The 56,888-nt window shown below is 68.5% G+C and carries 50 protein-coding genes and 1 tRNA gene (1 of these 51 cut by a window edge); 25 read left to right on the top strand and 26 right to left on the bottom strand.

The features are described from left to right. Positions 1 to 276 precede the first annotated feature (276 nt). From ABZ659_RS04445 to ABZ659_RS04420, 6 genes are all read left to right on the top strand, one after another. Positions 277 to 1,197, top strand: coding sequence for a hypothetical protein (locus tag ABZ659_RS04445; RefSeq protein ID WP_360213284.1), 921 nt, complete (start codon positions 277 to 279; stop codon positions 1,195 to 1,197). Beyond that, positions 1,194 to 1,889, top strand: a complete 696-nt coding sequence (locus ABZ659_RS04440; protein WP_360213410.1) for an ATP-binding protein — start codon at positions 1,194 to 1,196, stop codon at positions 1,887 to 1,889. Before ABZ659_RS04445 ends, ABZ659_RS04440 begins: the two co-directional genes overlap by 4 nt. Positions 1,890 to 1,982: 93 nt before the next feature. Next, positions 1,983 to 3,311: a hypothetical protein gene (locus ABZ659_RS04435; RefSeq protein WP_360213282.1), complete on the top strand. Its 1,329-nt coding sequence runs from the start codon at positions 1,983 to 1,985 to the stop codon at positions 3,309 to 3,311. Positions 3,312 to 3,625: 314 nt separating this feature from the next. Next, entirely contained in the window at positions 3,626 to 3,967 is a 342-nt protein-coding gene (locus ABZ659_RS04430; protein ID WP_360213280.1) for a plasmid mobilization relaxosome protein MobC, read from the top strand. Next, complete coding sequence (locus ABZ659_RS04425) at positions 3,964 to 5,694, top strand: relaxase/mobilization nuclease domain-containing protein (RefSeq protein ID WP_360213278.1); 1,731 nt, start codon at positions 3,964 to 3,966, stop codon at positions 5,692 to 5,694. Before ABZ659_RS04430 ends, ABZ659_RS04425 begins: the two co-directional genes overlap by 4 nt. A gap of 107 nt (positions 5,695 to 5,801) precedes the next feature. Then, positions 5,802 to 6,188, top strand: a complete 387-nt coding sequence (locus ABZ659_RS04420) for a hypothetical protein (protein WP_360213276.1) — start codon at positions 5,802 to 5,804, stop codon at positions 6,186 to 6,188. Positions 6,189 to 6,448: 260 nt separating this feature from the next. On the opposite strand, the gene ABZ659_RS04415 is transcribed toward ABZ659_RS04420, so the two are convergent. The 6 genes from ABZ659_RS04415 to ABZ659_RS04390 form a co-directional block, all read right to left on the bottom strand. Continuing rightward, complete coding sequence (locus tag ABZ659_RS04415) at positions 6,449 to 7,258, bottom strand: DUF317 domain-containing protein (RefSeq protein WP_360213408.1); 810 nt, start codon at positions 7,256 to 7,258, stop codon at positions 6,449 to 6,451. A gap of 948 nt (positions 7,259 to 8,206) precedes the next feature. Further along, positions 8,207 to 8,794, bottom strand: coding sequence for a class IV adenylate cyclase (locus tag ABZ659_RS04410; RefSeq protein ID WP_360213274.1), 588 nt, complete (start codon positions 8,792 to 8,794; stop codon positions 8,207 to 8,209). An 11-nt stretch (positions 8,795 to 8,805) separates the two neighbouring features. Then, the gene (locus tag ABZ659_RS04405; protein ID WP_360213272.1) at positions 8,806 to 9,468 is read right to left on the bottom strand and encodes a class I SAM-dependent methyltransferase; all 663 of its coding nucleotides are present in this window, start codon (positions 9,466 to 9,468) and stop codon (positions 8,806 to 8,808) included. Continuing rightward, positions 9,386 to 9,958: a hypothetical protein gene (locus ABZ659_RS04400; RefSeq protein ID WP_360213270.1), complete on the bottom strand. Its 573-nt coding sequence runs from the start codon at positions 9,956 to 9,958 to the stop codon at positions 9,386 to 9,388. Before ABZ659_RS04400 ends, ABZ659_RS04405 begins: the two co-directional genes overlap by 83 nt. Before the next feature lie 61 nt (positions 9,959 to 10,019). Next, positions 10,020 to 10,922, bottom strand: coding sequence for a radical SAM protein (locus tag ABZ659_RS04395; RefSeq protein ID WP_360213268.1), 903 nt, complete (start codon positions 10,920 to 10,922; stop codon positions 10,020 to 10,022). A 105-nt stretch (positions 10,923 to 11,027) separates the two neighbouring features. Continuing rightward, positions 11,028 to 11,720: a haloacid dehalogenase-like hydrolase gene (locus ABZ659_RS04390; protein ID WP_360213266.1), complete on the bottom strand. Its 693-nt coding sequence runs from the start codon at positions 11,718 to 11,720 to the stop codon at positions 11,028 to 11,030. 95 nt (positions 11,721 to 11,815) lie between these two features. On the opposite strand from ABZ659_RS04390, the gene ABZ659_RS04385 reads away from it, so the two are divergent. Together ABZ659_RS04385 and ABZ659_RS04380 are read left to right on the top strand one after the other, a co-directional pair. After that, on the top strand, positions 11,816 to 12,589 hold the full coding sequence (locus ABZ659_RS04385; protein ID WP_360213264.1) for a helix-turn-helix transcriptional regulator: 774 nt from the start codon (positions 11,816 to 11,818) through the stop codon (positions 12,587 to 12,589). After that, the gene (locus ABZ659_RS04380) at positions 12,576 to 13,043 is read left to right on the top strand and encodes an NUDIX domain-containing protein (RefSeq protein WP_360213262.1); all 468 of its coding nucleotides are present in this window, start codon (positions 12,576 to 12,578) and stop codon (positions 13,041 to 13,043) included. The genes ABZ659_RS04385 and ABZ659_RS04380 overlap by 14 nt, the downstream gene beginning before the upstream one ends. Here the strand turns inward: ABZ659_RS04380 and ABZ659_RS04375 are convergent. After that, positions 13,031 to 13,594 (bottom strand): HD domain-containing protein, encoded by a 564-nt coding sequence (locus ABZ659_RS04375; RefSeq protein ID WP_360213260.1) that lies wholly within the window; start codon positions 13,592 to 13,594, stop codon positions 13,031 to 13,033. The two genes, ABZ659_RS04380 and ABZ659_RS04375, sit on opposite strands and share 13 nt — an antisense overlap. Before the next feature lie 792 nt (positions 13,595 to 14,386). On the opposite strand from ABZ659_RS04375, the gene ABZ659_RS04370 reads away from it, so the two are divergent. The 5 genes from ABZ659_RS04370 to ABZ659_RS04350 are packed head-to-tail and all read left to right on the top strand — an operon-like array spanning position 14,387 to position 21,127. After that, entirely contained in the window at positions 14,387 to 16,180 is a 1,794-nt protein-coding gene (locus ABZ659_RS04370) for a hypothetical protein (RefSeq protein ID WP_360213258.1), read from the top strand. After that, positions 16,180 to 18,330, top strand: coding sequence for a DEAD/DEAH box helicase family protein (locus tag ABZ659_RS04365; protein ID WP_360213256.1), 2,151 nt, complete (start codon positions 16,180 to 16,182; stop codon positions 18,328 to 18,330). Before ABZ659_RS04370 ends, ABZ659_RS04365 begins: the two co-directional genes overlap by 1 nt. Before the next feature lie 60 nt (positions 18,331 to 18,390). After that, positions 18,391 to 18,576 (top strand): hypothetical protein, encoded by a 186-nt coding sequence (locus ABZ659_RS04360; RefSeq protein WP_360213254.1) that lies wholly within the window; start codon positions 18,391 to 18,393, stop codon positions 18,574 to 18,576. Further along, a complete protein-coding gene (locus ABZ659_RS04355; RefSeq protein WP_360213252.1) occupies positions 18,573 to 20,651 on the top strand; it encodes an AAA family ATPase in 2,079 nt (692 codons plus the stop codon). The genes ABZ659_RS04360 and ABZ659_RS04355 overlap by 4 nt, the downstream gene beginning before the upstream one ends. Next, positions 20,651 to 21,127 carry a DNA phosphorothioation-associated protein 4 gene (locus ABZ659_RS04350; protein WP_360213250.1) on the top strand — a complete coding sequence of 159 codons (477 nt, stop codon included), beginning with the start codon at positions 20,651 to 20,653 and terminating at the stop codon, positions 21,125 to 21,127. Before ABZ659_RS04355 ends, ABZ659_RS04350 begins: the two co-directional genes overlap by 1 nt. 1,605 nt (positions 21,128 to 22,732) lie before the next feature. On the opposite strand, the gene ABZ659_RS04345 is transcribed toward ABZ659_RS04350, so the two are convergent. Further along, positions 22,733 to 23,541 (bottom strand): IS5 family transposase gene (locus ABZ659_RS04345; RefSeq protein WP_360213248.1). Its coding sequence is split into 2 segments (ribosomal slippage): positions 22,733 to 23,221 and positions 23,224 to 23,541, totalling 807 coding nucleotides; the frame shifts between segments, so codons are not numbered across the junction. 410 nt (positions 23,542 to 23,951) lie between these two features. Here ABZ659_RS04345 and ABZ659_RS04340 point away from each other — a divergent pair. Further along, positions 23,952 to 24,716: an IS5 family transposase gene (locus tag ABZ659_RS04340; protein WP_360213246.1), complete on the top strand. Its 765-nt coding sequence runs from the start codon at positions 23,952 to 23,954 to the stop codon at positions 24,714 to 24,716. Positions 24,717 to 24,718: 2 nt separating this feature from the next. Here the strand turns inward: ABZ659_RS04340 and ABZ659_RS04335 are convergent, their stop codons facing one another. From ABZ659_RS04335 to dndB, 5 genes are all read right to left on the bottom strand, one after another. Further along, on the bottom strand, positions 24,719 to 25,090 hold the full coding sequence (locus tag ABZ659_RS04335; protein ID WP_360213244.1) for a hypothetical protein: 372 nt from the start codon (positions 25,088 to 25,090) through the stop codon (positions 24,719 to 24,721). 839 nt (positions 25,091 to 25,929) lie between these two features. After that, positions 25,930 to 26,310, bottom strand: a complete 381-nt coding sequence (gene dndE / locus ABZ659_RS04330; protein ID WP_360213242.1) for a DNA sulfur modification protein DndE — start codon at positions 26,308 to 26,310, stop codon at positions 25,930 to 25,932. Then, entirely contained in the window at positions 26,300 to 28,330 is a 2,031-nt protein-coding gene (gene dndD, locus ABZ659_RS04325; protein ID WP_360213240.1) for a DNA sulfur modification protein DndD, read from the bottom strand. The genes dndE and dndD overlap by 11 nt, the downstream gene beginning before the upstream one ends. Continuing rightward, the gene (gene dndC, locus ABZ659_RS04320) at positions 28,317 to 29,915 is read right to left on the bottom strand and encodes a DNA phosphorothioation system sulfurtransferase DndC (RefSeq protein ID WP_360213238.1); all 1,599 of its coding nucleotides are present in this window, start codon (positions 29,913 to 29,915) and stop codon (positions 28,317 to 28,319) included. Before dndC ends, dndD begins: the two co-directional genes overlap by 14 nt. After that, positions 29,912 to 31,051 (bottom strand): DNA sulfur modification protein DndB, encoded by a 1,140-nt coding sequence (dndB, locus tag ABZ659_RS04315; protein WP_360213236.1) that lies wholly within the window; start codon positions 31,049 to 31,051, stop codon positions 29,912 to 29,914. Before dndB ends, dndC begins: the two co-directional genes overlap by 4 nt. A 230-nt stretch (positions 31,052 to 31,281) precedes the next feature. On the opposite strand from dndB, the gene dndA reads away from it, so the two are divergent. Beyond that, positions 31,282 to 32,454: a cysteine desulfurase DndA gene (gene dndA / locus ABZ659_RS04310; protein ID WP_360213234.1), complete on the top strand. Its 1,173-nt coding sequence runs from the start codon at positions 31,282 to 31,284 to the stop codon at positions 32,452 to 32,454. A gap of 13 nt (positions 32,455 to 32,467) precedes the next feature. Here the strand turns inward: dndA and ABZ659_RS04305 are convergent, their stop codons facing one another. Both ABZ659_RS04305 and ABZ659_RS04300 read right to left on the bottom strand, forming a co-directional pair. Then, positions 32,468 to 33,904 carry a DNA phosphorothioation-associated putative methyltransferase gene (locus ABZ659_RS04305; RefSeq protein WP_360213232.1) on the bottom strand — a complete coding sequence of 479 codons (1,437 nt, stop codon included), beginning with the start codon at positions 33,902 to 33,904 and terminating at the stop codon, positions 32,468 to 32,470. A gap of 416 nt (positions 33,905 to 34,320) precedes the next feature. Continuing rightward, complete coding sequence (locus tag ABZ659_RS04300) at positions 34,321 to 35,328, bottom strand: DUF6236 family protein (protein ID WP_360213230.1); 1,008 nt, start codon at positions 35,326 to 35,328, stop codon at positions 34,321 to 34,323. Positions 35,329 to 35,949: 621 nt separating this feature from the next. On the opposite strand from ABZ659_RS04300, the gene ABZ659_RS04295 reads away from it, so the two are divergent. The 5 genes from ABZ659_RS04295 (at position 35,950) to selD (ending at position 39,250) form a co-directional block, all read left to right on the top strand. Further along, positions 35,950 to 36,039, top strand: a tRNA-Arg gene (locus ABZ659_RS04295). Between the two features lie 117 nt (positions 36,040 to 36,156). Continuing rightward, the gene (locus ABZ659_RS04290) at positions 36,157 to 36,711 is read left to right on the top strand and encodes a SigE family RNA polymerase sigma factor (RefSeq protein WP_360213228.1); all 555 of its coding nucleotides are present in this window, start codon (positions 36,157 to 36,159) and stop codon (positions 36,709 to 36,711) included. Continuing rightward, the gene (locus ABZ659_RS04285) at positions 36,704 to 37,291 is read left to right on the top strand and encodes a hypothetical protein (protein ID WP_360213226.1); all 588 of its coding nucleotides are present in this window, start codon (positions 36,704 to 36,706) and stop codon (positions 37,289 to 37,291) included. The genes ABZ659_RS04290 and ABZ659_RS04285 overlap by 8 nt, the downstream gene beginning before the upstream one ends. Before the next feature lie 111 nt (positions 37,292 to 37,402). Next, a complete protein-coding gene (locus ABZ659_RS04280; protein WP_360213224.1) occupies positions 37,403 to 37,984 on the top strand; it encodes a hypothetical protein in 582 nt (193 codons plus the stop codon). Between the two features lie 168 nt (positions 37,985 to 38,152). Next, complete coding sequence (gene selD, locus ABZ659_RS04275; RefSeq protein WP_360213222.1) at positions 38,153 to 39,250, top strand: selenide, water dikinase SelD; 1,098 nt, start codon at positions 38,153 to 38,155, stop codon at positions 39,248 to 39,250. Positions 39,251 to 39,258: 8 nt separating this feature from the next. Here selD and ABZ659_RS04270 read toward each other — a convergent pair whose 3' ends face one another. Continuing rightward, positions 39,259 to 39,936, bottom strand: a complete 678-nt coding sequence (locus ABZ659_RS04270) for a metalloregulator ArsR/SmtB family transcription factor (RefSeq protein WP_360213220.1) — start codon at positions 39,934 to 39,936, stop codon at positions 39,259 to 39,261. Positions 39,937 to 40,082: 146 nt separating this feature from the next. Between ABZ659_RS04270 and ABZ659_RS04265 the strand changes: the two genes are divergently transcribed. The 4 genes from ABZ659_RS04265 to fxsT are packed head-to-tail and all read left to right on the top strand — an operon-like array spanning position 40,083 to position 48,690. Next, positions 40,083 to 41,315 carry a hypothetical protein gene (locus ABZ659_RS04265; protein ID WP_360213218.1) on the top strand — a complete coding sequence of 411 codons (1,233 nt, stop codon included), beginning with the start codon at positions 40,083 to 40,085 and terminating at the stop codon, positions 41,313 to 41,315. 52 nt (positions 41,316 to 41,367) lie between these two features. Beyond that, positions 41,368 to 43,116: a hypothetical protein gene (locus ABZ659_RS04260; RefSeq protein WP_360213216.1), complete on the top strand. Its 1,749-nt coding sequence runs from the start codon at positions 41,368 to 41,370 to the stop codon at positions 43,114 to 43,116. After that, positions 43,113 to 44,183 (top strand): MoxR family ATPase, encoded by a 1,071-nt coding sequence (locus ABZ659_RS04255; protein ID WP_360213214.1) that lies wholly within the window; start codon positions 43,113 to 43,115, stop codon positions 44,181 to 44,183. The genes ABZ659_RS04260 and ABZ659_RS04255 overlap by 4 nt, the downstream gene beginning before the upstream one ends. Then, a complete protein-coding gene (fxsT, locus tag ABZ659_RS04250; RefSeq protein WP_360213212.1) occupies positions 44,176 to 48,690 on the top strand; it encodes an FxSxx-COOH system tetratricopeptide repeat protein in 4,515 nt (1,504 codons plus the stop codon). The genes ABZ659_RS04255 and fxsT overlap by 8 nt, the downstream gene beginning before the upstream one ends. 73 nt (positions 48,691 to 48,763) lie before the next feature. Here the strand turns inward: fxsT and ABZ659_RS04245 are convergent, their stop codons facing one another. From ABZ659_RS04245 to ABZ659_RS04235, 3 genes are all read right to left on the bottom strand, one after another. Further along, positions 48,764 to 50,635 carry an HEXXH motif domain-containing protein gene (locus ABZ659_RS04245; protein ID WP_360213210.1) on the bottom strand — a complete coding sequence of 624 codons (1,872 nt, stop codon included), beginning with the start codon at positions 50,633 to 50,635 and terminating at the stop codon, positions 48,764 to 48,766. A gap of 21 nt (positions 50,636 to 50,656) precedes the next feature. Continuing rightward, positions 50,657 to 50,821 (bottom strand): hypothetical protein, encoded by a 165-nt coding sequence (locus ABZ659_RS04240; protein ID WP_360213208.1) that lies wholly within the window; start codon positions 50,819 to 50,821, stop codon positions 50,657 to 50,659. Between the two features lie 169 nt (positions 50,822 to 50,990). Beyond that, on the bottom strand, positions 50,991 to 52,115 hold the full coding sequence (locus ABZ659_RS04235) for a hypothetical protein (RefSeq protein WP_360213206.1): 1,125 nt from the start codon (positions 52,113 to 52,115) through the stop codon (positions 50,991 to 50,993). 218 nt (positions 52,116 to 52,333) lie between these two features. On the opposite strand from ABZ659_RS04235, the gene ABZ659_RS04230 reads away from it, so the two are divergent. Continuing rightward, on the top strand, positions 52,334 to 52,630 hold the full coding sequence (locus ABZ659_RS04230) for a chaplin (protein ID WP_360213204.1): 297 nt from the start codon (positions 52,334 to 52,336) through the stop codon (positions 52,628 to 52,630). A gap of 107 nt (positions 52,631 to 52,737) precedes the next feature. Here ABZ659_RS04230 and ABZ659_RS04225 read toward each other — a convergent pair whose 3' ends face one another. The 7 genes from ABZ659_RS04225 to chpG all read right to left on the bottom strand — a co-directional run. Further along, entirely contained in the window at positions 52,738 to 53,604 is an 867-nt protein-coding gene (locus ABZ659_RS04225; RefSeq protein ID WP_360213202.1) for a tyrosinase family protein, read from the bottom strand. Then, positions 53,588 to 54,028, bottom strand: coding sequence for a tyrosinase family oxidase copper chaperone (locus ABZ659_RS04220; protein WP_360213200.1), 441 nt, complete (start codon positions 54,026 to 54,028; stop codon positions 53,588 to 53,590). The genes ABZ659_RS04225 and ABZ659_RS04220 overlap by 17 nt, the downstream gene beginning before the upstream one ends. A 41-nt stretch (positions 54,029 to 54,069) precedes the next feature. Further along, a complete protein-coding gene (locus ABZ659_RS04215; RefSeq protein ID WP_360213198.1) occupies positions 54,070 to 54,591 on the bottom strand; it encodes a hypothetical protein in 522 nt (173 codons plus the stop codon). A gap of 141 nt (positions 54,592 to 54,732) precedes the next feature. Beyond that, positions 54,733 to 55,233, bottom strand: coding sequence for a DUF5949 family protein (locus ABZ659_RS04210; protein ID WP_360213196.1), 501 nt, complete (start codon positions 55,231 to 55,233; stop codon positions 54,733 to 54,735). 182 nt (positions 55,234 to 55,415) lie between these two features. Next, positions 55,416 to 55,697 (bottom strand): hypothetical protein, encoded by a 282-nt coding sequence (locus tag ABZ659_RS04205; RefSeq protein ID WP_360213194.1) that lies wholly within the window; start codon positions 55,695 to 55,697, stop codon positions 55,416 to 55,418. A 110-nt stretch (positions 55,698 to 55,807) separates the two neighbouring features. Next, the gene (locus ABZ659_RS04200; RefSeq protein WP_360213192.1) at positions 55,808 to 56,626 is read right to left on the bottom strand and encodes a hypothetical protein; all 819 of its coding nucleotides are present in this window, start codon (positions 56,624 to 56,626) and stop codon (positions 55,808 to 55,810) included. 213 nt (positions 56,627 to 56,839) lie between these two features. Further along, positions 56,840 to 56,888: the final stretch of a chaplin ChpG gene (gene chpG, locus ABZ659_RS04195; protein WP_360213190.1), read on the bottom strand. The gene runs 191 nt beyond the window's last position; the window shows 49 of its 240 coding nt (coding positions 192–240); the start codon falls outside the window, past its right edge; the stop codon is at positions 56,840 to 56,842.

Genomic DNA, 56,888 nt, shown 5'->3' with positions numbered 1-56,888 from the left:
CGTCAACCGGCGATCGTGCCCTAAAGTCTTGGGACGCCTTCTACCGCCTTCTTTTTTGGCACCCTTTCTGCCGTGAGAGATGTCGCGAGACAGGGCTGGACTTGCGCGGCCCGGGTGTGGCTATGTGTTGACGGCACCTCCGGAAAGCGCGAGCGGCCACCAGTGCGCCACGCGCTACCGGCTGGTCAACTCCCCCACCCCTGATGCCCGTACCGCCACGACGACGGTGAGCCGTGGGTCCCCGCCCACCCGCAACCGAGTGAGGAACCGCCCCTCTTGGCCCGAATCCGCACCATCAAGCCCGAAGCCTTCGTCTCCGAGTCCCTGGCCGCCGTCTCCCTGACCGCCGAGCGCACCTTCATCGGCCTGCTCACCCAGGCCGACGACCAGGGCCGCCACCGCGACCACGCCGCGATCATCGCGGGACAACTGTGGGTGCTGCGCCCGGAACACGGGCCTTCGGACGTTGAGACGGACCTCGCCCAGCTCGCCGATGCAGGGCTGGTCTGCCGCTACACGGGGTTCGACGACAAGCGGTACCTGCACATCGTCACCTGGAGCCGACACCAGAAGATCAACCGGCCCAGCAAGAGCCGCCTCCCCGCCTGCCCGCACCACGACGCCCCGGCCGCCGCAGCCACGCCAATCCCCACGGGGGTCCGCTTCACGGAGCCCTCCATGCCGCCTCACGAAGCCCTCCATGCAGACGCACGCGAGATGCGCGAGCCCGCACAGAATCCGGGCACCGGTAACGGACCCGCAGGTCAGGAGGGGTTCACGGCGTCCTCCGTGACGGCTCACGGAGGACGCCCGGAGCCGTCGGTGAAGCCTCACGGTACGGATCTAGGACCTAGGATCATGGACCTAGGAAGTACCCCTTCGGGGGGCGCGAGCGCCCACACACCCGACACCGTCTCGGCCCGGCATCTGATCGCCGAGTACGTCGCCGCCTGCGCCCACCGTCCACCAGCCGGTGTCCTGGACCATCTCGGCCGGGAAGTGCGCAAGATGCTCGCGGAAGGCATCGCCCCCGCCCACATCCGGGCCGGACTTGAACGCCACCGGGCCAAGGGCCTGCATCCCAGCACCTTGCCGAGTCTCGTCCACGAGGCCATGAACGCCGCGCCCGTGCCGGTCGGCCACACGCCGTGGACGAACCCCAGCGACATCGACGCCGCCTACGGAGGTGACCTCTGAGCGCCACCCTCGTCCGAGAACCCCGCCAGGTCGGTCCACTCGCCGACCGGCTCAACACGATCCTGGCCACCCGCGGTATCGACCCCCGCGTCACAGCCGAGGATCCGCCGACCGAGCCCGTCACGGCACTGGAACTCGCGGACGCCCGGATCCCCGCCCGCTACCGCCGTGCACTGGCCGATCACTCGCAGATCATCGCCTGGGCCGACCACATCGCCGGAGCAGGACGCCCCGGGCCCGGCGGCCCCGGCATCGCCGAGGGCCCCTCGCTGCTGATCGCCGGCCCCACCGGCACCGGCAAGACCCACCAGGCGTACGGCGCCGTCCGCGCTCTCCTCACCCGAGGTGTCCGCCTGCGCTGGGAGGCCACCACCAGCGCCGACCTGCACGCGCGCCTCCGCCCCCGTGCCGGGCACGACGGCGAGCGGGAACTGCAGACGCTGGCCCGCTGCCCGCTGCTGCTCCTGGACGACCTCGGCGCGGCCAAGACCAGCGAGTGGACGGAGGAGCTCACCTACCGGCTCATCAACCACCGGTACGAGCACATGCTCCCCACCCTCATCACCACCAACCTCCCCACCGCCGAGCTGCGCACCGCGCTCGGCGACCGCGTCGCCTCCCGCCTCGCCGAGATGACCGAACGCGTCGTCCTCACCGGCCCCGACCGACGCCGCACCGCGCCTGCCGCCTGAGGGCGGCACCGCGTCTCCCGCTCCGTACCGCCACCTCGCCCTGCCCGCGCACAGACATGCCCTCACACACGCGAGCCCCTGGAGAGCCCCTGCATGACACCTGGCAACACCGTGCCTACAAGCGCCGAAGAGACTCCGGCAGCATCCCTGGCGCACTGGATCACCTCGCCCACCGCAGCCGTACTGCTGCTCGCGGTCCTCGCCCTGACCGCTGGGTGGCGGTGGCAGCGCGCCCGCAAGCCCGGTAACGGACAGCGAGCTCGTACCGCCGCGATCCCGGTTGCCGCCGTCGCCGCGATCGGCTGCACCGCATACAGCGCGGACACCAGCTGGCGCTTCGCCGCCGACTACCTCGACATGGGCGGCACCATCGAGCGCGCCGCGATGTTCGCTGTCGCCGAGCTCGCCTTGTTCTCCACCGCGCTGATGGCCCGGGCGAACCTCAACGGCCCGAAGCAGTCGCCCGGCCTGCCCGGCACCCTCACCTGGATGATCACCGGCGTGCAGATCGTGCCCGCCTACGCCGAGTCCGGGCTGGTCGGCGGAACCGTGCGAGCCTTCGTCGGCCCGGTCCTGGCGGCCGTGCTGTGGCACCTGGCCATGGGCATCGAACTGCGCAACCACAGCCCGCACTCCGCCTCCCGCAGCCTGACCGCCGTCCTCGCCCGACAGGCACGCGAACGCCTGCTGGCCCGCGTGGGGATCGCCGACCGGGACGCGGACGCCGCCCGGATCATCCGCGAGCGCGCCCTCGACCGGGCCGTCACCCTGATCCTCCGGGCAGATGCCCTGAAGCCCGAGAAACGCGCCAAGCGGCGAGGCCAGCGCCTCACCCGCCGCCTGCACCAGGCACTGGAGCAGGCCGATGTCGACCGCGACGCACAGCAGGACGGGTTGCTGCTGCGCAAACTCGCCACCCGCCAACAAGCCCTCGCCTTGGCCTCTATCCCGCTGCCTGCCCGCTGGCCCCACCCCGCCCCGGGGTCTACGGACGGATCCACGATCGCCAGCCTGCGGGCCGACATGGCAAATCGGGCAGAGAATCTGGGCAGCCCGACTTCGCAGGTCGCGGGTGATGACGCCTCCGACCGCGCAGCCCGCCCTCGGCCCGAAAACCGCCCGCCCCAGCCTGCCCGCACCGCCACCAGCCCGGAACCGAAACCGGGCGAGGATCCGCCGGACATCGATCCGGGCAGGGCTGCGCGGGCGAAGCCAAATCGCCCGGGCCACAAACCGCGGGCGACACGGAACCTCCTCACCGAGTACGCCCATCGCCTCCACCGCGACACCGGACGTCTCTCCCGTGACCTGTTGGAGAACGCCGTGCGCGAGGACGGCTACAGCGTCGCCAGCGACACCGCCGGAGAAGTCGTCCGCGGCGTCAAGGCCAACCTGCGCACCAGGCCAGCCAGCCACCCGTAGTGAGACCGCCCCTACACCCAAGCCCTCAGGAAGACCGCTCGATGCACGACTCGCACCACGAACTCCACGACGTTCAAAAGGAGATCAACACCCCCACCTCAGCCCCAGCAAGTTGTCCCGGGAGCAATGCTCCCGGAGTCCCTGCCCCCGGGGTGGCAGGAACGGCCCAACGCCAGGGGGCGCCGGACCGGCAGGCAGCGACCGAGGGCGGACCGCAGCCGGGAGAGGGACGACCAGCCGAGTCCCTTGCGCGGCGGCGTCAGCGCGCCCGACAGCCGAAGAAGCACAAGCGCCTTCACCAACCCAGCTGCCGCATGAACGACACCGAGTACAAACGCTTCACCGACGCAGCCGCCCACTGCCAGATGACCAACGCCGCCTTCCTCGCCTACGCCGTCGACAAGGCCGCCCGCGACCTGACCCGCACCGCCGCCGAGATCGCCACCGAACGGGAGATCATCGAGGAACTGTTCGCTGCCCGCCGGAACCTGGGCCGCATCCATGGCCTGTTTAACCAGGTCGCCAGGGCACTCAACTCCGGCGCCGACGCCCCCTACCTGAACGCCGCCGCCCAGGCTGTCCGCAGCGCGGCCCGCCGGATGGAGGACGCCGCCGACGCTCTGCTCGCCCACCGGGACAGCGGTGCCGCCGCGTGATCCCCAGCATCCACATGCGCGGCAGCAAGACGTACGGGCTGATCCGCTACCTGTTCGGGCCCGGCACCCATGAGGAACACACCGACCCGCACCTGGTGGCCGCCTTCGACCCGCTCACCCTCGACCCCGGCCGCGACCCGCGAGCCACCTACTGGCAGCTTCAGCGGTTGCTCGACCAGCCCGTCAACGCCCTGCCCGACGGTCGGCGCCCCAGGAAGCACGTGTGGCACCTGTCCGTGCGGGCCAGCCCGGAGGATCCGGTCCTGCCCGATGAGGACTGGGCGGACATTGCCCGTCGCATGGTCGCCGCCACCGGCATCGCTCCCGACGGCGACGATGCCGCGTGCCGGTGGGCCGCCGTCCGGCACGCCGACGACCACATCCACATCATCGCCACCCTGGTCCGCGACGACGGCCGACGGCCCCGCCTGCACAACGAGGCCCGCCGCGCCCAGGCCGAGGCCCGCGCCATAGAGGCCGACTACGGCCTGCGCCGCGTCGCACCAGGCGATGGCACCGCCGCCAAACGTGCCACCAGTGCGGAGCGGCACAAGGCGGAACGGCAGGGCAGGAGGCGTCCTGCACGCGAGGAGCTGCGGGAGGCCGTACGGCGTGCGGTGGCTGGCGCGGCAAGCGAGGAGGAGGTCTTCGACCGGCTGGCTGCCGCCGGTGTGCTGATCCGCAAGCGGGTCGCCCCTTCTGGTGACCTGCTCGGCTACAAGGTGGCGCTGCCCGATGACCGCAACGGTGAGAAGGAACCGGTGTTCTACGCGGGCTCCACGCTCGCCCCCGATCTGTCCCTGCCCCGCATCCGGGAACGCTGGACCCTTCCCGCGCAGGCTGCCGCCTCGGCGGACGGCTCCGCCCCGGAGGAGCCCGCTCTGCCGGACGTGACAGGTCCCGCGTTCGCACGGCGCCGCGCCACCGCCGCCGCCTGGCAGGCGCTGCTGGTCATCGACCACTGTGACGACGGCGGGGCAGCAGCCCACATTGCCGCGGCGGGGGAGGTGCTGGACGCGCTCGCCAAGACTTCCGCCGCCCACACCCGCGCTGAACTGCGTGAGGCGGCGTTCGTGTTCGAGCGGGCCAGCCGCTCCCACGTGAAGGCCGTACGCGGGCACGACCGGGCCCTGCGCCAGGCCGCCCGCGATCTCGTCCACAGCGGGCCCGCCCTCGGCCGCGGCGAAGACGGCGCCACCACCGCCATGCTCATCGACATGGCCTTCTTCCTCGCCGTCGCCGCGGCGAACTGGCACGCCAAGAGGCACCACGGCCAGCAGGCCGCCGCCGCCCGGCAAGCCGCCGAGCACCTGCGTGCCGCCTACCAGGCCGCCGCAGCCCATCCGATGGCCATCCTCCGCCAGCGAGGCCAGCGCTTGGGCCCACGTGTCCGCCAGCGGCACGCCGACCTCCTGCACCAGGTGCTGCCGGAGCTGGCGGAACGGGTCCGGGCCGAGCCCGGCTGGCCCGCCCTGGCCGCCACCCTCGACGACGCCCAAAGGGCCGGTCACGACCCGGCCGCCCTGCTTGCTGACGCCACCCGACGGCGCGAACTCGACACCGCCACGTCCGTCAGCGATGTCCTCGTCTGGCGCCTGCGCCGCGACGCCCACCTGCCCGCGAGTCCTCACGATGCATCGGCCCGAGGCAACCGTCGGACCCTACCTTCGGCGCCCAGCGCACAGTCGGCGCCCAGCGCTGTGAACGACTCCAGCCGTCGGCGCTGACCGGCAAGGCGGGCGGAACATAGCCGACGATCGCCGGTTGGCCAAACCGGCGATCCTCCGGACCATTGATGCCTGCACCCACCCAAACTCCCATGAGGAGCACCTGTATGCCCGGAACCGAGACCCGACCCCGCCCCGAGATCGTCGCTCTGCTCTGTGACGCCGACTTCAAGCGCCGCCGTGACACCAACACATGGACCCACCGCGACGGACGCCCGTTCAGCGAGGAAGAGCAGGCCCTTGCCTTCACCGCCACCCGAGCCGAGTTCGAAGAAATGAAGGGACAGTTCACCCGCTATCAGGAGTACCTGCGCACGGGCTGCGAAGCACCGGAGGCTCTGCAGCGCTTCCTCGCCCCGTTCATGGAACAGCTCACCAAGAAGACACTCGGCAACGCCGTCCAGCTCATGAACAAGGACGACCGGGCCGAGCTCGACCGACTGCTCCGCCTCGTCACAGACCCAGTTCGCCCCTTCACCCCGTACACCTTCTGACCCTGGCACCCTGTGTCACCGCGTTCCCACCGTGCTGGTGACCGGCTTGCAAGACAAACTCGACATCTGGCAGATGGGCGCGTGCGTTCCAAGCGATAGCCCGTAGGACTCGGCGCGTCGAACCACCACCAAGGGGCGGGGGCGGATCGCCGCCAGCAGCCCCAGACCGTGACGCCGCAAGGACGCCAGCCACGGACACAGCAGCAGGAAGCCGGGCCTCCCCTGCGGGGGAGGCCCGGCTTCAATGCGTTGGTTGGCTCTCAGTTGGCTGGGGCCCGCAGGAGCCTGTCACGCGTGCTCTCCGGCAGCACCCGGCGCAGCACCGGAACACTGGAGCCGAGGGAGTCGGCGAACGCGGCGACGAGGTCGTGCGGGACGCTGCTGCTGAACGAAGCCGCCCACAGGTAGCCCGCGCCGAGCACTGGCTCGGCCCATGCCTGCCACCCAGCCAGGGCGGCCCCGTCCGCCTCAGTCACCAGGGCCTGTGGATCGCCGTCCTGGATGAGGGGCGGCACCTCACCGAGGCGGAAGTGGGAGGCGAACGTCGAATCCACCGCTCCCGTGCCGGGCTGGTCGATGTCACGGAGCCAGCCGTGCGCCGTAACGGCGTCGAGAACCAGCTCTGGGCCACCGCACGGCATGGTGGGCTGATCGCGGACGTCAAGCGCGGCAAGGAAGTCGGCAAGGACCTCCCCCGGGACATCGGGGGTGAAATAGGCCGACCAATGGGCGAGCGGACTGCTCAGGTCCGTACGAGCGGACACATGCCAGGCGATCGGCAGGTCCCCCAGGTGGAACGGCTCATCCGGCAGGACCCACTGCGCCCACCGCAGGAAGTCGGGGCTGATGTGCAGGACGGTGCTACGCACCACTTCACGGTCCTTCGGCACGTCGCTCAGCTCCCGTAGCCCGCGGACGATCGTCAAGCTCGTCCAGCCGAGGCCAGCGAGTGCGTCGGCAACGGAGTCGTACTGGCGTGCGTCGTCACCGGCCAGGTGCCGGGGACCGACCCAGTACGCGGACGGGACATTGGCCGGGGCAGGTGAACCGGACAGGAAGTCGGATTGCAGTTGCCCTCCCAGGGCTTGAAGATTCTAGTGCCGTCAGCGGTGCCCAAGGCTGGACCGGTGTGCTGGGTCGGCTGCTCCGCAGTCTCGAACGGCGGAGGGTTAGCTGTGTGACCGCGCCATGCCATCAACGTCGGCCGACGTCTCGGTGTCGAGGGACATCCGGTAGCCACGTACTCGGCCTCACCGGTAACACCACGAGTGTGACCCGGGTCCTGGGCCGAGCAGCCAATCGCGCAGCCGCAGGGCTTCGACAGTGGTGGTGAAGCCAGAGCCTGCGGGCGCCACCGCCCCAGGCAATCACCTCTATGACCTGTTGCTTTGCAAGGAGGTCGTCTAGGTTCACATGCCGCTGCGGCGTTGGCCAGTCATTCGTGGACCTTTGCTGTCTGCCTCCGGCGAACTGAGACCCACACGGCGATACTCCGAAGCCACGGCCTCCGCCAGGACGACGGCAGTGGTGAACTCAGCCACCCCCGCCCCAAGCCAAGGCCCGCCCTGGTCACGGGGCTCACGCCGCGGGGGACAGCGGGCACCTGCGTGACCAGGACGGGGGCTTAACCTCGGCGGAGGAACTTGCTCTGGCCCCGGTGCTTGCCGGTCCTCCTGCCCGAGGTCGGCTGTCCCACCGCGGGGGCATCGCTCGGCCGGGCGGGGCGTTCCGGGTGGTCCTCACTGAGGAGGGACTGCCAGACCCGCTCCTGCAGCTCGCGGATGCAGGGGCCGCATGCGAACATCGGCGCCTGGGCACCAGCGACTCTGGCGGGGCCGATCCACAGGACGCGCGTCCACCGCTGCCCGCAGTAGAGCCAGCAGTATCCGTCAACCCAGGCGTTTCCGTCGTCGGTGGCCGCCGGGGCGGGCAGTCCTCCGCGGGCAAACTCGGCTATCCCGGGGATCACCCTGTGCTGTAAGGCGACTTCCGTCAGCATTGCTCTTCCACCTCCGCGGTCAACGGCTCTGCGCCGTCGGGGAGGTGGCCTCCTGCTTCTCGGCGTCGGAGAACAGGAGGGTGGGTTCGGCGAGGATGTCGCGGCCGGACTCGCTCTTGTAGATCTCGTCGACGCTGCCGAACCGGGCCTCGGAGTAGTCGAGGTCCAGCAGCGCTGCGGCCTGGCGGACCGACGCCTCGTCGGGCCCCTCGATCTCCAGGAAGGTGGGGAGGTCGGGCCAGGTGTCGAAGTCGAATGCGACTTCGCCCAGGCGCCACTCCTCACGGTAGTTCTCCTGATAGCGGACCTCGGTGAGGCCGACCCGGCGCAGGATGTCGGCCATGGCGTGCAGGTCGGCGACTTCGGTCTCGATCTCCTTGGTGCCGTCGATCGTCGTGGCGTCGGTGACCTGCTTGAGTGTGAGCGTCGAGCGGGTGCCCTCGTCGCGCAGGCGGATCCAGGCCCCGCCGTCCAGGGAGTCGTTCTCGAAGATCTTGCGGGTGAGGAGTGTGCGGGGGAACGCCTGGACGGCGCCGAGAGCAGTGAGCTTGGCCTGGAGGATGGCGGTGTCGACGGCCAGGAACTTCGCCTCGTACTCGTGCTTCATGGGGCCTTCTCTCAGAAGTGGTCGGTGACGGTAGACGCTCGGGCCGCCACAAGCAGGCCCATGCGGTGCGTGTGGTCGTGCGGCTGGCCGACGTGGGGGCGCTCGGTGAACTCGTTCGTGCGCAGGGTGAGCAGGATCTCCCAGTCGCCGAGGAAGTGATGGCGCAGGCGCTCTGGGGAGGTGTAGTGCTCGATCATGTGGTGGCGTCTTTCGACGGGCATCATGAACTCCGCGCCGAACACACCGCCCGGGCGGACCAGGCGCTGCATACGGTCGACGAACTCGGCGAGCGGGCGGTGGTGGTTGGCACTGTAGTGCCACGAGCAGCTCGTCCAGACCGCCTCGCAATGCGGGGCCAGGGGCTCGCCGTCGAGGAAGTCGTTCTCAACGACCTGTACCCGGTCGTGGAGTTCTTCGAGCTTCAGTCGATCGATCAGACCCAACGCGTGTGCCCGGCTGTCACCCGGGAGGTGGACGTCGCCTCCGTGGAGGGCGACCTCGTCACGCTCGATGGCGACGACGTGGTAACCGGCGGCGGCCAGGGGCAGGACGAACTTGCCGTCGCTCGCGCCGACGACCGCGACGGTGGCGTCAGGGGCGACGCGTTCCCGCAGAGTGGCGAGGAACTGGGGGAAGAAGGTGAGGGTGTGCTCCCACAGGCTCTGTGTCTGCACGGGAGTGGGCTCCTTGTGTATCGGTGTCCATGATCACGCGGAGGACCTCGTCAGGACTGCGCCCACTGGTGTCGATGCGATGCATCGGGAAGGAGAGGTAGGCGTCCGTCACCCGGTCCGTGACGGTCTCGATCAGTGCGTCCCACCGCGATAGGGGCTTGTTCCGGCCGACGAGGCGGCGCTGTCGTTCGTCGTTGGCGCAGACGAGGTGGTAGGCGACGGGTGTCGGTATCCACCGCGGCAGCGTGACGCCGAGCCGGGCGCCCAAGGCGCGGTGGTTGGCGAGGCACCGGGCGAAGTAGCTCTCGACCACGACCGAGACGCCAGCGTCGAGGTGGCACTGGATCTCTTCGGCCGCGGTGAACAGCGCGGAGAGGTACAGGCACATTCGTGCTTCTACGTTCGTCCGCGCGTCCACCGTCTGCCTGACGGGCTGGTAGAGGGCCGGGACGGTGGGGACGAGGACGGCTTGACGGGCGGCGGCGAGCATCGGCGCCAGGGTGGACTTGCCGGTGCCGCGTAAGCCCTCCAGGCTCTCGAAGCGCGGGTGATCAGGCACGGGCGTACACCACGTCTGGTACCGCGAGGGTGAGCTCGTCGGCGGACGAGGGCTTGTGGACGATGCGTCCGGCCGCCTTCTCGTACCAGAAGGCGTGGGAGTCCTTGCCCACGGCCTTGCAGGACATGGTCAGCGCGCCGCGCGGGTCGGCCTCGATGCGGTCGATCTCGCGAGGTCCGCCGGACGGTGCACAGACCTGCGGGGCGCCGTGCTCGGAGAGGTCCTCGTCGACGATCACCTCCAGGGGCAGGTCGGCCGAGGCCAGCTCTTCGCGGAGCCGGACGTAGGCGGAGGGTTCGGTGACCAGGAGTTCGGGGTGGTCGGCGGCATTGCCGACCGGCCGAAGGTGGTGGAGCTTGAGCTGCCGGGCGCCGAGCTGCGCCAGGACGCCAGCGAGGGGGAGGACCTCGCCGATGTTGCGCGAGGTGACGGTCATGGTCGCGCCCGTCGGAACGCCGAGGTCCCGGGCCAGACTGAGCGAGTTGAGGGCGCTGTGGTAGCTGCCCGGTCGGCGGATGCCGTCGTTGGTCGAGCCGACGCCCTCCAGCGAGACCCGGAGCAGGTCCAGGTACGGGGAGACCTCGGTCAGTCGGCGTTCGATCCGGTAACCGTTGGTGCAGATCTCGACGCGCTGGCCCAGCTCCTCCTTGGCGTGGCGGACGACCTGGGCGAGGTCCCGGTGAAGGAACGGCTCTCCGCCGAGCAGGGTCACGGCCTCCGTGCCGTACTCGTCCCGCATCAAGGTGAGGAGGCTGGCCGCTTCCTCGGCGGTGAAGGCGTCGGCGTACTGGAGTCGTTTGCCGTGGAAGCAGTGCAGGCACGTGAAGTTGCAGCGGTAGAGCAGCTGCAGGTACAGCATCCGAATCTTCTTGATCCCGGTGACTTCCCCGATCACATCGGCTCCTTTGGCTGGCTGCCTGTTGGAGCTCCGATGGTGGCTTCGTGGCCCGGGACCTCGTCACCGCGTTCAGGGACGGTCCGAGGACGTCCTGGGACGTTTTCAGTGACCTGTGAAGGACTCCAGAATGCCCAGCACGCGCTTCGTGTCCGACAGGTCGGGCAGGACTTCAGCAGCGCCAGCGGCGGCCAGTTCCTCCGGTCCGTGGATGCCCGACGTGACCGCCACGACCCCAGAGCCCGAGGTCAGAGCGGCTTCCACATCGCGGGGGGTGTCTCCCACGAGAACGGTGGGCACGTCCGCCGCAACGCCGCGCAGCCGCTGCGCGCGCTCGCGGGCGACAGCGACAAGCTGAGGACGTAGTTCGGCGTCCGCTCCGTAGGCGCCCACCGGCAGGTCCAGCAGCGAGTCGAGGCCAAAGGCTGACAACTTCACCCGGGCGTTGGCGGCGATGTTGCCGGTCAGGACAGAGGAAACCCAACTGCGCTGAGCCGAAGCTGCTTTCAGCACCTCATGGACACCCGGCAGGGCGGTCCCCCGTCTGCGCAGATCATCCAGGCGCGCTTCGCCCGCCTGGGCAAGCGCGACCTCGATGGAATGCCAGTCAGGCACAGGCAGCCCTTCGCGGACGAACATGTCGCGCATGATCAGTCGATCCGTACGCCCCTCGGTACGCGCCAGCTCCATGGGCTCGCGTCCCGCGAGGGCCGAGAAGGCAGCGGCGTAGATCTCCTTGCTCACTCCCGCGTTCTCGATGAGGGTGTGGTCGATGTCCCACAGGACCATGAGCTCCATGAGGTCAGGGTAGGCAGTCGGCGAGGACGCGCTTCAGCGACCGCGTCCCAAAACGTCCTTGCGCGATCACGCACCGCACCGATTCGATGACTGCCGTGAACGACCGACTGCGCACTGTGCTCGGCCAACGGGGTGTCTCACCGGAGTCTCTTGCCGAGGTCTGCGAGGTGGACCCCAAGACGGTGAGCCGGTGGCTGGGCGGGCGGACTCCTCATGCCCGGCACCGCTTCCGTGTCGCGCGACACCTGCGCGTGGAGGAGACCTTCCTCTGGCCTGAGCCGTCCAAGCGCTCCGGCCCACCGCGGGACGGGTTAGGCACCGAGCTGGTCAGCACCTACCAGAACCGGGCCAGCGTGCCCCGGGACGTCTGGCTCACCCTGCTGCGAGAGGCCCGAAACGAGATCAGCGTCCTCGTCTTCTCCGGCACCTTCTTCGCCCAGTCCAACCCCCACGTCGCGAAGATGCTCTCCGAACGCGCCGCCGAGGGCGTGCGGGTGCGCCTGTGCTTCGGCGACCCCGACGGCCAGGCAGTCGCCCTCCGGGGCCGCGAGGAGGGAATCGGCGACACCCTCGCCGCCAAGATCCGCGCCTCACTGACGTACTACCGGCCCCTGCTGGGCGAGACAGGCTGTGCCGTACGGCTCCACGACACCACGCTCTACACGTCCATGTTCCGCTACGACGACGACCTGCTCGTCAACCCCCACATCTGGGGACAACCGGCCAGCGCCAACCCCCTCCTCCACCTCAAAAGGGCTGACGGCACAGGGTGGTTCGACAACTACGCTCAGAGCTTCGACGCCGTCTGGGCCGCCGCGCGGCCTTGGGTACCCGACCAGGAGAGGACCGCCGACCATGGGCAGGACTGAGTACTACAACGACCCGACCGCCCCCAAGGCGAACACCCTCATCCCGGCCAGCAACCTCCTCGTCGTCGACGAGACCGGCGCCATCCTCCTCCAGCGCCGCCGCGACACCGGCCAGTGGGCACTACCCGGCGGAGCCCAGGACATCGGCGAGACCGCCGCCGAGTGCGCCGTACGCGAGTGCCTGGAGGAGACCGGCATCATCGCCGAGGTCACCGGCTTCCTCGGCGTCTACACCAACCCGAACCACATCGTCGCCTACACCGACGGCGAGATCCGCCAGCAGTACGAGAACACCTACATCGGCCGCCCCGTCGGCGGAGCGCCCACCGTCAACGACGAAGCCGACGGCGTCCGCTTCGTCCAGCCCACCGACCTCGACCAGTACGACATCCACCCGAGTATGCGCCAGCAGATCGGGGACTACCTCGCTGGCACCTACCCCTACCTGGGCTGAGCCGCCAGCGCGGCCTCGATCCGCTCGACGGAGGAAAAGATCTCCGGCGCCGCCCGCCGGATAAACCGCCCGACCACGCTGTCCGCGCCGTAGCGGCCGACAATCTCCGCCACCCGGTCCTGCGCGGTCGTCCGGCCGCCGTCGGGCGTCGTCGTCATGTCGCAGTACACGAGGGCATCCACCAGCAGCGGATCGTCCAGCAAGGGAAACTCCGACGCCAACTCATCTCGGAGCCCGCGTTCCTCCGCCTCCAACAGGGCAAAGGAGTGGTTCGCCACGAGTCGCACCAGCCGCTCATCGGCCCCGTGCTCGTCACGAAGGAACCTTGCCCCGTCCAGCGGGTGGAAGCCCGTGACGGCCAGTCGAGGCGCGTAGCCGACGTCGTGCAGTGTGGCGGCAGCGATGAGAAGGTCGGCGTCCTTACCGAGGAGCTGCCGGACTTCAGCCGCGCGCTCGCCCACTCCTTGGGTGTGCGCCCACCTCCGTGGAAGCGTGCTCCTGAGTTCTGCTTCTGCTATCCGTGTCGCCCACTCGTCGATGAAATTTCCCATGCTTGCTCTCTGCCCCGGCCCTGTTTGAGGAAGTCCGGGAGCGCGGCTATCCCGGCGGTGAAAGCCTAGTCAAAAGGTACGTCCAACGGCTCCGCGAAGCCTCCCGCACAACGATCCGCCCCCAAGCACCCGTTCGCGCGCGATGTGATCACCTGGATCACCGCCAACCCGACCGCCTCTACGACCAAGCCCAGCAGCTCAAGCGGGTGCTCGCTCACGGCCCGGTCCTTGACCGGGCCGCCGAACACGACGGCGTCTTCGTCGAGTGATGAACGACCACCGGGGCCGCGACACCTTGGCCAGTGGATGGAGCGCTTGCAGGTTGAAGCCGTGCTGGCCGTGTACGGCTTCGTCAACGATCTCGACCAGGACCTCAACGCCCTCGTCGCTGAGCTCACCTCCGCGCTACAGCTCCGGCGCCCTCGAGGGCCACAACAACAAGCTCAAAATGGTCAACCGGCAGATGTACTGCCGCGCCAACTTCGGGTTCGGGCGTCGTTGCGAGTATTCGTTCCACGGAGGCGGGCGTCAGGCTGTAGGACCGCATCCGACGTTCCGCGTCTGCTGCAGTTCGGGGAACCATGGATCAGTTCAAGGTAAGGCCCGTACCGTTGGAAGTACTAACACTGACGCTGGTGCACCAAGGGGGAGGAAGAGAAGCAGGGATGTACTGGAACGAACTACGCAATAGCGCCTCTAACCCGCGGTGATCGACAGTCCGTCCGATCGCCTCATGTGATGAGGCGCCGCTCTCAGCGGACTGACCATCGTCCATCCCCATCTCTGAAGGCCATGAACGCATTCGACCGTTGGTACAAGGGGCTCAGCAGCTTCAACCGGGACCTCGTCCTGCAGCACATCTGCGCAGAGGATCCAGTTCCGCTGGGCGAACTCGCTTCTCAGCACGCTCTTCTTCGGGAGACTGCACGGCAGTGCCGTAACTTCCTCGTAGAGGAGTTCAACCGCAGTGTTGAGGGCGATTCGATGCTCCGTGCCCGGATAGAGCACGCGGAGCTTGACCTGGGGAAACCTTGTCTCGTCAGTTCGTTGCTGGACCGCCACACCTGGCTTAGCGAGAAGATTGGGGATGGACTCACCGTCCTCCGCCTGTTCACCGGCATGCGCTGGCTGGGCGCGACCACTTCCGCGCCCTCGACCAGACAGTGGATCTTCATGGAGGATCTGAAAGAGTGCGCCTCCGCCACGGTGAAAGCTCTTGATCTTGATGTCGATGAGGTGATGAGCCTGTCGACAGCCTCCGCTCTTCTCGACGCACGCAAGGTGCCTGTCCCCAGCGATCCCGACACTCTGCATCAGTGGCTGGTCCATTGCGGTCTTGACTGTGAAGGCAATCAGGTCTCGCTGGCTCGCACTAAGCTCCAGCCGACTGAGACCGCCGTCGCCTCTGACGGGCTGTCCGAGCTGGTCGAGCAGCTGTCCGCCCTCCTGCTAGTAAATAAGAACGGCGCCAGCATTACTCTGGGTGGCCTTCTTGGTGAGGCGGAGACGGCGGACGGGGAGCTTGGAGTGGTCTTGCGCATGCTCCGCGACGCCACCTTCACGGCGGATGAGAGCTGGGTTGTGCCGGATCGCTCCACCGATTCCGAGCGGCGTCGGGCAGTGCGTGGCGAAGGGACCTCGTCGAAGCAGAATGCTACGGAGGGTAACATCCCTTCAGATATAGCCGAGGAAGTCAAAAATAGGGAAGCAGAGAGTGACGGATCCACTCCGCCTACAGGCACACTGGCGGATGCCGACGAAGCGGGTCTGGAGGCGCCGACTGGAGACCTCATCGCGCAGCTCCTCGAAGGTTGCGCTGAGGGCATGAGCACCTCGCTCATCGAGGGTGCACTGGACGGAGTCGTGCCACAGGGGGAAGTGGCAGAGGCGCTCTTCACGGATACGCGCTTCGCGATCACGGCCACGGGAGCTTGGTGCCTCCAGGACGGTTCCGACACGACCGCACCCTCCGCTGCAGCGATCCCGGCCCAGGGACTTTCCTCCCAAGAAGAAGCGTCCACCTCGACCACCGAGGCTGTCGGCGGCGTCGGCTCGCGCGGCGGGCTTCAGCGTGAGCGCGAGCGCCTCGACAAGGTTGAGGCCGTCTTGCGCGAGGCGGACACCCCGCTGACTGTCGAGGAGCTGAAGGAGCGCACGGGCGTCGCCATCGGGATCCAGTATCTCCGGCAGCAGATCGAAGGGGATGCCCGCTTCACCCGGAGCCAGCGGAACCAGTGGGCACTAGCCGAGTGGCAACTCCCGGTGTACAAGCCGATCAAGGAACTGATCTCTGACATGGTCGATGCACACGGCGGCCAGGTTGAGGCGGACAAGGTCGTGGCGATTCTTCGCCGAGACTTCGACATCAAAGAGTCCAGCCTGCGAGCCGCCATGTCCATTGCGCCCTTCACCGCACGCGGAGGAATCGTCCGCCGTATAGGTGAAGACCTCGACACCGGCTCTGAGGAAGCAGCTGTCCCCGCAGCCCGCAACGCTGAGACCGATGCCTCGGCCGAGCAGCAGTCCAACTCCGCCGACGAAGCCCCCGACGTGGACGACCTCATGGACCACCTGGGGTTGCTCTGATGGCGGCTTCCCTTTTCCTCCGTGACTGCGGCGCGGAATCCGACTACCGCAGCGATCGCAATGACCTTGTCGAGGACTTCTACCTGCCTGCCCTCGCCGCCTCCACCGCCTACGACCGGGCGGTGGGATACTTCGCTGCGTCCGTGATCGCCACGCTCGGGCAGGGAATCGACGAGTTCACCGCGCGCGGCGGCATCATGCGGATCGTCGCCTCCCCCTACCTTGACCCGGCTGACATCAAAGACATTGAGGACGGCTACGAACTGCGTAAAGTCCTCGAGCGTGCTGCCCTCCGCGACCTGGAGCAGGCGGTCGAGGACGCCCGGGCAGCCCGCGGCCTCGGCAAGCTCGGACGACTGGTCGCCGAGCGCCGAGTCGATTTCAAGCTGGCCTATGTCGAAGAGCGTGGCCGCGTGGGCATGTACCACGAGAAGATCGGCGTATTCCGGGACGGCCGAGACGTCATCGCCTTCAAGGGCAGCGCCAACGAGACCCGCTCCGGTCTCGTTGGCAACTTCGAGGCGATCGAGGTCTATCGAAGCTGGGATCCGAGCGATGCCCGCCGGGCCGCGCGCATCAGCAAGGACTTCGATGACCTCTGGGAGAACCGCACGCAGATGCTGCGCGTCATCCCATTCACCGATGCCGCGAAGGTGATCGTCGAGCGCAGCGCCCGGGCCACCGCCGACCAGTACGAGCTAGACGACCTCCCGACCGGCGGAACCCCCATCCGTACCACGCCGCTGCCTCCTCCTGGCACGCTTGCGATCCCACCTAGCCTGAAAGTTCGCGACTACCAGAAGGAAGCTGTCCAGAACTGGTTCCACAACCAGTGCCGAGGCATCCTCCGCATGGCCACAGGCACAGGCAAGACCCTGACCGCGCTTTCCGCCGCCTCCCAGCTCGGCACACTCCTTCGGAGAAATGATGCGTTCGCCTCACTCCTCACCGTCGTCGTGGCCCCGTATCAGCATCTGGTCGACCAATGGGCCAAAGACATCGAGTGGTTCGGCGTGACACCCTTGCGGGCCTACGAGGCGACCAGCAGGTGGTCCCCACGCGCTCACAGCCTGCTCCAGAACATCGCCCTCGGCGGTACGCGAGGCGGCGTCATCGTCACCACCAACGCCACCTTCGGCGGCGATGCCTTCCAGAACCTGCTCAGCTCCTATCGGGGGCACCTCCTCCTCATCGCAGACGAGGCCCACAACCTCGGCGCTGCGCACTTGCGTACCCGCCTCCCGGAGAAAGCCCAGTACCGCCTCGGCCTCTCCGCCACCCCGGAGCGCTGGTTCGATGAGGAGGGCACCAACGCCCTTACCGACTACTTCGACCAAGTCGTCTTCGAGATGGGCATCGGCGAAGCCATCCGCCGCAGCGCCCTGTGCCGCTACACCTACACGCCCATCCTCGTGGAGCTGGACGACGAAGAAGCCGAGCTGTACGCAGAGACCAGCGCGAAGATCGCCCGCTTGATCGCGGCCGGCACAGATCTGAAAGAGACCGCTGAACGGGACAGCCCGCTCGGTCGACTTCTGAAGAAGCGCGCCGACATCATCGGCCACGCCCGCGGCAAGCTGCAGGTCCTCCGCGCGGAGATGGAGAGGCGCCGAGACTCCAGCCACCAGCTGATCTACTGCGCCGAGGGCAAGCACCCCCTTCTCTACGAATATGGCACCGACGGACCGCGCCAGATTGACCAGGTCATGGAGATGGTCGGCAACGAGCTCCACATGCCCGCTGCCCGCTACACCTCGGAGACGAAGCGCTCGGCCCGTCTGGACGTCCTACGCCGCTTCGAGAACAACGACCTCCAGGTCATCTCCTCCATGCGCTGCCTGGACGAAGGCGTGGACGTCCCGGCCTCCCGGACGGCCTACCTCCTAGCTAGTTCCTCCAACCCCCGCCAGTTCATTCAGCGCCGCGGCCGCGTTCTGCGCAAGGCGCCCGGCAAGGAGCGCGCGGACATCATCGACTTCGTCGTCGTGCCGCCTGCAGGCGGGGAGGCGATTCAGTACGAAACGGAACGCAGTCTGCTCCGTCGCGAGCTGGCTCGCGTCGAAGAGTTCGCCCACCTCGCTGACAACGAGGGAGACACCCTCAATGTTCTCCGCCCTGTGCGCGAGCGCTACGGCCTCTTCGACACCTGAGCCCTCCCTGCAAGTACCCCAACTCCTTCCGCACCCGCTACCTCGAACCAGGAGTAACCCGTGAGCGACGAAACAGTCGGCCAGCTTCCCGCACGAACGGTGCGCGACGTCCTGAGCGAGCTGCCGCGGGAGGCCAAAATTCTCGTCCAGAAGGTCATCGACTTGGAGACCGAGAACATCCACATCAGGGAGACGACAAAGGTCGTCCCGAAGATCGTCGACGCCGTGAGGGAGCTGACCAAGTGAAGCTGCTCAAGCTGACACTGAAGAACTTCCGCACCTTCTACGGTGAGCAGGTTCTCGACCTGTCTGTGGAGGAGGGCAAGCCCGCCGTTCTCATCTTCGGTAACAACGGTGCCGGCAAGACCACCCTGCTCAACGCGTTCGCCTGGGCCCTCTACGGCACCTTCTCAGAAGATGTGGAACAGCAGCATCGCATCATTCACGACAAAGCATGGGCGGACACGGCATTCGGGGAGGACATCACGGCCTCCGTTCGGCTGGACTTCGAGCACGACGGGACCCGGTTCTCCGTGGTCCGGCAGGTCACCGTTACCAAGGAGAAGGCGGAGCAGGAGCTAGTAGAGCCTGAGCTGACGGTTACGGAGATTGGGACGGACGGCGAAGCCCAGACCATCCGCAATGGCCAGGACCGGATCGAGAAGATCCTGCCCCAGGGCCTCCGCCAGTTCTTCTTCTTCAACGGTGAGCGCATGGAGAAGATGTTCTCCGGCGACGTGAAGCGGGAAGGCGAAGGCAAGAACCAGGAGGTCCAAAAGGCCATCAAGACCCTTCTGGACTTGGAAGCCATCGAGCGTGCCCTAGAGGACCTACCGAAGGTCTCCCGAAAGCTCGCCAGCGAGATCGACTCCAAAGAGGACAGCAGGCTGAAGCAGCTGTCCGACCACATGGACCACCTCGCCGCCCGCGAGAAGGAAGAGGTGGCAGAGATGCTGCGCCTCTCGGGCGAAATCAGCGCCTTCCAGAAGGAAGTCCAGTCCATTGATCGCGCCCTGCTCCAGAACAGAGATGCGGAGCCGCTCCAGAAAAAGCGGGACTCGCTGACCCGCCGGATCAAGGCCGCTCACGACCGGCACATGGAGTACAAGAGCCGCAAGCGCGAGCTGCTGTCGCGGTACGGCTTCCTGGCTCTGACAAGCGGGATCGACACAAAGGTGCTTGAGCTCGCGGAAAAGATGCGAGAGCGCCGCCAGCTGCCCGCAGGCATCCAGCGCAGCTTCATCGAAGACATCCTCGAAGCCCAGCTGTGCTTGTGCGGCCGTGAGGTCCGTGAGGGAACCCGGGAGTTCGAGGAGCTGGACAAGCGTAAGTACAACGCCGGTCTAGAGGACGTCCAAGAGAGCTGGATGCGGGTCAGCGGCAAGATGAAAAACCTAGAGGAGAGGCGCCAGGAGCTCCTGGAGCAGCTCACCCTCAACGCTTCCGACGTTCAGAAGGCAGACGCCGAGATCAGCGAGCTGGAAGAGGAACGCTCCGATGTCGATCGGCAGCTCGAGGGCGTGAACATCCAGGACGTCCAGCGCCTCATCGAGCGCCGACGGAACTATGCCTCCAAGGAGACCGACGCCCGCGTCGCGCACAAGGAGGCTGAGAACAGGGTCGCCTCCATCAAGCAGGAGGCAGAGGCCACAGGCCGTCAGTACCGGAATGCTGAGGTCAAGAGCGAGAAGGCTCGCAGGGTTCAAAAGCAGGTCGAACTCGTCGAGAAGGTGCGTGCCGCACTGAAGGAGATCCTCGAAATTAAGACCGAAGAGGTACGCGACCAGCTCGACAAGAAGGTCAAGGAGGTATTCTCCCGAATCTTCATCAAGAGTTACGTACCCGAGCTGAATGACGACTTCGAGCTGGAACTGCACACCCCGAGCGGAGTTGCCATCCGCTCCACCGGTGAGAACCAGATCCTCGGCCTCAGCTTCGTCGGCGCGGTCTCCGAGGTTGCCCGGAACATCAGTGCCCGAAAGAAGAAACGGGGGGAGGCGACTATTGAGACCGGCAGCGGAGGCGTCTACCCGGTCGTCATGGACGCCCCTTTCGGCAGCCTCGATCTGACCTATCAGGAAGAGATCTCCAAGGCCCTGCCAGCGCTGACATCCCAGATCATCACCCTGCTCTCGCAGTCGCAGGCGCGGGGCAAGGTTCTGGAGAACCTCCAGCAGGCCGCCAATCAGATGTACGTACTACGTGCTTACACGCCAAACAGGTCGGCGGGCGAAGAGACGATCGTGATCAACAACCGTGAGGTTCCGTACGTGTCACACGGCGACTTCGAGCACACTGTCCTGGAAAAGGTGACCTTCTGATGGCCTACACGGACCGATTCCGCCGACCCAAAGAGCATGAGGAGCTGCTCGGTAAGCTCACCGACAGAAAGACCGGTACATTCGCGACCATGGTCGAAGCGATGATGTTCGCAGCGCTGCTCGGCCACCGCCGAGGCGAACGCAAGCCGTTCGACCAGACTGACGAGCCGATCCGCCTGGCACTCATGGAGAGCCGGGACTACGGGGAGGTGCTCCTCGACATGCTCGGAGCCGTCGAGTGCCCCGACGACCCGAAGATCCTCAGCGTGGACCGCCAGCATGAGCGAGTCCTCATTTTCGAGGAGTATGCCAACGCTGGTCTGTCCCACCTGCAGACTTTGCTAAATCGTCAGTCCGACCAGGACCTCGACACGGTCATCTCGAATCTCGTGCTCGAAGGGCTTAGGAGGCCCGCGCTGGAGGAAGAGAAGGACGATGTCGGCGAGATCCTCGCTAGCGCTGATCTGGACTGGTAGAGCAGCTTCCTCAGGTTAGCGTTGACAGCCAGGAGCCACCCGGCTGCCAACGCTGCCGCTCCGCCGTGGCCAGCTAGTAACCGCAAGTGCAGTGCAGGCGGTCTACCGGAGATGATGCCGTCCGAGGTTAGTTGCTTTTCGTGCTGAGTTTCCGGTTGACTCAAGCTTGACACATTGGACACTCGCCTCACCCTTCTGGATTTCCTTTTTTAATCCGCTTCTTTAGTATCCTGGGAGAACACACGCTCAAGGCCAGTCTGACTTGGTATTTTGCTGGCGAGATTTGTTTGCAACTTTTTCCCGTCTAACCGTCGCCAGAGTGTCGAATTAACGCCGAGGAAGCGCGGGATTGCTTTTTCCGCAGCGGCGAGCACCAACTACTCCCCCAATATAATAAGCGCTCCGGGATCAGTGGAGGGTCTATGCGTTGGCTCCAGCCGTCTTAGGGCTGCCAGTCGACCGGCTCTGGGGCGGCCGGCCGGGACCGATGCCCAGCTTCGCGGCAATCTCCACTGCGGCCCGGCTAGGTGGAGTAGTTATGGCAGATCTCCGCGGCCCCCAGTTGGGCAACTCCTGACAAGACGCTGAGGTGATCCAAGATGGTCAACCGAAAGAGCCTGTAACTCGCCGCGACTTGACAGAGTGTCTCAGTGCTGCAGTAAGGGCTACTGCTACCGGAAGGCCGTGATCAGTGCAGCCAGAGAAGCGATCAGGGTAGCAACAGCCGTGATTACGGCTGGAGTCATATGCCCCTTCGGGGGCCCCTCGTTGCTTCGACCGTCGAACGTGCTCTGGCCTTCACCCCGCAGGCACGTCGAAGCGCAGCAGTGACCGTCATCAATCGGATCGTGCATGTTGCTCCTCTCTTCGGGCTCTTACGGTTGCCATGAACACGGTGACAGTTGAGCCCACAACTACCTCGTCCTCGTGGCTGCAGCGAGCCGAGAGAACGAGCGAACCATGAGTGGTGAAACAACTCTGACACCATCAACGTCACCTACCGCTTCGGAACAAGACGTTCCCACACTGCACTTGCCGGTAACCGCCAGTCACATCTTTTCGATTTACAAATTTAAATCCATGTGTCCACCCCGCCGTTACGTCGGGCGCGGACACATGGATGCAGTGGTACGCCAAGCCGCAGTGGGCTTCGCGAACAGTACGGCTTGGTGTCAAAGTGGCGGTTGAGAAAAAGTGGAAGATGCGATTCCCTCCAGCTGTTACTCTAAATTTGCTGGTCGCGGCGCTGGTGCGCGCAGAAGGTGGAGCGATCCTCCCGCGAGGGTGACTTACTTGCTTATCGAGCGGTGCACACAAGTGCTGCACGTAGCTCCGGAGCCCCTCGTTCCACTTATCAGTCCGGATGGCGCTTGGATCCTCTGCGTAGCAAGAAAATTCCCCGCGCTGCGCCGATTAGAGCGATTCAGTCACAGAAAGTGCGGCTGGAAATCGTCGAGGCCGATAGGGGATCTAGCGATTCTTCAGCGCCGAAGCCCTAAGTCTGGTAATGGGATACTGGCCGGCGTCAAATGCCGCTTCGATCACACAATTTGTAAAAAGCACGCATATCCGTCATACGGCCCACCTTTAGAGCTCGTAACACGATCATGATCGACGCTTCTTGAGGCGTCTCCAGCAGATGAGGCTGCAGGCCAGGGAGACGAGGGCGTCGTGGAGTTCGGTGCGGCGTTCCCAGCGGACAGCGAGGCGTTTGAACTGGTGGAGCAGGGCGAAGGTCTGCTCGACGACGTAGCGGAGCTTGCCCAGGCCCTGGATGTTCGGGGCACCTCTGCGGGAAATGACCGGCAGGATCCGGCGTTTTCGCAGCTCACGGCGGTTGGGGTTGGAGTCGTAGCCCTTGTCGCCGAGCAGGGCTTCGGGCCGTCGGCGGGGTCGGCCGGGACGGCCTGCAACGGGCGGGATGCCGTCGACCAGGGCGAGCGTCTGGGTGACATCGTTGACGTTGGCCGCCGTGGTGATGACTTTGAACGGGGTGCCGTGTCCGTCGCAGATCAGATGGTGCTTGCTGCCCGTCTTCCGCCGGTCGACCGGCGACGGGCCGGTGTCGGCGCCCCCTTTTTCGCGCGGACATGGGAACCGTCGACGCACGCTCTGGACCAGTCCAGCTCGCCGGCCGCATTCAACTCGGCGAGCAGAATGCGGTGAAGTTGGTCGAAGACCCCGGCCTCCTGCCATCGCTCAAGACGCCGCCAGCAGGTCTGTCCTGAGCCGAACCCCAGCTCCAGGGGCAGGAGTTGCCAGGCTATGTCGTTGTGGAGGACGAACAGGATGCCCTGGAGGCAGAGTCGGTCCGGCACCGGCCGCGGCCCCGGCGACCTTTCGGGCCAGGGCGGCAGCAACGGCTCGATCAGCGCCCACAGGTCATCGTCCACGATCCACGGCCGGGTAGTCACACCATCCCGAACGGCCGAATCGTCACACCGGTCACGGCCGACCAGGACCGATCAACAAGATCGTGTTACGAGCTCTTCCTGTGTGGCGGGCCGCAATGCAGGCGTCCGGCCGTCAGTCCAGGTGAGCTCTACGGAAGGCATCGCCCGGACTACCTTCTCGCCCCTTCGAGCCCTGGCGTTCTCGGCCACCAGGCCAGGCCAGCTTCTGGCCTGGAGTCCGGGCCACTACCTTCCCGGCTTGCCGACATGTTCGCCCCGGGTTCTTGCGAACGTACGTGCGCAGTTGCCCCCCAGTGATACTCAGCTCTTTCCAACCTCCCGTGTCAGTCGGGAAGTTGGGATGACAGACAGATGAAGCCCCTGGTAGATGGGTTTTCGACCAAGAGAACCGTGTCCACCAGAGGCTTCGTATGCTTGTCTACCCGTCCGGCGTCGACGTGTCCAGCTCTGCCCTGCGCTTCCTCGCCGCTCGCCTGAGGGAGCACCGCCGCGCTCTCGGAACCCGGTGGCGGCGCCTGAACGCCGGCCGACAGGCCCTGCTCACCCTCGCCCACCTGCGTAACGGCCAGCCCTACGCCCAGCTCGCGGCCGGATTCGGGGTGGGCACCACCACCGCTTACCGATACATCACCGAGGCCGTCAACCTCCTGGCCGCCCTCGCCCCCACTCTCACCGAAGCCGTACGAGCGGCGTCGGCGAAGGCGTACGTGATCCTGGACGGGACGCTCCTGCCCATCGACCGGATCGCCGCCGACCGCCCGTTCTACTCGGGCAAACACAAGAAGCACGGCATGAACGTGCAGGTCATAGCCGATCCGAAGGGGCGTCTGATGTGGGCTTCACCAGCCTTGGCCGGCGCCGTCCACGACGTCCGGGCCGCACGCGAGCACGGCATCATCGAGGCACTCGCCGAGGCCGACATCACCTGCTGGGCGGACAAGGGCTACCAGGGTGCAGGCGGCACAGTCCGTCTCCCTTACCGCGGCCGATGGGACAGCCTCTCCACCGGCCAGCAGGCCGTCAACCGGTCCCACGCAAAGATCCGCGCACTGGTCGAGCAGGCCATCGCCACCCTCAAGTCCTGGCGCCTCCTCCGCAAACTCCGGTGTTCGACGACCCGGATCACGAGCCTCGTCCAAGCCGTCCTGGTCCTCCAGCTCGTCGCCACGGGCTGAGATCAACCCACAGCATTCACCAGGTCCGTCAACTCGGCCTCGGTCATCCCAGCCCGCACACGAACGTCAAAGGTGTAACCCTCATCGCAGAACACCAGGTCAAGGCTCATGGGTGCCAGCCTGCGGAAGACGATCGCCAACCAGATCGCGTCTTCCTCCCAGACGTCCATGTACAGGCAGGTACCGTCCTCGTGCAGATACGCCTCACCCGGGCCGTTCTCCGTCTCAATCTCCCATGTGAGGCTGCGGACTTCGCCGCGGTGCATCGAGTCGATCGCGACCTCAGACCACCGGGCACGGATCGCGTCCGTCAGCGCATCCCGATCGATGCGCCATCCGCCCACATCACCTTCGACCACCGCCAAGAACGTCATAGCCAGGGTCTACCAGACGTCCGTGACACATCGCCGATCAGCTGTCGCTTGAAGTTGGAATGGGCTCACTGAGTTCTGCAGTCATGGCCACGTACATGCGCTTGCAGGCGCCCGCGCGATACAGCGCGACGGCGTCCTGTCGGAACTCCTCCGGATACGGAGACTAGCGTTCCACCTAGACAGTCCCTCCTGGACCAGCAACAACCATCGTCCGAGCATCCACTTCACAGGATCAGCCTCAACGACTGGTTGTAGCCACGGAGTACGCCGCTCGCGAAGTCCCGCCTATGCGCTGAGTTAGGGGTGTGACAGTCAATGGGCGCTCGGCCTGGGCGCGGACAACGCACTCGTTGAGTCGTTCAACGCCACCCTCGAAAGCGAGGCGCTCCATGGAGCCCGCCGCTTCGACGAGACCCGTTCCTGCCGCCTGGCAAACTTCCGCCGTGCCACGGGCTACAAAACCCGCCGGAGATTCGGCGTACAGGCAGCAGGCACCGATCGTCTACGAGTAGCAGTCAGCTCCCGGATACTTACCGCATATTGACACGAACGGGTCTCCAGTCCAGGGGGGCACTGCCCTGACGCTGGACCGTGCACTCGCCCCCACGCACTCTCACGCACGGGGCCGCCCGCCTGTAGTTCTAGCGGGCCTCCCACACGAGCTGCAGCCGGAACTGGAAAATGGCCATGGCCGCTGCCGTCCTCACCATCGAGGGGCATAGCTGAATCGGCCCCTCGATGTTGATCGTTCGTCTGATGACTGAACTCCGTTTGTGAAGGGTAGAGGGAGCCGACCCGCACAGGCGGATCAGTCCCTCAACTAGGCGATTCTGAATGATTCAGGGGGTTGCCACGGCCCCGATCAGTCCCTCGATCGTCGTCATCTCCTTGTGCGCCCCCAAGTACCCAATCCCTCGCGCCAGATGGATCGTCAGCGTCTTGGAGACGTTCTCGTCCGTCGGCTCCAGTCCGTCGGTCACGCAGCGCTGCTTGAGCAGGGCGAGGTAGAGGTCGCCGTGCGGCCCTGCGAACGTCTTCCAGGACATCTCAACGTTGGAGTCGGTGACGACCTCACGAACCAGGGGGGTAGAGGCGTCCGCCAGGGAGAGGGTCAGCGCCCAGCGGCACAGGACGTTCCACTGAGTGATACCTGTGGTGCGCTTCAGACGGCTCAGGCGGTCCTTGCTCGCGGTGGCGAGGCGGATGTTCTCAAGCGACATTGCTGGCTCCTGCGTTCCACCAGTAACCCTCAACGACGCTGGTGGTGAAGGTGGTGTCGTCGTGGACCAGGGTGTAGGTGCGAGCGACTGACTTCTTGAGGCGGCCCAGCAGGTACTCGTCGATCTCCTCATCGGTGGAGAGGAGGAGGACTTGGTCGCTGGCGTATGGGAAGTAGCGGTCCACCAAGTGCTCACGGTGTCGGCTGTCGAGCCGACCAAGCGGCGTATCGATAACGCTGGGTAGGTGGTTGCCGGCGACCTTCATCAAGCCCCAAAGAAGGGAAACAGCAAGTAGTTGGCGCTCGCCCGCGCTGAGACGGCCGGGGTCGATCGGATCGCCGTCGGCATCGGCCAGGGTGAGCGTGAACTTTTCTGTATCGATACGGAGGTCGCTCACCAACCCCTGCTTGCGCATGAGCGTCTGGAAGCTAGTGAGCATCGCTACCTCGAGGCGGCTGATGTGGCGCTTGAGAAGGGCATCGCCGAACTGTTCCAGCGTCTTCCGGGCCTTCTCCGAGTACTTGATGATCCTCTCGACCTCTTCGGCCTTCACCTTGGTGCGGACGAACTCTTCGTGGGCACGCTGCAGGGAGGCAGAGACGTACTCGAGGCGGCGCTTCAACTCGCCGACGTTGTTCAGGCTGTTCTCGTGTTCCTGTTCCAGCCGTGTGACTTCCTGAAGCTGGTCCTCGCGCTCCTTCTGGATGGCTTCGATCTTACTCTTGGCCGGTACACCAGCCAGCTGGCGCTCCAGTTCAACATGCTCTTCGGCGGCCTCGGTAGCCTGCTGCAGGAGCTCAGCAGCTCGTGCCTTATCGCGGCTGAGTGCCTCGTCGAGTGCCGACAGCTGGGGGAGAGTGTCGGGGGCAAGGCCAAGATCCACCTTGAGACCAGCTGACTTGGCACGCTTGGCTCGGTCAGCCTCCAGCTTTTCCATTACGGCGGCTTTCGCCTCGGCAGGGAGCATGTCCAGCAGCCACCGGTCACGCTCCTCGAGTACCCCCAGCACCTGGTGGGACTCGGCTGCCGACCGCTCGCGACCAGCCTGCTTGCGCAGCTCCTTGAGATGGTTTCCCACCATGAGGAGTGGAAGCGGGCCTGCAGCCAACTGGACGAGGGAGCTGCGGATTTCGGCGAGGCGAGCGGAAACCTGCGTGTACTCTCGCTCGATCTCGATACGACGCTCGAATAGGCTTCCGCCCTCTTGCTTGTAGGCAGCCTCCAGCGTTTCGAGAGTGCGCCGAGCTTTGACGAGCTCGCTGTTACGCTGCGCGGCTCGCTGTTCTGCGTTCTCCAGGGCGGCGTCGGCCGCCTGCCGTTCCCGCTCCTCCGCACTGATCTTGTCGATCAGGTGCTGCTCTTCGTCCGACAGCTTCTGTCGGCGCTGCAGCGCGAGGAGGTCCGTACGGAGCTGCTGGACGGTGCTGACGCCGAGCAGCGAGTGGATGGCCGATTCGATGACCGATGCTGCACGCTCGGGATCGGCGAGAGATTCGATCTTCTCTCCGTCGAAAAACGACAGCGAGGCGACTTCGAGAGGGAGCAGGCTCTCGATGTGATCGGCCCACTCCTGGCTGAGAACCCGGCTGTACTTCAGTTCAGGTTCGACACGTTGCCCCCGCTTCGCCCTGGAACCATACTCCTCATCGACGAACGCGTTCACGAACTCCTTGAGCGTCGTCTTGCCGCTGGTGTGCCAGCTGCGGACCACCTTGTAGTAGTGCTCCGTGCCGTCCACCGAGACCGTGAACTCCAGGATGATCTGCGCACCGCGGGTCGGGTCGGCCTGCCGGTTGATGCTCTCGCGAAGGTACGTCTCATACGACTTGCTGCCTCGACCGCTGCAGCGCGCTCGCGGCCCGTACAGTGCCAGCTGGATGGCGTCGAGGAGGGTCGTCTTGCCGCAGCCATTGAGGCCGCCGATAAGGACGATCGGCTTGTTCTTCTTGGTGGTCAGATCCAGCGACTGGGTGCCGCGATAAGCCCCGAACTCTTCGAGAGTGATCTTACGCAGGAGCATCGATATTGGTTTCTTCGTCCAGGGTCAGGTGGGTTTGTGATTCCTTACGCAACTTGTTCTTGCGCTGCGCGAAGTCGATGGCATCGGCGCTGTCCTCGTAGTAACCCTTCTTTACGGCGGTCTCCAGGGCTTGGAAGAGGCCAGCGCGTCGGGACATTGTGCGGTACTTGCGTTCGACGGAGAGCAGCTCGCGGACCATGTCGTAATGCAGGTCGTCGTCCCCGCAGAGTTCCTTCAGGAGGTCCATCTCGTCCGCGCCCATGACGAGCTGCTCATCCAGGGGTCCGCCTGGGAAGTCCTCGCCCGTGGACTCCTTGTAGATACCGGGGAGGGAGTCCTCGACCTCGTGCTTGTCGAAGACCCAGATGCGGCGAATCTCGTGCAGCTCGTCGAGGGTAATCAGCTCGATGTTCTTGACGTGCTCCGGCGCGTTAGCACGGATCCAAGTCTGGGCATCCAGCAGGTCCTTGAGCCAGTCCTGACGGAACTTCTGCAGGTACGGGCCGTGGATCGGGACCTCTTCGCCGTCGGTCCGGCGCGTGTAGACCATGACCTTGCCGTTCATGCGGCGGAAGTCTCGGGCTGGCTGGTCAGGGCGGGGGTACGGGAGCTTCCGGCCAGCGGGGAGTCCTTCCTCGCCCTCTTCGAAGTAGCCGAACGGAGCGTCTAGTTTGTCGCGGAGGTCCAGGAGCGGCCTCATCCACTCCTTCTCTTCGTCGTTCTGGATCATCGCCGACATCGACTTGTCCTGTTCGACGAGTGTGCAAGTCCAGCACCCGAAGCGGCTGGAGCCGCAGGAGGGAGTGGTGGAGTCGACGACTAGCGGGCATTCGCCATCGCCGGAGGCGCCCTGGTACATGGTGAGGAGATCCTGATTGTTGTAGCCCCACGGGTTGGGCTTCTGCATCAGGTATTCCCAGACGTCGTCGTTGGTCCAGTCTTCGACCGGGCTGTAGACGAGGGAGTTGGGAAGGTTTGCATTGGGGGAGAGACGATCACGGACGCGCCGCTTCTCGTGCTTCTCCATGGCACGGGCGCGTGCCTGGCTCTCGGTCTTACGGATACCGAGCACCATGATCGCCTCGCCGTGTGCTGCCACGACGTTCCGAATGAAGGAGTTGGAGGGCTTGATCTTGAGGCGCTCCGTGCACCAGCGGAACTTGGGGCGCGGCGCTGGGTAGCCCCGACCGATCAAGTTGACCCAGAAGGTGTCTTTGATCTCCGGCGTCAGGCGATGAGGCACGATAGGGAGCCCCTGCTCGGCGGCGGCTTTCTCCATCGTCTCTAGGGATGTCGTCACCCACGCCGCGACGACGGGGTTCTCGACGAGGGTGTCGGTGCTGATGACGTGGACCGTCTTGGTGCGCTGTTCCACCGGCAGAGCGGCGATGGCGTTCCATACGAGCTGAAGGACCGCGGTGGAGTCCTTGCCGCCGCTGTATCCGACGACCCAGGGCACCTGGTCTGCGGTGTAGAGCTCACGAACCTCGTCTGAGAGCTTGGCGATGACCTCTTCGAGGGGCTGCCCGTCGAACGGCTTCCGCCGCACCGGCGTGATGCCGAGTTGCAGGGGGATGGTGCTCATGCTTCGCCTCGCAGGTACGCGTCCTCTACCCGCTGCTCTTCGGCGCTCAGGCCAAGGCGCAGGTGATTGCGCAGGTAGTTGACTGTAAGAGTGACATTTTGGTGACTTTTGGAAACACGGCCGCCGACGATGGCGCGGCCCTCCCAGTCTGCATTTGCCCGAGTCCAGTCGACCTTTTCCAGAGGGGAAAGTTTCCGTTTCCATTTACTGGGCGCGGTGGATTCCCGAAGTAGGGAATTTCCGATGCGGCCGAGAGCGTGCAATGCAATTCCGTGGCTATGGATGAAGTCGCGGCGCATCTCGGGTGCCGAGAGCTCTCGATTGCGAACCATCTCCCACTCGGGAAGCGTCGTGTCGATGTGCTCCCAGTACTCCTGCGCCAGCTCGGCTGCGGCGTCTGCCTTGATCTCCAGGCCCTGCAGGAGGGACTGGGTGCCGTAGTAGAGAGCGCTCAAGGTGAACATCATCCGGGAACGGGCGGAAAGGGTACTCTTCTCCATCTCGACGTAGCCCTTGAACACCTTGCAATGGCTGGCCAGTTTGCGCGCGACCTGGGCTTCGCTATCCCGGTGGTCGTAAAGGACACCGATAGACCGGGCCGGACGCACCGCGTGCCGGTTAAGGTCCGCGAACATCTGCTGTGAGCGGGCGAGCCCCGCGTCATGAAAGAAGACGACGGCGATCGTCTCGTTGCCGATGTCCGGGTTCTCCTTGAGGGCGTGCTCGATGGCGGCGCGTCTGTGCTGGCCGTCGTTGATCAGGAAGCGGGAGTCCATGGGGATGCGCAGCTGTCCGGTACGGAAGGCGTTACCGTCAGAGCCGAGATGGTCGAACTCCATGTCGCCGTCGACGGATGCGGTCAAAGCACTGAAGACGTAATCCCCTGGATTGTCCAGAATGTACTTCGTGAGCGCCGGGAGACGTGCCTTGTTGAGAAGCCGCTGGGCGCGCAACTCCGGCGAGAGCTCGTCTTCGTCGAAGACGAAGATCTTCGGAATGAGGCGCAGGGGGCACATCGAGACGTAATACTCGCGTCCTGCCTGGATGCCGCGGATCGCAGGGAACGTGTACTCGAACCCCGTTGAGGTGCGCGGAGCTACGACTCCGGTTGCTGGTGTCGCCGTTTTGATCTCCACCCGGCAACCATAGCGTACGTCATCCGTTTAACGTACGCAGCTTGCTGAAGTCACGTTACCTTCACGTACGTAAGACGCACCGGCGCGTCTGGGGGTACGCCCGGCTCGCGCGAAGGGCGTTCTGCCCCGGGAAGGCGTGCGTCGATGTCTGCGTTGATGACTCTGAGGCGCCGCGCTGCGCGTCAGCCGAGCGTGCGTGTACGTTAACGGTTTGACGTACGCGGTAACGGATGATTGCTCTGGGATGGGTGAGTGCGGTGGTGGCGTATCTGGATGTGGCGGCGACGAGCCGTGTGGAGCCTCGGGTGGCTGACGTGGTGCTCCACTGGATGACCGAAGACTTCGGCAATGCCGGCAGCCGCACCCATGAGTACGGAGCCCGGGCAAAGAAGGCGGTCCAGGAGGCCAGGACGTTCATCGCCGGGACAGTGGGTGTGAGGACCGAAGAGGTCATCTTCACCAGTGGAGCGACGGAGTCCAACAACATCGCGCTGCTCGGCATGGCCCCGTACGGCGAGAGACACGGCCGGAAGCACATCATCACCTCCGCCATCGAGCACAAGGCGGTCATCGAGCCCTTGTTGCATCTGCAGGAGAAGCGGGGGTTCGAAGTCGAGTTCCTTGAGCCCGGCCCCTCTGGGCGGATCTCTACGGAGACCGTGTTGGAGAAGCTGAGGCCGGACACCCTGCTCGTCTCGCTGATGCATGTGAACAATGAGACGGGCGTCATCCAGCCCGTCGCCGAGCTGGCGGAGAAGCTGCGGAAGACCCCGACTTATCTCCACGTCGATGCCGCGCAGGGGTACGCCAAGGTCCCAGAGGATCTGAAGGCATCCATCGATTTGATTAGCATCAGCGGCCACAAGATCGGTGCACCCAAGGGGATCGGTGCTCTGGTGACCCGGCGTCGAGGCTGGGACAAGGTGCCGTTGGAGCCGATCATGTTCGGCGGGGGGCAGGAACGAAAGCTGCGGCCGGGGACGCTCCCCGTACCGCTGATCATGGGGCTGTATGAAGCAGCCAAAGTCTTCCAGGAGAACCGGTCGCGTTGGGAGCGGGATGCGAAGGAGATGCGGGAGCGGCTGCTCACCGCGCTTGGGAAGACTCGATTCCAGATCAACGGCGATGCCGACCACGCGGTCCCGCACATCCTCAATGTGACCTTCGACGGGCTCAACGCCGAGGCTTTGATCGTACGGCTCAAGGACCAGGTGGCCGTGGCGACCGGTTCCGCATGCACCAGCGCCTCGTACACGCCGAGCCACGTGCTGACCGCAATGGGTCTTCCGGAGGAGGTGGCCAGCAATGGCCTCCGCTTCTCGTGGTTCCCTGGGCAGGTTTCGGACTTCGACCCGGACGGCTTGGCCGAGACTATTGCCTACATGCAGCCGGATGCCCCCTGACGGTTTGAGCTGCTCAGTCTTCAGGGCGCCGGACTAGCCGGTGTCCTCGAAGCATGCGACCGCACCTGATCAGTTCTGCCTCCCAGCCATTCTCGGTGCCGATCAGGTTTGGATTCTCGTACAGGCCGACGCGTAGCTCGGACTCGGTCAGACGGCGGTAGCGCGGCACGTCTGGGTCGTCGGGCGCCAGGAATTCGTGCTTGCGGTGGAGCAGAGGACGGTTGGCGGAGCTCGCGTAGGACATGTGCGACGTCTCAAGGGTCTTGAGATCTACAAGGTACGAGGACGTGATTCGCGGGTGTGGGTCCTTGTCAAATTCCGGGTAGTCGAGCCAGCTGATGGCTCGCCCCTGGTGCTTCAGCTTGGCGATGGTCCATTCCTGAGGGCGGCCGGCGGCGACGGAGGCGCAGTGTTCGTACAGGCGCAGGACTGTCGGCATCCGGTCGATCGCCCGGCGGTGCACGTACAGTGCGGTTGGGGTGATCTTGCCAACGGGGGATGCGTTCATGGCGCCCCGGATATAGGTGTCGTCCCGGAGCTTGAGGAGCAGACGGTCGGAGCGCCTGCAGGCTTCCTTGTACGAGGTGAAGAACGAGCGGACGTCGAGTTGGATGCCGAGGGGGAGACTGCTGAACGGACCTCGGCCGTTGAAGAGTTCGACGGCGAGGAACAGCAGCGTGTTCAGCGTCGTGCGCTTGGCGCCTTCGGAGACCTTCTCGAGGTCGGCGGAATCGCGTATGAGGCGCCTAAGTTCTCCGGGTTTCAGGTGTGCGAGCTGTTCGGCCATCCGCCGGGGCATCTCATCGACACGGGGCGGGCGGCCACGCCGTTCGACGTAGTCGACCAGCGACGTGATAGCGGAAGTGGTATCGGCTGAAGCGAGCCACTCGGCGTCGGGGACGATGCGGTGTGCGAGGTAGCTCAGTCGGGCTGAGTCCTCCTTGAAGGCGTACACAATGCCGGGTGCCGCTGATATGCAGCGTGTTCCTGTGACCTCCTCGACGTAGACCCGGAGCTCGTCCGGGCTGAAGAGGTGCTGGAACGTCTGCCGGCTGGTGAGGAGGCCGTCGCCGTACTCCTGGCCGCGGACTTTGGACCGCTCCCAGGTGAGGCGAGCCGAGACGATGAGTACGGAGGTGGCTAGCCTCCATGCCTCCTTGAGCGTCTGCCGACGCTCGACGGGGTCCTCGATGATGTTCAGGACGTAGGTGAGGAGGACGACGTCGGATGGGGCCACTGGAGCGCTCGAGCTGTAGTAAGGGTCCCAACCGGTGACCTTGCAATCGAGGCGCTGGAGGGAGGCGACGTCGCCGCCTCGACCGCAGCCGTAGTCGAGGATCGTGCGATCCGCGTTGAGCTGACGGTCGGCCAGGGCCTGGCGCGCAGGCACGGAGAGGCTGGAGCGACCGATCGCCGTGCGGCGGCGGTCGCTGTTCCATGACTGCTGCATGTCGGCCTCGTCAGTCGAGGAAGGGGGCCGTTTGTAGCATAGGCAGGGCGGCGGTACAGCTAAGTGGTTTCCGGAAGCTTAGGTTTCCAGCGCGTCCCTCAGTGCAAACAGTGAACTTGCCTGGCCGGCAGGCAAGGTCGTAGGTATCGGCACTGTCTTTACGATGACACTCGCGCCCATCGAGGGGTGGGCTCTCGCGCATGGGTGGTCGGCCAAAACCCGGAACGCCTTGCCCAGTATGTGGAAAACATCAGCGCAGGGAAGCGTCCACGATGCCGCCGCGTCCTCCGTCCGGACGCGCTTCAGGTGGCCGCTTCAGCGATGCAGTCGGCTGCAAAGCGGACCCGCGAGGGGGCCATGTTCGGGGCTGTGCGCCCTTCCATTCTGGCAGGCACCTCCGCCCCGTCGCTTAAACATCAGGTCAACGTGCTCACGACCCTGTGCAAGTAGCTGAAGTCGTGTTCATCACGGGCACGGGCCAGGGGGCGCACCTCACGAGTACATACGTTCAGGGCGTAGCCGCCAACTGCCCCCAAGACCCAGGTCAGACCTGGCTGCACGACGGTTCCCGCGGCGGCCGCCAAGGCTATGGTCACCGTCACAGACCGAGTCACCCATGCCATCCGGGTGCTCCTCGCTGCGGCATGGTAGTCCTCCACAGACTGGTCGATCTCGCGGCGCAGCTGGGACAGGACATCGGCAGGGTGTTCGTAGTCCCGGCGCAGCTCACCAAGCAGGCGGTGGAGTGCCCTCATCAAACGCTGGCGCTCATCGGCGTGGCGGTCCCGGAAGGCAAGGACGTCAGCGGTTGGAGTGCTGGGAGCGGGGACGGGGAGCAGTCTGCTGAACTCCAGCTCCCAGGCAGGTCGAAGGTTCTCGGCGGGGCCTTCGAGGGCGTAGGCGTGTGCCTGTGGCCGATCGGTGTACGGGATGTACGGGTCCCGGCTGCTGGCAGCAAGCTCTCGGGCCAGGGTGCCGATGACCAGCCGCTGTACCTCCTCCGGAACGGCGAGGACGAAAGGGTGTCGCTGGGGCTCGGCCAGGCCCAGGGAGAGGAGTTCGTTCATGAGCCAGTAGCTGATCTTGCTGTGGTAGAGAAAGGCTTCCGGTGGGGACGGAAGTCCGGGACGGTCGGGTCTCGCAGCCATCCTCCGCAACTGGTTCCGCAGTGCTCGCGAAGCTGGACTGCCATAAGGGCCTGGCCGGAGGGGCTCCTCCAGGCGAGCCATGGAGCCTTCGTCGAATGTCAGAGGGACGTACAGTTGCCGCTGCTGCAGCTCCTTCAGTTCCTCGGGCACGGCGACTTCGTATACCGATGGGGCCCGAGGCACGACGGTCGCGATGCCGTCCCAGTAGAGCAACGCCTGATGGAGGACCTCCGTCGGAGGCTTCACCAACGGGTAGTACAACAAGAACGCCAACACTCCCCCTTGTCCTGAACGCAAGTCTGATCAGCGGCAGTTCACACTACCGGGACGGCCCGCTCGGAGCCCGCCGCTTCGCGAGCAGAACAAAGGGTCCTTCTACCAGCAGATCAAACCGCTGCTCGACGCAGATGCCGAGCAGCTCGGCCGCGACCTCGACACGGAACACTCAAGCGGCTGACTCACGCGCTGACTGGCCAACTGAAGCACTCAGTCACACTGGCCCAACCACCGGTCAGGTTGGAAGAGGTTCATTGACGACCTTCGACGTCGCGCCACGGACAACGCATAAGGCCCGCGAATCTTCCCATCTGAGTGACAGGGCCTTCCCCTTCTTTGGGAGCCATCTGGGAGCCGACCCGCTCCCCGAGCCCCTTCCAGGCCCCGCGACACCAACCGAGCGCACCTACCTGACTTGCGGAAACGCCATCAAGGCTGGCAGCCTCACCAATCGAACCTCGTCCGGGACGAAGAGGTCGAGAGTTCAGAACTCGCAGCATCGATTGCAGCCGGGCTCGAAGGGCCTCACGCCGGACCGTCACGCACCCAGCAGGAGTCGGGACTAGCGGGCTCCTTCCCGAAAATGCCGGAAGATGCACTGACGGACGGTCAGAGCATCACGTAAGAGCAGGTCAGAGGCACAGCAGTCGTGCCCTCGCTAGGCGCCTTCTAAGCGCTTGGCCGCAGGTTCGAGTCCTGCCGGGGGCGCCACGCAGAAGGACGGCGTCGGCGGCTTCCGCCGGGACCGCCATCGCCACCCCGCACCCTTCCTTCCTCAGTGGTACGCACCGCGACGGCTCGTGCGCCGTCGGGTTTCTTGGGAGAGGGATGCGAGCACCAGACGAACCGCGCGGCGGCCGGGGCGCGGCCGAGGACGAGTTCGACGCCTTCTACACCGCGAGCGTCGGTCGGCTCATCGGCCAGCTGTACGCGATGACGGGTGATTTCGCCGAGGCGCAGGACGTGGTCCAGGAAGCCTTCGTCCGGGCCTGGGAACGCCGGGCCGAACTCGATCTGGACGGCGCCCCCGAGGCATGGGTGCGCACGGTGGCCTGGCGGCTCGCGGTCAGCCGGTGGCGGCGGGTGCGCACCGCGCTCGCCTTCGCCCGGCGACAGGGCCCGCCCGCCCCCGCACCGCCGCCGGAACCGCACCATGTGGTGCTGGTGCAGGCGTTGCGGCGGATACCCGAGGCACAGCGGCGCGCCGTGGTGCTCCACCACCTGTGCGACCTGACGGTCCGACAGGTGGCCGCCGAGACCGGCTCCCCCGTCGGTACGGTCAAGGCACACCTGAGCCGGGGCCGGGCGGCGCTCGCCCGGCTGCTGGCCGACACCGAGCTGGATCCGCGGACGAACAGCCTGCCGGAGGTGCGCCATGGCTGACAGGACCGGGCTGGACGACTACCTGGCCGACCTCGCCGAGGCCGGGCGGCGGCAGGCGGCGCCCCTCGCCGCCGACCGGATCCGGGCGCGCGGCGAGCGACGGCAGCGCCGCAGGCGGACCGCTCTCGCGTCCGGCGGCGCGCTGCTCGCCGCCGCCGTGGCGGTGGGCGGTCTGACGCTCACGCAGGCCACCCGGGGGACGGAGCCGCCCGCCGCCCCCGCCACACCGGCCGCCACCTCGCAGTTCGTGCCGCCGACGCCCGCCCCGGGTGAGGAGTACGCCAGCGAGCTGGGCTATGTGTACGGCGCGGTGGCGAACGGGGACACGGTGCGGGTCACCGTCCGGCCGGTCCGTGACGACGCCGGGACCGCGGCGCCCGACGGTGCGACGCACACGCTGACCGTGCCGCGGGGGACGCTGGTCGAGGTGCGGCGGCTGGCCGACGGCGGGCCCGCGGACGTGGAACTGGGCGAGCTGGTGGACCGGCTGGCCGACGGGCCCCGTTGGGCGTTCGCCATCGACTACGACGGCGAGGGGCGGGTGGCCTCGCTGCGGGAGGCGTACTGGCTCGCTGGGTAGGTCGGCGGGAAGCGGCGGGAAAAAGTGGGACCGGGGTGCAACCCCGTTGGTGGGGTGGCGCGTAGAGAGCGTGTATCCGGAACACACCTGATCCCTGGGGGGACCCTGACCATGCGCGCCTCACACCACCGAGCCGCCCCGCACCGCCGTACCGCGCTCACCGCGCTCACCGCCGCCGCCCTCACCCTCGTGACCCTGACCGGGTGCGGCGGCGACGGCGACGGTCGGGCGGGCGCCCCGACCCCCGCGACGCCCTCCGCCTCGGCCGACGCGGCGACCCCGACCGCCGCCCCGGTCGGCGACGCCGGCCAGCAGGGCACGCCGTCGTCGTCGGCCAGTTCCGCGCCGTGGGCGGGCAGCAAGCAGTTCGTGCAGATCGACGGCGCCCGGACCAGCGGCGGACGGACGTACCTGTCGGTGCGGCCCGCCGAGAAGAAGGCCCACGACGAGTTGGAGGCGTGGGTGATCGTCCCGGGCGAGGGGCCCTACACCGAGGTGCCCATGGCCGACGACGCCACGGTGCTGCTGTCGGTCCCGCTCGGCGACGCCAAGCACCCGTCGTCCTACTCCCAGGCCGAGTTCGTCAGCCGACTCACCGCCCAGCCGTCCCCGGCCCGCGCGCTCCTCGGGTACGACCTCAGCTTCGACGGCGAGGGCCGGGTCACCAGGCTCCAGTCGCTGTACATGTCCTGACCGCTCGGGTCGGCAAGCGGGAGAGCCCCGCAGGGGGCGGGGCACTCCACGGCCTGCTACAAGTGGGCCAACCTCCCGTAAACGCTTCTGTGACCTGCCTGTTCCTCCGCCGGGAGGGCACACGGTTGCTGCTAGCGTCGCCCCGCACCCGAGGTCACTGGAGTCCCGATGCCGTCAGCGCCGTCCCCCGCCCTCAGTGAGTCCCCGCGGCTGACCAGCCTCTCCCCCGGCGGTGGCTGCGCCTGCAAGCTGCCCATGGGCAAGCTGGAGGAGGTGCTGTCACCGCTGGCGGCCGGGTTCCAGCCCGCCGCCGGGGACCTGCTCGTCGGGGCCCTCGAAGGGGACGACGCGGCGGTGCTCCGGCTGGACGACGAACGGGCCGTCGTCCTCACCACCGACTTCTTCACGCCCATCGTCGACGACCCCCGGGACTGGGGACGCATCGCCGCGGCCAACGCCCTGTCGGACGTCTACGCCATGGGCGGCACCCCCCTCATCGCCGTCAACCTGGCCGCCTGGCCGGGCGCCGACCTCCCCCTGGAGACGCTGGGCGAGGTGCTGCGCGGCGGGGCCGAGGTGGCCGCGTCCGTGAACTGCGCGGTCGTCGGCGGCCACACCGTGGACGATCCGGTCCCGAAGTACGGCATGGCCGTCGTCGGACTCGCCCACCCCGACCGCCTCTTCACCCTCGACGCCGTCGCCGAGGGCGACCACCTCGTCCTCACCAAGGCGCTCGGCACCGGCGTCGTCTCCACCGCGCTGAAGCAGGGCGCCGCGGACGACGCCACCGTCCGGGCCGCCGTGGAGTCCATGACGCGCCTGAACGACGGCGCCTGTACGGCGGCCCGGACGGCCGGGGTCCGGGCGGCGACCGACGTCACCGGCTTCGGTCTGCTCGGCCACCTGCACCGGATGCTGCGCGCCGCCGGGCTGGCCGCGACGGTCGACGCGGCGTCCGTACCGCTGCTGCCCGGCGTGACCGGTCTGGTGGCGCGGGGCCACGTGTCCGGGGGGACCCGCGCCACCATGAGCCGCCTGCGGGACGTCGTCGGCGCCGTCACCGTCGAGGAGACCGTGCCCGCGTCCCTCGCCACGCTCCTCTTCGACGCGCAGACCTCCGGCGGGCTGCTGCTGGCCGTGCCCGGGGGCGGGGACGACACCGGCCTGGTCGACGCGCTCCGGGGGCAGGGGCTGCCCGCGGCGACCATCGGGCGGGTCACCTCCGGCGCCCCCGGCACGATCACCGTCCGCCACAGTTCCGTCTGACGGTCCGGTCAGTCCGCCGCCCCCACCGCCACCGGCAGCCCCGCCACCCGCCACTCCAGCATCCCGTCCGCCAGCCGCCGTGCCCGGCGCCCGTGGCTCCGCAGCAGCCGTACGGCGTCGTACGCCAGGACGCAGTAGCCGCCCCGGCAGTACGCCACGACCTCCCGGTCCGGCGGCAGCGCGGCCAGCCGTTCGTCCAGTTCCGCCAGCGGGACGCTGAGCGCCCCCGGGATGTGCCCGGCCGCGTACTCCTCGTGGCTGCGCACGTCCAGCACGACCACGCTGCCCTCCTCGGCCCTGGCCAGCAGTTCGTCCCTGCCGACGGCCTCCGTCCCGGCGCCGAGGTAGGCCGCGCGGGCCCGCTCGGTCTCAGCGAGGTGCCGCTGCGCCACGCCGCGCAGCAGGACGTACAGGGCGGCGACGTCGTCCCCGGCGAGCCGGTAGTACACGCGCGTGCCCTCCCGGCGGGTGGTGACGACACCGGCGCGTTTGAGGGTCTGGAGGTGGGCGGAGGCGGTGGTGAGGCCCAGCCCGGCCGCCCTGGCCAGCGCGTCCACGGTCCGCTCGCCCTGCGCGATCAGGTCCAGCAGTTCCAGGCGCTTGCCGCTGCCGAGGGCCTTCCCGACCCGGGCGAACTGCTCGTAGAGATCGCCTTTGAGGTCGGCTTCGATCCGCGCGTCGGCCATGTTCCACTCCTCCGAAGATCTCGGGATCACCGTAACAGCGGCTCCCGGCCCGCCCGGCGCCTGACCGGGCCCCCTCTTGTGACCGCGCATCCCCATGAGGCAGGCTCCAAGCTCCACCCAGGACCGGCCCCCGCGGAGGCACCCCCATGACCAGCGTGCTCTTCATCCACGGCACCGGCGTGCGCGCCCCGGACTACGCCTCCGCGCTGCGGACCGTGCGGGCCGGGCTCGGGCGGGTACGGCCCGACGTGACCGTGGCCGAGTGCGACTGGGGGTCCGCCCTCGGGTCGTACCTGCGCGCGGACGGCGTGTCGATCCCCGGCTACCGCCCCCAGAGGACCGACACCACCCCCAGACGCGCCCCCGACGACGAGGAGCGGGCCCGCTGGGCGCTGCTCTACGCCGAACCGGACGCGGAACTGACCCTGTTCGGCCTGGGCGGGCCGACCACGGGCACGGCGCCCGCGCCCTTCGTGCCGGGGACGGTCCCCGCCGGGCAGCGGCTGTGGCGGCAGGTGCCGGAACTCGCCGACGCGCCCGCGGTACGGGAGGCGTGGGAGGCCGCCGGACTCGCCGGACAACTGGACGACGCACTGCGCGGGTTACGGTCGTCGACCGCGTTCGGTTCCGCCTGCGACGCCCTGGACGACGGCGGCGCGGGCCCCGGCCGGGGCCTGCCCCGGCTGACCGGCCGCTCGCTCGTCGCCCGCGCCCTGGCCCGGCTGCCGGAGGGCCCCGGCGCCGTACCGGTGGCGGCGCGGGACGCGGCGGTGGACGCGGTCACGGACGCGCTCGGCGGTGACGAGCGAGGGCTCGCTGAGGTCCTCGGCCGCTCCCTGGGGGCGTTCGCGCGGCTGGCGGAGCGGGCGGGCGGCTCGCGGCTCGTCGTCAGCCGGCGCGCGCCGATCAGCGGGCACACGCTCGGCTTCTCCGGCGACATCCTCAGCTACCTCGTGCGCGGCGCCGCCGTCCGCGCCTACGTCGCCGACCTGGCCCGCCAGCTCCCCGCGCCGGTGGCCCTGCTCGGCCACAGCCTCGGCGGGGTGATCGCCTTCGACCTGCTCGCGGACGGCACGGCCGGGGCGCCCGCGCCGCCCCCGGTCGCCCAGCTGATCACCGTGGGCTCCCAGGCCCCCCTCCTCTACGAACTCGACGCCCTCCCCTCCCGCCCCTACGGCACCGGGCTGCCCGCGGCGTTCCCCGCGTGGCTCAACGTCTACGACCGCCGCGATCTGCTGTCCTTCCTCGGCTCCCCGGTCTTCGGCTCCCGCGTCCAGGACGTGGAGGTGGACAATGGACAGCCTGTGTCGGCCGCCCACAGCGCGTACTGGGCCAACCCGCGCCTCTACGAAGTTCTGGCACAGGCCCTTCCCGGATGACGCGGGTGTTCCGGGATGATGGGAGTGTCGGGCAGTGCGAGGGGGAACGCACGTGCAGCAAAGGTCTTGGAAACACTCGGCGCGGCAACGGGTCCTGGGCGCCATGGTCGACGTCCTCGGCACCTCGACCGCGCTGGCGGACCCACGGGGGCGGCTCCAGTGGGCCCGGGAACTCGCGGCCGAGTTCGAGGGCCTGGAACTCGACGGCTTCCCGACGCCCCGTCAGGAGTTCGTGGAGGCGGTGCGGCTGTGCAGCCGTACCGAGGGCGGGCTCGACGGGCTGGTGGACATCACCGAGTTCCTCGCCCCCGCCCTGTCCACCCGGCTGCGCCCGCTGCTCGACGAGTGGTACGCCACCGACCTGTACGAGGGCCGCGACTGGACGGCGCTGCGGGCCGGACTGGACTTCTCGCTCCCCGAACTGCCGACGCTGATCGCCGAGATCAGCGGCGACCGGGTACGGCTGCCCGCGTACTGCACCTCGGTGTGGCACGCCTTCGTCCACCTCGCCTGCCAGAACGCGCCGGTCGGCGGTCTGGAGCCCAGCATGGTGCTGCTGGAGCACCTCATGCTGCGTACGGAGGCCGCCGACCTCGTCGGTGAGATACGCGCGTGGAACGACCACTTCGCGGCCGCCTGGGGCACGGCCGGCGGACCGGCCGGGCTGCGCGCCCTGCGCTCCCGGCTGACGGCCCGGCACCGACCGCTCCCGGCCCTGACGGTGGATCCCGCGCACACCGGGCACCCGGTCCACACCATGGACGAGAAGCAGCACACCGCCCAGCTGATACCCGCCACGGCCACCTCGGCGGCGGTCACTCCCCTGGCGGACCCGGCCATGGCAGTCGTCGCATCGGTCTCGCCCACGACAGCCGCCGTCCAGGCCGCCGAGCCCGACGGCGAGACGGAACCCGGGCCCACGGCTCCGGTGATCCGCATGTTCATCAAGGTCGCCCCGGACCTCACGCCGTTCGTCGCCACCGGCCCGCGCAGAAGGCGACCCGAGCCCCGCTACCGGCTCTCCTCCCGGGTCCGCTACGTCGAGTCGACCCGGCTCCACCAGGAGGGCCGCGACCCGCAGGACCCCGTTCCGCGCAGCAAGGTGCCCGGCGCCGTCGCCGAACTGCTGTCCGCGACAGCCGAGCTGTGGCAGTCTCGGGACGAGAACGTCGTCCTGGAGATCTTCCTACCGACAGAGCTGCTCGCCGAACCGGTCGAGTGGTGGGACAGAAACCCTCAACTCAGCCACCCCAACCCGCTGTTGAGTAAATATCCTTCGGTTTTTATCCATAGTCTGGAGCGTATGCAGCGACGCGATCTGCATCACGTGTGGCGCAGACGATGGACACGGTGGCGGAGCGACCCGGGGACCGGCCAGGCTCACTGGTGCGACCCCCAGGGACGACCCGCCGCCGATCACCTTGAGCTGCTGGATGCCCGGATCGGCAAAGAGGAGGGGGTGGTCTGCATGGTACTCAGTGACACCCCGCGGACCAGGAACGGCTTGGGACCGCGCGAGTTACGGGTGGGGCTCGACCACGGTGTGCCGGTGCTGGTCTTCCACCGGGAGGCCGCCGCCTCGGAGGCGTTCCGGAGCCTGGTCCAGGAGCTGTTGGCCGGTGAAGGGCTGGCCAACCTGCCCGACACTGCACGACAGTGGAGGGGCGACGCCGCCGCGGGTGCCGCCGGCCAGCGCGACAAGACCCTGATCCGACACCTCGGTGTCATCTGGGACGACCCGCATCACCTCCTCGATGGCGACGCTTGTGCTCCGGCTGCCTTCATAGGGGGGACGGATTGAACGCGCAGCAGACCAACGCGTTGCCCTACAAGGGCACCGGACGGTCACTTCCCGACACCCCGTACGAGGAGCGGAGCTGGCCCGAGGGTCCGCGCTGGCGCAGCTTCGACGGCGGCCCGCCGATGCCGGAACCGCCCCCCGAGGACGAGGCGGACCGCCGCCTCGGCCCGGTCACCGTCCCCCGGCAGCCCCCGCCGGACGAGGTCCGGCTCGTCAACGCCGCGATCCTGCTGCGCCGCCCCCTGCTGGTGACCGGCCGCCCGGGGGTGGGCAAGTCGGCGCTGGCGTACCGCATCGCCCGTGAGCTGGGCCTGGGCCGCGTCCTGCAGTGGCCGATCACCAGCCGCACCAGCCTGACCTCCGGCCTCTACGAGTACGACGCGATCGGGCGCGCCCAGTCCCACAACCCGTGGCTGATGTCGGCGGCCCAGCAGCAGCCGACGGCGGACGAGGCGGCGGCGGACATCGGTGACTTCATCCAGCTCGGCCCGCTCGGCACCGCCCTGCTCCCCTACCGGCTGCCCCGGGTCCTGCTCATCGACGAGATCGACAAAGGCGACGCGGACCTCCCCAACGACCTCCTCACCCTTTTCGAGGACGGCTGGTACGCCGTTCCGCCACTCGTTCGGGTGAGGAAGCAGCATCCCCGAGTCACCGTGCACACCGCCGACCCGGGCGGTTTCGCGAGCGTCGCGGAAGGCGTGGTCACGGCACGGGCCTTCCCCATCGTGATCATGACCTCGAACGGCGAGCGCGCGTTCCCCGAGGCCTTCATGCGACGGTGTCTGCGTTTGGACATGGCAGACCTCGATGCGGAAGGCTTGGCGGAGTTGCTCTCCGCCCACTTCTCCGACCGACTCGGTGACATGCAGGGAAAGTTGATCCGCGCCTTCAAGTCGCACAGCGAGGAATCCTCGGGGCTGGCCGCAGACATGCTGCTCAACGCGGCGCACCTCGTCACCTCGGGCGCGTACACCTACGCCGAGGGCGACGACGCCGAGTGGCAGTCGGTGCTGAGCGCCATCTGGCACCCACTCAACGCCGATGGGGCTGGGCGGAGTGACTGAACACCACCCCGCTTCCGAGGGCCGGGTGGCGGACCTACCGGCCCCGGACCCACAGCGTCTACGCGTCGGCGACCTGCACTGGCGGGAGGTCGCCGACGCGCTGTGGCTCGTCCGGGAACACCCCGGGCTGGTGGAACCGGACGAGTACGCCCCCGTGCGCGCGCCCGGCCACGCGAACGCCCCCGACGGGGAGCGGGCGACCGTCCCACCGTCGACGGCGCCCCGGCCGGAGGAGGGCGGGGAGGAGGCTGGGGAGGAGGGCGAGGAGAAGGCCCGGCAGGAGCCGGAGGCGAAGGAGCCCACGCCACCGGACCCCTCAGACCGCGCTGAGGCGACCGAACGGCCGGAGACATCCGAGCCCTCCGACGACCCCGACCCCACCCCCACCACACCCTCGACCACCGCCCCGCGCGCCCGCTTACGCCGAGCCCGCCACCGCCGCGGCACCGGCGCCTCCGCCACCCCCTCCCTCGGCCGCGCCCTGCGCGCCCTGCGCCAGCGCGGCCGCACCTCGCCCTACCAGGAACTCGACGAGGAGCGCACCGGCGAGCAGCTCGCCGAGGCGCCCTGGTTGCCGCCGGTCCTGCGACCTGCGCACGAGGCCCACTGGAGCGTGGTCCTGGTGGTGGACACCGCCCCGCACATGGTCGCCTGGCGCGGCACCGCGGCGGCGCTCACCCGGGACCTGCGGCTGTACGGCGGTTTCCGGGGCGTGGAGACCCGGCTCCTGGACACCTCGGCGGGCACGCCCGACGGCGTCGTCCTGCGCGCCCCGGGCCAGCCGGACCGGCCGGGCCGTCCGCAGCCGGTGCGCAGCCTGGTGGACCTGTCGGGGCGCCGTATCGTGCTGGTGCTGACGGACGGGATGGCGCCCGCCTGGCACACCGGCGCGGTGCGCGCGGCGCTGGCGGTGTGGGGCAGGCGCCAGCCGCTGGCGATCGTCACCCCGTTGCCGCAGCGCCTGTGGGACCGCACGGGGCTGCTCCCGGAGCGCGTGCGGATGCGCGCCGCCGGCCCGGGATCGGCCAACGGCGAGCTGTCCTGGGAGCTGCTCACCCCCTACGGGTCGAGCGAGTGGTCGGCGCCGCTGCGCCCCCGCCGGTCGTTTCCGGTGCCGGTGCTGGAGACCGCCGGGGAGTGGCTGGCGCCCTGGGCGCGGTTCGTGGCGGGTACCGAGCCGCGCTGGGCGGAGGCCGCGGCCACGATGGTGGCGCCGGGTGCCAAGCCGCTGCCGCTGATGGAGACCGGCCCCCTGGAGGAGAGCCCGGCGCAGCGGGTGGCGCGGTTCCGGGTGTGGGCGTCCGAGGAGTCGTTCGAGCTGGCGGTGCGGCTGGCGGCGGTGGAGCTGGACCTCACGGTGATGACGGCCGTACAACGGGACATGGTGCCGCCGTCGGGGCCGGTGCAGTTGGCCGAGGTGCTGGTCAGCGGGCTCATCGAACCGCGGCCCGGCCGTCCGGAGTCGTACGCCTTCCTCCCCGGGGTGCGCGCCGAACTCCTCGCGGCGAGCACCAAGCGCGCCACGCTGTGGGCCTCCCGGCGGGCGGCCGAGGTGCTCGCGCCGAACAACAGCGCCGCGCGGGAACTGCTCGACTATTTCGACGGCCGGGATACCAGGGGCGGTACCGAGATCACCCCGGACAACCTCCGTTTCCGGACCACCGAATACGTCGTTCTCAGTTCGCTCGCGGGACCCCATCTGCGTCGTGCGCACCGAATTCGCGGTCTCCTTTCAGCGCACATCCAACCGGATGAACTGACAGGTGCCACCGTACACACCGAAGCCTTAACCGATCATTTACGAAAAGATTCCGGCACCATGAATACAGCCGACGTTCCAGAGAGCCGGAGCACGACTGAGCCCCTGCCCTCCGTTTCTGATATCCACGGGCAGGTCGACAGCAGCACACGCCAAGGAGGCACACCAGTGACCACTGTTGCCCGAGGGACCGACACACCGTCCCCCGACTCGGCGGGCGTCACGCTGGGAAAACCTCAGGAAGGCGTTTCCTCGCTCCGTCCCGCGGTCCTCAACAACATGCCCCCACGCAACGCCCTCTTCACCGGGCGGGACGATTTGCTCCGCATGTTGGAACGGAATCTGGGACAGGGTCCGACGGCCGTACTGCCGCACGCCCTGCACGGAATGGGCGGTGTCGGGAAATCCCAGCTCGCTCTCGAGTACGTCTATCGGAATGCCGCGCGCTATGACGTCGTGTGGTGGATCCCGGCCGAACGGCCCACCCAGATCGCGCAGGCCCTGGTGGAACTCGCCCAGCGCCTCGGACTGCGGGTGACCTCGGAGGCCAACACCGCCGTCCCCGCGGTCCTGGAGGCGCTGCGCACCGGGCAGCCGTACGGCAACTGGCTCCTCGTCTTCGACAACGCCGAGAGCCCGGAGGCGGTGCGGAACTACTTCCCCACCAGCCCCGGCACCAGCCCGGTCGGCTCGATCCTGGTCACCTCCCGCAACCCGCAGTGGAACACCCTGGCGCACCCGCTGGAGGTCGACGTCTTCAAGCGCGAGGAGTCCATCCACCTCCTCCAGCGCCGCAACCAGGACCTGCCGGACTCCGAGGCCGACCAGCTCGCCGCCGTCCTCGGCGACCTCCCGCTCGCGGTCGAGCAGGCGTCGGCGTGGCGCGCCGAGACGGGGATGCCCGCCGCCGAATACCTCCGGCTGTTCGAGGAGAAGCGGGCGGAGCTGATGACGGTCTCCCAGCCCACCCACTACGACGAGACCGTCGCCACCGCCTGGAACGTCTCCCTCGACCACCTGGAACGCAAGAACGCCGCCGCGCTCCAACTCCTCCAGGTCTGCGCCTACCTGGCGCCGGAACCGATCTCCCGTTCCCTGTTCTCCCGCGCACCGGTCGAGCCCATCGCCCCCGACCTGGACCGCGCCCTGACCGACCCGCTGCGCCTCGGCCGCGCGATCCGCGAGATCAACCGCTACTCCCTCGCCAAGATCGACCACCGCACCAACTCGATCCAGATGCACCGTCTGGTGCAGGCGGTGCTGGTAGCCCGCATGTCGCAGGAACAGCGGGACCGGATGCAGCACGGGGCGCACCTGCTGTTGGCGGGGGACACCCCCGGGAACCCCCAGGACCCGATCAACTGGGGGAAGTTCGGCGAGCTGTACCCCCACGTGCTGGTGTCGGAGGCCGTTCGGTCGCCCTCCCGGCACGTACGCCAGATGGTGCAGGGCGTCGCCGAGTACCTCTTCTACTGGGGTGAGCACGAAGGGGCCCGTGAGTTCGCGCAGAACGCCTACAACGTCTGGGGCGACATGCACGGCACGGGTGACGGCCAGACACTGACGCTCGGCCGCCACCTGCGGTACGTCCTGTGGACGATGGGCCGCTACGAGGAGGCCGCGTCCGTCACCCAGGGAATGCGCTCGGTACTGGAGCGGCCCGATGCCGACGCGGACGAGGAACTCCTGCGCGTGCTGGGGCTGGTGGCGGCCGACCGCCGCGCCCAGGGCAACTTCCGGGAATCCCTCAAGATCAACGAAGAGGTGTACCAGCGGTCCCTCCGCTACGGTGACGACGAGCCGGAGACCCTGCTGCACGCCCACAACCTGGCCGTCAGCCTGCGCGTCAACGGCAAGTTCAGGGAAGCCCTGGAGCTGGACCAGCAGACCTGGCAGCTCAAGACGCAGATGTACGGCGAGGAAGCGCTCAGCAGTATGCTCACCGAGAGCAGCATCGCCCTCGACCGCCGTGAACTGGGCGAGTACCTGGCCGCCGTGACTCTCTTCGAGGGCATCACCGAGCGCTACCGGCAGCAGATCGGTGACAACCACCCCAACACCCTGCGCAACCTTGCCCGGCTCGGGGTGACCGTGCGCAAGGCGGGCCGGCACGCCGACGCCGCCGAACTCACCCGCAGGGCCCGCAAGGAACTCATCAACCGCTACGGTTCCGACCACCCGGACTCCCTGGTGGCCTCCCTGAACCTCTCCGTGGACCTGCGCCAGCTCAACGACCTCAAGGAGTCGGTGCAGTTGGGCGAGCAGACCCGGGACCTCTACATCCGGGTGTTCGGCGCCGAGCACCCGCACACCACCGAGGCCGAGATGGACCTCGCCATCACCTACCGCCTGCTGAACAAGGTCGGCGTGGCGCGGGAGCTCAACGAGACCGCCCTCGACCGCTGTATGGCGACGCTGGGCGCGGACCACCCCGACACGCTGGTGTGCCGGATCAACCTGGCCAGCGACATGTTCGCGCAGGGCGAGGTGAGCGCGGCGCTGGCCATGGACGAGGAGACGCTTCAGACCGCGGCCCGGGTGTTCGGCGAGACACACCCGACCGTACTCGTCCTGACCAGCAACCTCGCCCAGGACCTGAAGGCGCTGGGCCGCACCGAGGAGGCCGAGACCCACCACGGCAAGGCCCTGACCGGCATCGCCCAGGTGCTCGGCGAGCAGCACCCGGCCCACGCGGACGCGGTGGCCTGGCAGCGCGCCAACTGCGACATCGACCCGATGCCCATCTAGGGCGTGTCGCGAGAGTCCCGTCGTCCGCCCGCAGGGCGGGCCGGGCGGCGTCTGGTGCGTACTCTCGGCGGCCTCAGTCAGGGCCGCCGGGAACGCTCGTGTCCAGGCGTCCCAGCTGGTCGTTCAGCCATCCGACGAAGGCCACGGGGTCCGGCGCGTTCCCCTCGGCCCGCGCCAGCTCCTGGTAGACCGCCCGTGCCAGCTCCGGGCGCTCAAGGACCGGCCCGGCCGCCTCGTGGCCGGTGGCGCGCAGGGCCAGGAGCAGATCGGCCCACAGCCAATCGGCATCCGGCTCGCGCGTCTGGAGAGCCGTCGCGGCGAGCTTCGCCGCGCCCTCGCTGTCCCCGAGCGCGTGCAGCAGCTCCGTCACCCGGGCTCCCGGCACCAGCGCCGCGAGTTCTCCGGGACCGTCACCGGCCCGCTCCAGTGCCCGTTCGTCGCGCAGCCGGACCCGGTAGAGGCTGGCCAGCGTGTCCAGCCGGGGCACCCGGGGGCTGGGCAACACCCGCGCCGGGGCCGTCCGCGACGGCGGATCGAGGCGCCGGGGCCAGGACCGCGTCAGCGCATCCACCACCGCCCGGTCCGGCACGGCGTGGTACAGCCGCCACTCGGCGGCGTGCTGGTCGGCGGCGTCCTCCGCCATGGCGTACGCGCCCCTGGTACGGTCCGGTCGACCCCAGCCGAGGACCGTCTCGCTGAGCCGCTGGACCGTGCGCCTGCCCAGGCCGGTGAGGCCCGCGTGGGTACGCAGTTCCGGTAAGACGCGCAGCAGTTGCCGCCGCCACAGTCCGTACTCGAAGTGCGCCGCGTCGGCCTCGGCGCCTCCGGTGTCCGGGTGCAGCGCCCGGCCCCGCCAGAAGCGGGCGACCCCGGTGAAGGCGTAGACGCCCTGGAGGAGGCCGCGGATGGGCCGGGGATCGTCGCGCCAGGGGGCGTAGCAGAGGCTGGTGTCGCCCGGCTCGTACAGGGAGTACAGGTGCATCAGCGCGCCCAGCTTGCTGTGCTGTATCTCGTGCGCCAGGACGGCGGCGAGTTGCACGGCGTCCGGTGGCACGGTCGAGGCGAACCGGCCCACTGCGTCGCCGGAGGTGGCGCTCACGGGGCGGGCGGTGGCCGGGGTCGGCAGCGGTTCGATGCCGCGCAGCAGCACCGCCGCGTCGGTGGCGGACTGCGGGTCCGTCTCCTCGATCAGGGCCAGCGCGTCCCGCAGCAGGGTCTCCCAGGCGCGTGCCTCCGGCTCGGGCAGCCGTGGTGGGGGCCTGCCGGTCGCGGCCGGATCGATGCGGTGGGTGCCGAGGTCGTCGAGGAGCACGGTGGCGGACATGCCCTGGACCGTCACGGCGATGCCGCGCGCGGGCTGCCAGTGGGCGGTCTCGCCGTCGTACGGCGGGGGCACCCGTATGGTCCGACCACCGATCCTGACCGTCAGTTCGCCCTGGACACAGGTGACGCGGGCCGTGCCCCAGGGCCGGACGGTGTCCGGCGTCACGGCGCGGCCCAGCGACGGCAGCCACACGGTGCCGTGGCGGGCGGGGACCGTCAGGGTGAAGTCCAGCCCGGCCCTTACGGCGGCGGCCACCGCCAGGGCGTGGAACTGTCCGGCGTCCGCCCACAGGGGCGCCTCGCCGCTCGCGGACCCGCCCAGTCTGCGCAGGGTCGCCGCGAGCCACAGGCCGGTCTCGGGTGCCAGCAGCAGTTCGCCGACCCCGGTCCGGTCCCGTCGCTCCGCGTCGAGCAGCAGGTGCCAGGCGGTGTCCGCGGGGGGCAGCGGGCCCACTGCCGCGGGGCGCTCGTGCAGCAGATCGATGAGGAGGTCGAACTGGAGCAGCCGGTGGCTTCGCTCACCCTCCCGGATCCGCCGCAGGGTGCTCGCCGTGCCGCCGCCAGCGATCACGGAGTCGAAGTCCGCGACGCTCAGCCCGTAGCGGATCACCTGCTGGGGCACCCCGGCCCCGCGAGTCGTCGATCAGCTCTCATCGCCGCCGAAGTTGACATCCGGCTGTTCGAGTTTCCGGAGCAACCGCCGCTTGCTTTCGGCGCGCTCCCGGTCCCTAATCGCGCGTAGCTGATCAAGCGTCACTCCCCCGAGATCAAGTAGGTCCGACTCAACCATGCTGTCGGCGTGTTCCATGGTGCCGTTGCCCTCCCAGCATCCGGGCCGATGCCGCCGACGCCGACCCAACTGATGTCCATCATCGCCGCGTCACGCAGGCGCAGGAAGCCCGTGTCTCAGACATCCTTTCGAGCCGATGGCTCGTCACCGCCCCCCTGAGCAGGCCATACCAGGATTCTTCCGTCAGTCACCCCATCCCCGTCACCTCCCGCACCGCGTCCGCGAACTCGGCGAAGGCCGCCGTGCCCGCGTCCACCGTCTCCAACGCGGCGCACAACTCGTCAAGGCCGCCGGGGAACTCCCCGCACGTGTCGACGAGGTCGAGGAGCGCGAACCGGGTGACGTCGGACTGCGGCACGCTCACCGCGACGGCGGGCGGCAGCTGCCTGATCAGGCGTGCCCGGTCGCCGGGGCTGGTCATCGCCGGTATCCGCTCCAGCAGCCCGACCAGTCGCCGCCGCTGCTCGCGGGTGGGCCGGGCGGAGCCGTCGGCGACGGTAGCGCGGGGCCGGTGCCAGCGCTCCTGCTGGCCGTCCGGTCCCGTGTGCCAGAAGTACGTCGGTGTCTGCGGCCCGGCGTCCCACGCCCCGCCCTCGCCGACCGCGTCCCGCAGCGCCGTGGCGAGTCCCCCGGGATCGCTCAGCCAGGCGTGCCCCCCGCCGCCCCGCTCGTCCAGCAGGCGCAGGACGCGGGACGTGAACACGCCGTACTCGCCGGTGCCGGTGCCGCGCGCCGCCTGGCCGGGGGCGGCGGCGAAGAACGCGTACTGGCCGGGGCGTTCACGCAGTCGGCCCGTCGGGACCGGGTCGGGGGGCAGTGCCGCCCGTTCGGTGCGCGGGTCGCCGAAGACCTGGCAGGTGTCCAGCAGCCACAGCTGCCGTGGGTAGGACGGCACCAGGTCGGAGCGCCAGGCGGCCAGCGCGGCGTCCAGGTCCAGGCCGCGCAGGTCCTCGGCGACCGCGTCGGCGTAGAGCAGGCGGCGCCGTCCGCCGCTGTCGAGGAGGCCGTGCCCGGACCACGCCAGCAGCAGCGACTCGCCGTCCGACCGGGGCAGTTCACGGAAGAGCACCTCGTGGACGGCGTCCCGGGTCGCCGGGCGGTACTTCAGGCCGAGGCCGGCCGCCGCCCGCTCGTGGTGCGGCAGCGGGGACAGCAGCAGGGTGATCCGCTCCGCGGGCAGCCCGGCGTCCAGCAGCCGCCGCGCATGACCGAGGGCATCGCGCACCGGGCCGTCCAGGCGCCAGTCGGGGCCACCCGCGTAGCGTTCCACGCCGACGAGCACGGCGTGCGCCGACCGCGAGTTGTCCAGCATGGCTGGTACTTCCCCGCGATTCGGTACGCCAAATCCGTCGATCGGCATACCCCGCGTCACACCGTCTGTTGTCGGCCCCGCCCCCACCACGCTGAATTCCCTGTTCAAAAAGGGTGATCCGGAGGGAATCGCCGTGACCCGGCCAGACCCGCCGCGTTGAACGGGAAGTGCGGCGGCTCGTCCTGCCGTCGCGCTCACCGATTCATAAGGAGAACGTGATGTCTCGCATCGCGAAGGCGACCGGTGTCGCTCTCGGCACGAGCGCCATGGTCCTCGGCGGGGCCGGTCTGTCCATGGCGGACGCGGGCGGCGAGGCCGTGGCCGCCCACTCGCCGGGTGTCCTGTCGGGCAACGTCGTCCAGGTTCCGCTGCACATCCCGATCAACCTGTGCGGGAACACCATCGACGTCATCGGCTTGCTCAACCCGGCGTTCGGCAACGCGTGCGTCAACGAGAGCGGCCACCACGGCAAGCACGGCGGCGGCCACCACGGCGACGGCGGCTACGGCGGCTGACTCCCGCCCGTCCCACCCCCGCGAGAGCCCCGGCTTCCCCTCCCCGAGCGCCGGGGCTCCCGCGTGTCGGCCACCGGATCACCCGCCGTCGTCCGCCAGGTGCCACTTCACACGTACCGGTAGATCCGGGTGTGGTCCTCCAGTTCGTCCGGTGTCACGTCCCACGGCGGCAGCCGTTCGTGCCGCGCGACGATCCGTCCGTGCTGGGCGTGGCCCGGTCCTGGCGGGGTGGCCGGAAGGTAGCGGTGGTCGCGGTGGCGTCGCTGCCAGCGGGACCACAGCAGGTCGACGAAGGCGTGGTGCAGCCAGAAGACGGGGTCGTTGACGGACGCCCCGCCGACCATGACGCCGCCGACCCAGCGGTGCACCCGGTTGTGGTTGCGCCAGGCCCCCTTGCCCCGGCCGCCGCCCCACCCCTCCAGCTTGTTGCGGAAGCCCTGCCCGGCCGTGGAGTCCCAGGGCGCGCTGTCGTAGGCGGGGTCCTTCATGGCCCACTCCAGCTCGGCGGCCGTGGGCAGGTCGATCGGGTCGCGGGGGCGGCCGAGGTCCCGGGTGAGGAAGTCGGCGTCGGTGACGTTCTCCCGCAGCGGCCAGTCGCCCTCCGCGTGGGCGAACGGCCCGGTCGTCACCCGCAGGTCCGAGGGCCGTCCGGTGCCGCCGAGGAGGTCGTCCGTCCAGGGGCTCGCGGCGGGGGTGCGCTGCCGTGTCCAGTCCCAGTACGGCACCGTCACCGACGGGTCGATCCGTCGCAGCGACCGCTCCAGCTCCAGCAGGAACCTGCGGTGCCAGGGCAGGAAGGACGGCGTCATGTGGGCCGTCCGCAGTCCGGCCTCGCCGTCGGCGACGTAGAACTCGATGTGCGTGCGCACGTAGTCGTCGTACTCGCCGCGGCGTTTCAGCTCCAGCAGCGCCGTCACGAAGCGCCGCTTCTCGGCGGCGGTCAGGGCGCTCACGCTCTTACGGACGTAGACCATGGTGGCCTCCTCCCGGCGCGCGCAGCCGCTGTCCCGGGCCCAGCGCGTCGACGGCCGCGCGGGCCGCCGCCAGCGGGGTGTCGTACGAGGCGTAGTGGTCGACCACGCTCAGCCAGCCGCCGTCGGCGCGGCGCATCAGGTGCAGGGGCCGGCCGTCGACGGTGACCCGCCAGGCGCCGCCGCCCAGCCGACGTCCGGCGGCGGCCGTCTGCTGGGCGGCGGGGAGCGGTGCGCCGTGGATACGGCGGCCCCGGTAGGTCTCGTCGAAGGCGAGGTCGGCGGGGTCGGGGCCGGGCGGTCGGGGCCGGGAGGCGGCGACGAGGGGGGCCAGCGCCACGGCGGCGGCCGAGGCGGCCAGCCCGCGCACCAGGCCCCGTCGCCCGCCGTGCGGCGGCCCGGGGTCGTCGTCGGGCGGTCGGCCCATTCCTGCCTCCTCGTCCGGTCCGCCGCGGGGCGGGTACGTCCCTACAGTCCCGGTCCCGTGACGACGCTCGCCGTGGGCACGGTCTGGAGCATCGGCGTGACCACGCCCGCCTCGGGCAGCTTGGTGCCGGGCAGGCCGTAGCGGTCCGCGTCGGGCGCGGTGACCGGGGCGTCCACGGTCAGACCGGGCGCGAGGGTGCGCAGGTCGGAGGCGGGGGCGTGGACGGCGAGGTGGTCGAACTCGGTGCCGAGGACGTGCGGCAGCGGCGCCCGTACGTCAGCGCCGGGCACTCCGGCGTGGACCGGCAGCTGCGGCACGGCGCGGTCCGGCAGGAGACGGCCCTCGACATAGCGCGGGCCCTCCGGCTCGCCCGGCACGGGCACCGGCAACTGGCCGCTGATCTCGGGCAGTTCGACGTTGAGCGACTTCTCGGCACCGCCGAGTGGGACGGGGACGGGCACCGCGGTGACCGCCGCGGCGGGGAACGCGCTCGCGGCACCGGCCGTCGCGGCGGCCACACAGGTGAGCGCGGCGGCGAGGGTTCCTCGGGTGGTGGACTTCATGGGGGTGCGGTCCCTTTCCGGTGTCGGGAGGCTGTGCGTGCGTACCAGTAACGAGCCGGGAAACAGCACGAACACGGGTTTCCCCCGCCTGCCGCAGTAGTACGGCAGTCATACGGCGGGCAGCCGACCCGGCTCGCGGTGTCAGCCGCGCAGGCTGCGGGCCGGGAGGACGACGCGGGCGGCGGCCTCCAGGGTGGCGTCGGCGGTCGCGAACTCGGTGAACTCCTCGCGGGCGACGGTGGTGCCGGGCGCCTCGCCGGGCCACGGGCGGGTGGTGAAGATCAGGCAGGCGTAGCCGCGTCCGGCGACCGCGGCCAGCCACTCCTCGCCGACCGTGCACTGGGCGTTCAGCCGCGGCATGGTGACGACGGCCTGACCGGCGACGACGAGCAGGCTGACCGGCAGGCTCGGCTTCAGGTGGCCGTCGACCAGTTCACCGCCGACGGGCAGTCCGGCGTCGGTGAGCATCTTCCCGACGGCGGCGCTCGCGGCCTCGGGCCCCTCGGGGGCGTCGCCGAGGGTGCAGGCGAGGAGGTAGGGCATGTCCTTGCCGTCGGCGGCCTCGCCGCTCCACGCCATCATGACGAGCGTGCCGAGGTCGGAGGTGGGGAAAGGGCGGGTTTCGGGGGGAGTTGTGGTCACCCGCGGGACCCTATCCACGGGCCGGGACGGCGGGGCCGGGTTGTCACCCGGGCGGCGGAGCGCGCCGGGGGCCGCCACCCGATCGAGGGACGCCGAGGGCCGGTTCCCGCGGTCCGTCGGGGGGGAAGGACGGAGCGTGGGAACCGGCCCTGGCCGGGTGCCGCTGACGGGGTGCCGGTGGGTCAGCGGGAGAGGGGCAGGCCGCCGAGGAGCCCGTTCCTGGAGTTCAGCGCGCGGGTGGTGTCCTTGACGCCGCTCAGCACGGAGTCCTTGTTCTCGGTGTCGAGGGCGTTGGACTGGTGCTTGAGCGGCATCGGGTCGATGGGGCCCTTGGTGAGGGCGTTCACGGCGCCGTTGAGGCTGGTCGGCGTGAGGTCGGCGGTGTCGTAGGCGAACGCGGGCGCGGCGGCTCCGGCGACGACCAGGGACCCGGCGACGACAGCGGCGGCCTTCAGGGACTTCATCGTGTTCCTTTCTTCGGCGACCCGGGCCGCCGGAGGGAAAGCTGACGCCGTGCCTAACGAGCCCCGCCCGGCCCGGAAACCCCGGGCCCGCATCCTCATATCATCCGGACTCAGGAGGCCGGGGGCGTCTGCAGCGTCGGCTGCGGCAGTCCGCCGCTCAGCTGGATCGCGGCGATCAGGTTGACCAGGGCCGACACGAGCCCCTGGGACGCGGTCCGGGCCTTCTCGGCGCTCCCCGAGGTGGCCGCCGCGAGCAGGTCGTCGACGGCGGTCTGCACGGCGGCGAGGGAGTCGGCCTTGAGGTCGGGGGCGGGGGCCTTGTCGTCGTCCGCGGTGGCGGTGGCGCTGCCCGCGGGTGCGGCGTCGGCGGCGTCCGTAGCGGCGTCGGCGAGGTCATCGGCGTCGTCCGCGTCATCGGGGTCGTCCGCGGTGGAGCCGAACAGGTCCGTCAGCCCGTTGAGGCCGTTCAGACCGCTCAGGCCGTCCAGGTCCAGCCCCGTCAGGCCCGACACGCTGACCCCGGACGTGGCCGCGTCCGGTGCCGACGCGCTCGGGGACTGCGGTTCCACCTCCGCCGGGAGGGTCTGGGCCGACGGCGTCACCTGCGTCGTCCCGGTGGCCTGGGTGACGGCGTCCTTGACGGCCTCGCCGAGCTTGGTCGCCTGGTCCGGGCTGAGCTGACCGTCCTCCGCCTTGGCCACGGCGTTGAGCAGGGCGGTCGCCGGGGTGAGGACGGCACCGAGGTCGGCGAGGGTGCCGCTCTGGTCGAGGAGCGTGTCCGCGCCGGGGACGGGCGCACGGGACGCCGCTGTGCCGCGGTCCCGGGCCGGTTCGCTGTCCGCCGCCAGGGCGGACGGCCCGGCGATGCCGAGGACGAGGCTGGCACACAGTGCGGTGGACGCGAGACGCCGTATGGGCAGACCACGCATGGGGGTTCCCTTCGGGGTGCGGTGGGTGCGCGGATTCGCACGGGGTTGGTGCGTCCCACCGTGAAATCGGGCGTCACCCCCCCCCGCAACCGCAGCCACCCGTTCGGGGCACAAGGGGCAGTGGGGCACAGGGGTACAGGGCACAGGGCACAACAGCGAACCGGCCGCCCTCCCGTGCGGGAGGGCGGCCGGTCGGGGAGACGCGGCTCGACGTCAGTCGTTGACGCACTCGTTGCCGAACGCCGGGTTCAGCAGGCCGATG

The sequence above is a fragment of the Streptomyces sp. NPDC006997 genome (assembly GCF_040635175.1).
GTDB lineage: Bacteria > Actinomycetota > Actinomycetes > Streptomycetales > Streptomycetaceae > Streptomyces.
Note: the sequence above shows the minus strand (reverse complement) of the source record. Positions and strands in the feature narration are given on the sequence as shown.

Bases quoted from the DNA above. Each gene is read 5' to 3' on its own strand.
- ABZ659_RS04430 (WP_360213280.1), top strand. From the start codon at position 3,626: ATGAACGACACCGAGTACAAACGCTTCACCGACGCAGCCGCCCACTGC.
- ABZ659_RS04290 (WP_360213228.1), top strand. From the start codon at position 36,157: ATGCGAGCACCAGACGAACCGCGCGGCGGCCGGGGCGCGGCCGAGGAC.
- ABZ659_RS04420 (WP_360213276.1), top strand. From the start codon at position 5,802: ATGCCCGGAACCGAGACCCGACCCCGCCCCGAGATCGTCGCTCTGCTC.
- ABZ659_RS04370 (WP_360213258.1), top strand. From the start codon at position 14,387: ATGAACGCATTCGACCGTTGGTACAAGGGGCTCAGCAGCTTCAACCGG.
- ABZ659_RS04350 (WP_360213250.1), top strand. From the start codon at position 20,651: ATGGCCTACACGGACCGATTCCGCCGACCCAAAGAGCATGAGGAGCTG.
- ABZ659_RS04270 (WP_360213220.1), bottom strand. From the start codon at position 39,936: ATGGCCGACGCGCGGATCGAAGCCGACCTCAAAGGCGATCTCTACGAG.
- ABZ659_RS04280 (WP_360213224.1), top strand. From the start codon at position 37,403: ATGCGCGCCTCACACCACCGAGCCGCCCCGCACCGCCGTACCGCGCTC.
- ABZ659_RS04335 (WP_360213244.1), bottom strand. From the start codon at position 25,090: ATGACGTTCTTGGCGGTGGTCGAAGGTGATGTGGGCGGATGGCGCATC.
- ABZ659_RS04285 (WP_360213226.1), top strand. From the start codon at position 36,704: ATGGCTGACAGGACCGGGCTGGACGACTACCTGGCCGACCTCGCCGAG.
- dndA (WP_360213234.1), top strand. From the start codon at position 31,282: ATGATTGCTCTGGGATGGGTGAGTGCGGTGGTGGCGTATCTGGATGTG.
- ABZ659_RS04265 (WP_360213218.1), top strand. From the start codon at position 40,083: ATGACCAGCGTGCTCTTCATCCACGGCACCGGCGTGCGCGCCCCGGAC.
- ABZ659_RS04230 (WP_360213204.1), top strand. From the start codon at position 52,334: ATGTCTCGCATCGCGAAGGCGACCGGTGTCGCTCTCGGCACGAGCGCC.
- dndD (WP_360213240.1), bottom strand. From the start codon at position 28,330: ATGCTCCTGCGTAAGATCACTCTCGAAGAGTTCGGGGCTTATCGCGGC.
- ABZ659_RS04340 (WP_360213246.1), top strand. From the start codon at position 23,952: ATGCTTGTCTACCCGTCCGGCGTCGACGTGTCCAGCTCTGCCCTGCGC.
- dndE (WP_360213242.1), bottom strand. From the start codon at position 26,310: ATGTCGCTTGAGAACATCCGCCTCGCCACCGCGAGCAAGGACCGCCTG.
- ABZ659_RS04205 (WP_360213194.1), bottom strand. From the start codon at position 55,697: ATGAAGTCCCTGAAGGCCGCCGCTGTCGTCGCCGGGTCCCTGGTCGTC.
- selD (WP_360213222.1), top strand. From the start codon at position 38,153: ATGCCGTCAGCGCCGTCCCCCGCCCTCAGTGAGTCCCCGCGGCTGACC.
- ABZ659_RS04305 (WP_360213232.1), bottom strand. From the start codon at position 33,904: ATGCAGCAGTCATGGAACAGCGACCGCCGCCGCACGGCGATCGGTCGC.
- ABZ659_RS04410 (WP_360213274.1), bottom strand. From the start codon at position 8,794: ATGAAGCACGAGTACGAGGCGAAGTTCCTGGCCGTCGACACCGCCATC.
- ABZ659_RS04390 (WP_360213266.1), bottom strand. From the start codon at position 11,720: ATGGAGCTCATGGTCCTGTGGGACATCGACCACACCCTCATCGAGAAC.
- ABZ659_RS04400 (WP_360213270.1), bottom strand. From the start codon at position 9,958: ATGCTCGCCGCCGCCCGTCAAGCCGTCCTCGTCCCCACCGTCCCGGCC.
- ABZ659_RS04225 (WP_360213202.1), bottom strand. From the start codon at position 53,604: ATGGTCTACGTCCGTAAGAGCGTGAGCGCCCTGACCGCCGCCGAGAAG.
- dndC (WP_360213238.1), bottom strand. From the start codon at position 29,915: ATGAGCACCATCCCCCTGCAACTCGGCATCACGCCGGTGCGGCGGAAG.
- ABZ659_RS04235 (WP_360213206.1), bottom strand. From the start codon at position 52,115: ATGCTGGACAACTCGCGGTCGGCGCACGCCGTGCTCGTCGGCGTGGAA.
- ABZ659_RS04365 (WP_360213256.1), top strand. From the start codon at position 16,180: ATGGCGGCTTCCCTTTTCCTCCGTGACTGCGGCGCGGAATCCGACTAC.
- ABZ659_RS04435 (WP_360213282.1), top strand. From the start codon at position 1,983: ATGACACCTGGCAACACCGTGCCTACAAGCGCCGAAGAGACTCCGGCA.
- ABZ659_RS04200 (WP_360213192.1), bottom strand. From the start codon at position 56,626: ATGCGTGGTCTGCCCATACGGCGTCTCGCGTCCACCGCACTGTGTGCC.
- ABZ659_RS04215 (WP_360213198.1), bottom strand. From the start codon at position 54,591: ATGAAGTCCACCACCCGAGGAACCCTCGCCGCCGCGCTCACCTGTGTG.
- ABZ659_RS04240 (WP_360213208.1), bottom strand. From the start codon at position 50,821: ATGGAACACGCCGACAGCATGGTTGAGTCGGACCTACTTGATCTCGGG.
- ABZ659_RS04375 (WP_360213260.1), bottom strand. From the start codon at position 13,594: ATGGGAAATTTCATCGACGAGTGGGCGACACGGATAGCAGAAGCAGAA.
- ABZ659_RS04380 (WP_360213262.1), top strand. From the start codon at position 12,576: ATGGGCAGGACTGAGTACTACAACGACCCGACCGCCCCCAAGGCGAAC.
- ABZ659_RS04220 (WP_360213200.1), bottom strand. From the start codon at position 54,028: ATGGGCCGACCGCCCGACGACGACCCCGGGCCGCCGCACGGCGGGCGA.